At 41.0% G+C, this 57,671-nt stretch carries 55 protein-coding genes and 1 pseudogene (1 of these 56 running past the window's edge); 18 read left to right on the forward strand and 38 right to left on the reverse strand.

What is annotated here, in order from left to right:
* Positions 1 to 164, reverse strand: a pseudogene (locus FTU34_RS11885) (RNA-guided endonuclease TnpB family protein); the annotation flags it as partial.
* Between the two features lie 186 nt (positions 165 to 350).
* Between FTU34_RS11885 and yccS the strand changes: the two are divergent.
* The 3 genes from yccS to FTU34_RS11900 all read left to right on the forward strand — a co-directional run bounded on the left by yccS (position 351) and on the right by FTU34_RS11900 (position 3,528).
* On the forward strand, positions 351 to 2,501 hold the full coding sequence (gene yccS / locus FTU34_RS11890) for a YccS family putative transporter (RefSeq protein ID WP_373683889.1): 2,151 nt from the start codon (positions 351 to 353) through the stop codon (positions 2,499 to 2,501).
* An 18-nt stretch (positions 2,502 to 2,519) separates the two neighbouring features.
* The gene (locus tag FTU34_RS11895; protein WP_180003397.1) at positions 2,520 to 3,086 is read left to right on the forward strand and encodes a hypothetical protein; all 567 of its coding nucleotides are present in this window, start codon (positions 2,520 to 2,522) and stop codon (positions 3,084 to 3,086) included.
* 142 nt (positions 3,087 to 3,228) lie between these two features.
* Entirely contained in the window at positions 3,229 to 3,528 is a 300-nt protein-coding gene (locus FTU34_RS11900) for a DUF3817 domain-containing protein (RefSeq protein ID WP_078189335.1), read from the forward strand.
* Between the two features lie 79 nt (positions 3,529 to 3,607).
* Here FTU34_RS11900 and FTU34_RS11905 read toward each other — a convergent pair whose 3' ends face one another.
* From FTU34_RS11905 to FTU34_RS11920, 4 genes are all read right to left on the reverse strand, one after another.
* Positions 3,608 to 4,837 carry an MFS transporter gene (locus tag FTU34_RS11905; protein WP_180035807.1) on the reverse strand — a complete coding sequence of 410 codons (1,230 nt, stop codon included), beginning with the start codon at positions 4,835 to 4,837 and terminating at the stop codon, positions 3,608 to 3,610.
* A gap of 250 nt (positions 4,838 to 5,087) precedes the next feature.
* Positions 5,088 to 5,969 (reverse strand): pirin family protein, encoded by an 882-nt coding sequence (locus FTU34_RS11910; RefSeq protein ID WP_180035808.1) that lies wholly within the window; start codon positions 5,967 to 5,969, stop codon positions 5,088 to 5,090.
* Positions 5,970 to 6,313: 344 nt separating this feature from the next.
* Positions 6,314 to 6,685 carry a hypothetical protein gene (locus FTU34_RS11915; protein WP_078192499.1) on the reverse strand — a complete coding sequence of 124 codons (372 nt, stop codon included), beginning with the start codon at positions 6,683 to 6,685 and terminating at the stop codon, positions 6,314 to 6,316.
* Positions 6,686 to 6,876: 191 nt separating this feature from the next.
* Positions 6,877 to 8,286 (reverse strand): FAD-binding oxidoreductase, encoded by a 1,410-nt coding sequence (locus FTU34_RS11920; RefSeq protein ID WP_078189543.1) that lies wholly within the window; start codon positions 8,284 to 8,286, stop codon positions 6,877 to 6,879.
* Positions 8,287 to 8,659: 373 nt separating this feature from the next.
* On the opposite strand from FTU34_RS11920, the gene serA reads away from it, so the two are divergent.
* The 3 genes from serA to FTU34_RS11935 all read left to right on the forward strand — a co-directional run bounded on the left by serA (position 8,660) and on the right by FTU34_RS11935 (position 11,866).
* The gene (gene serA / locus FTU34_RS11925) at positions 8,660 to 9,892 is read left to right on the forward strand and encodes a phosphoglycerate dehydrogenase (RefSeq protein WP_078192852.1); all 1,233 of its coding nucleotides are present in this window, start codon (positions 8,660 to 8,662) and stop codon (positions 9,890 to 9,892) included.
* A gap of 117 nt (positions 9,893 to 10,009) precedes the next feature.
* Positions 10,010 to 10,879 (forward strand): EamA family transporter, encoded by an 870-nt coding sequence (locus FTU34_RS11930; RefSeq protein ID WP_180035806.1) that lies wholly within the window; start codon positions 10,010 to 10,012, stop codon positions 10,877 to 10,879.
* A 117-nt stretch (positions 10,880 to 10,996) separates the two neighbouring features.
* Entirely contained in the window at positions 10,997 to 11,866 is an 870-nt protein-coding gene (locus tag FTU34_RS11935) for a DMT family transporter (protein ID WP_180008737.1), read from the forward strand.
* Positions 11,867 to 12,009: 143 nt separating this feature from the next.
* On the opposite strand, the gene FTU34_RS11940 is transcribed toward FTU34_RS11935, so the two are convergent.
* The 3 genes from FTU34_RS11940 to truB all read right to left on the reverse strand — a co-directional run bounded on the left by FTU34_RS11940 (position 12,010) and on the right by truB (position 14,304).
* Positions 12,010 to 12,471 carry a hemerythrin domain-containing protein gene (locus FTU34_RS11940; protein WP_168378156.1) on the reverse strand — a complete coding sequence of 154 codons (462 nt, stop codon included), beginning with the start codon at positions 12,469 to 12,471 and terminating at the stop codon, positions 12,010 to 12,012.
* A 126-nt stretch (positions 12,472 to 12,597) separates the two neighbouring features.
* Positions 12,598 to 13,371 (reverse strand): TSUP family transporter, encoded by a 774-nt coding sequence (locus FTU34_RS11945; protein ID WP_168378157.1) that lies wholly within the window; start codon positions 13,369 to 13,371, stop codon positions 12,598 to 12,600.
* A gap of 24 nt (positions 13,372 to 13,395) precedes the next feature.
* Positions 13,396 to 14,304 (reverse strand): tRNA pseudouridine(55) synthase TruB, encoded by a 909-nt coding sequence (truB, locus tag FTU34_RS11950; protein ID WP_180035805.1) that lies wholly within the window; start codon positions 14,302 to 14,304, stop codon positions 13,396 to 13,398.
* A 153-nt stretch (positions 14,305 to 14,457) separates the two neighbouring features.
* Between truB and FTU34_RS11955 the strand changes: the two genes are divergently transcribed.
* The 5 genes from FTU34_RS11955 to FTU34_RS11975 all read left to right on the forward strand — a co-directional run bounded on the left by FTU34_RS11955 (position 14,458) and on the right by FTU34_RS11975 (position 20,194).
* On the forward strand, positions 14,458 to 15,486 hold the full coding sequence (locus FTU34_RS11955; RefSeq protein ID WP_180008731.1) for a lipase secretion chaperone: 1,029 nt from the start codon (positions 14,458 to 14,460) through the stop codon (positions 15,484 to 15,486).
* Between the two features lie 78 nt (positions 15,487 to 15,564).
* Positions 15,565 to 16,509 carry a triacylglycerol lipase gene (locus tag FTU34_RS11960; protein WP_257223594.1) on the forward strand — a complete coding sequence of 315 codons (945 nt, stop codon included), beginning with the start codon at positions 15,565 to 15,567 and terminating at the stop codon, positions 16,507 to 16,509.
* Positions 16,510 to 16,876: 367 nt separating this feature from the next.
* Positions 16,877 to 17,887, forward strand: a complete 1,011-nt coding sequence (locus FTU34_RS11965; RefSeq protein WP_180008727.1) for a triacylglycerol lipase — start codon at positions 16,877 to 16,879, stop codon at positions 17,885 to 17,887.
* Between the two features lie 202 nt (positions 17,888 to 18,089).
* A complete protein-coding gene (locus FTU34_RS11970) occupies positions 18,090 to 19,055 on the forward strand; it encodes a triacylglycerol lipase (RefSeq protein ID WP_180008725.1) in 966 nt (321 codons plus the stop codon).
* Between the two features lie 224 nt (positions 19,056 to 19,279).
* Positions 19,280 to 20,194, forward strand: a complete 915-nt coding sequence (locus tag FTU34_RS11975) for a triacylglycerol lipase (RefSeq protein ID WP_180004769.1) — start codon at positions 19,280 to 19,282, stop codon at positions 20,192 to 20,194.
* A 109-nt stretch (positions 20,195 to 20,303) separates the two neighbouring features.
* Here the strand turns inward: FTU34_RS11975 and rplS are convergent, their stop codons facing one another.
* The 12 genes from rplS to ispH all read right to left on the reverse strand — a co-directional run bounded on the left by rplS (position 20,304) and on the right by ispH (position 31,190).
* Positions 20,304 to 20,675, reverse strand: a complete 372-nt coding sequence (gene rplS, locus FTU34_RS11980; RefSeq protein ID WP_078189351.1) for a 50S ribosomal protein L19 — start codon at positions 20,673 to 20,675, stop codon at positions 20,304 to 20,306.
* A gap of 139 nt (positions 20,676 to 20,814) precedes the next feature.
* Positions 20,815 to 21,555: a tRNA (guanosine(37)-N1)-methyltransferase TrmD gene (gene trmD, locus FTU34_RS11985; RefSeq protein ID WP_180004770.1), complete on the reverse strand. Its 741-nt coding sequence runs from the start codon at positions 21,553 to 21,555 to the stop codon at positions 20,815 to 20,817.
* Positions 21,556 to 21,597: 42 nt separating this feature from the next.
* Positions 21,598 to 22,146, reverse strand: coding sequence for a ribosome maturation factor RimM (gene rimM / locus FTU34_RS11990; protein ID WP_180008723.1), 549 nt, complete (start codon positions 22,144 to 22,146; stop codon positions 21,598 to 21,600).
* Between the two features lie 28 nt (positions 22,147 to 22,174).
* The gene (gene rpsP / locus FTU34_RS11995) at positions 22,175 to 22,432 is read right to left on the reverse strand and encodes a 30S ribosomal protein S16 (protein WP_004718284.1); all 258 of its coding nucleotides are present in this window, start codon (positions 22,430 to 22,432) and stop codon (positions 22,175 to 22,177) included.
* A 145-nt stretch (positions 22,433 to 22,577) separates the two neighbouring features.
* Positions 22,578 to 23,036, reverse strand: a complete 459-nt coding sequence (locus FTU34_RS12000; protein WP_180008720.1) for a type IV pilin protein — start codon at positions 23,034 to 23,036, stop codon at positions 22,578 to 22,580.
* Positions 23,037 to 23,465, reverse strand: coding sequence for a type IV pilin protein (locus FTU34_RS12005; RefSeq protein WP_373686501.1), 429 nt, complete (start codon positions 23,463 to 23,465; stop codon positions 23,037 to 23,039). It lies immediately after the preceding gene.
* Between the two features lie 59 nt (positions 23,466 to 23,524).
* On the reverse strand, positions 23,525 to 26,911 hold the full coding sequence (locus FTU34_RS12010) for a pilus assembly protein PilY (RefSeq protein WP_180008717.1): 3,387 nt from the start codon (positions 26,909 to 26,911) through the stop codon (positions 23,525 to 23,527).
* A 533-nt stretch (positions 26,912 to 27,444) separates the two neighbouring features.
* Entirely contained in the window at positions 27,445 to 28,140 is a 696-nt protein-coding gene (locus FTU34_RS12015) for a pilus assembly protein PilX (RefSeq protein ID WP_257224676.1), read from the reverse strand.
* 26 nt (positions 28,141 to 28,166) lie between these two features.
* On the reverse strand, positions 28,167 to 29,069 hold the full coding sequence (locus FTU34_RS12020; protein ID WP_180008715.1) for a PilW family protein: 903 nt from the start codon (positions 29,067 to 29,069) through the stop codon (positions 28,167 to 28,169).
* Positions 29,069 to 29,620 (reverse strand): type IV pilus modification protein PilV, encoded by a 552-nt coding sequence (gene pilV / locus FTU34_RS12025; RefSeq protein WP_180008713.1) that lies wholly within the window; start codon positions 29,618 to 29,620, stop codon positions 29,069 to 29,071. Before pilV ends, FTU34_RS12020 begins: the two co-directional genes overlap by 1 nt.
* Positions 29,617 to 30,075: a GspH/FimT family pseudopilin gene (locus FTU34_RS12030; protein ID WP_180008710.1), complete on the reverse strand. Its 459-nt coding sequence runs from the start codon at positions 30,073 to 30,075 to the stop codon at positions 29,617 to 29,619. Before FTU34_RS12030 ends, pilV begins: the two co-directional genes overlap by 4 nt.
* 164 nt (positions 30,076 to 30,239) lie before the next feature.
* A complete protein-coding gene (ispH, locus tag FTU34_RS12035) occupies positions 30,240 to 31,190 on the reverse strand; it encodes a 4-hydroxy-3-methylbut-2-enyl diphosphate reductase (RefSeq protein ID WP_168378169.1) in 951 nt (316 codons plus the stop codon).
* A gap of 133 nt (positions 31,191 to 31,323) precedes the next feature.
* On the opposite strand from ispH, the gene gmk reads away from it, so the two are divergent.
* The 6 genes from gmk to bfr all read left to right on the forward strand — a co-directional run bounded on the left by gmk (position 31,324) and on the right by bfr (position 36,202).
* Positions 31,324 to 31,947, forward strand: coding sequence for a guanylate kinase (gmk, locus tag FTU34_RS12040; protein WP_078192517.1), 624 nt, complete (start codon positions 31,324 to 31,326; stop codon positions 31,945 to 31,947).
* A gap of 76 nt (positions 31,948 to 32,023) precedes the next feature.
* Positions 32,024 to 32,305, forward strand: a complete 282-nt coding sequence (gene rpoZ / locus FTU34_RS12045; protein ID WP_067762989.1) for a DNA-directed RNA polymerase subunit omega — start codon at positions 32,024 to 32,026, stop codon at positions 32,303 to 32,305.
* Between the two features lie 218 nt (positions 32,306 to 32,523).
* Positions 32,524 to 34,629 carry a bifunctional (p)ppGpp synthetase/guanosine-3',5'-bis(diphosphate) 3'-pyrophosphohydrolase gene (locus FTU34_RS12050; protein WP_180008708.1) on the forward strand — a complete coding sequence of 702 codons (2,106 nt, stop codon included), beginning with the start codon at positions 32,524 to 32,526 and terminating at the stop codon, positions 34,627 to 34,629.
* 54 nt (positions 34,630 to 34,683) lie between these two features.
* Positions 34,684 to 35,067 carry a RidA family protein gene (locus FTU34_RS12055; RefSeq protein ID WP_078189365.1) on the forward strand — a complete coding sequence of 128 codons (384 nt, stop codon included), beginning with the start codon at positions 34,684 to 34,686 and terminating at the stop codon, positions 35,065 to 35,067.
* Positions 35,068 to 35,285: 218 nt separating this feature from the next.
* A complete protein-coding gene (locus FTU34_RS12060) occupies positions 35,286 to 35,480 on the forward strand; it encodes a bacterioferritin-associated ferredoxin (RefSeq protein ID WP_078192519.1) in 195 nt (64 codons plus the stop codon).
* 257 nt (positions 35,481 to 35,737) lie between these two features.
* Positions 35,738 to 36,202 (forward strand): bacterioferritin, encoded by a 465-nt coding sequence (gene bfr / locus FTU34_RS12065; RefSeq protein WP_180008706.1) that lies wholly within the window; start codon positions 35,738 to 35,740, stop codon positions 36,200 to 36,202.
* A gap of 45 nt (positions 36,203 to 36,247) precedes the next feature.
* On the opposite strand, the gene tfpZ is transcribed toward bfr, so the two are convergent.
* From tfpZ to FTU34_RS12155, 18 genes are all read right to left on the reverse strand, one after another.
* On the reverse strand, positions 36,248 to 36,970 hold the full coding sequence (gene tfpZ / locus FTU34_RS12070) for a TfpX/TfpZ family type IV pilin accessory protein (RefSeq protein WP_180035803.1): 723 nt from the start codon (positions 36,968 to 36,970) through the stop codon (positions 36,248 to 36,250).
* A gap of 26 nt (positions 36,971 to 36,996) precedes the next feature.
* A complete protein-coding gene (locus FTU34_RS12075) occupies positions 36,997 to 37,389 on the reverse strand; it encodes a pilin (protein WP_218948500.1) in 393 nt (130 codons plus the stop codon).
* Between the two features lie 195 nt (positions 37,390 to 37,584).
* Positions 37,585 to 38,913 (reverse strand): sulfatase-like hydrolase/transferase, encoded by a 1,329-nt coding sequence (locus FTU34_RS12080; RefSeq protein ID WP_180008700.1) that lies wholly within the window; start codon positions 38,911 to 38,913, stop codon positions 37,585 to 37,587.
* 57 nt (positions 38,914 to 38,970) lie between these two features.
* The gene (locus tag FTU34_RS12085) at positions 38,971 to 39,525 is read right to left on the reverse strand and encodes a pilin (RefSeq protein ID WP_180008698.1); all 555 of its coding nucleotides are present in this window, start codon (positions 39,523 to 39,525) and stop codon (positions 38,971 to 38,973) included.
* Between the two features lie 206 nt (positions 39,526 to 39,731).
* Positions 39,732 to 40,292: a TPM domain-containing protein gene (locus tag FTU34_RS12090; RefSeq protein WP_180008696.1), complete on the reverse strand. Its 561-nt coding sequence runs from the start codon at positions 40,290 to 40,292 to the stop codon at positions 39,732 to 39,734.
* Entirely contained in the window at positions 40,286 to 41,353 is a 1,068-nt protein-coding gene (locus FTU34_RS12095) for a TPM domain-containing protein (protein WP_180008694.1), read from the reverse strand. Before FTU34_RS12095 ends, FTU34_RS12090 begins: the two co-directional genes overlap by 7 nt.
* 29 nt (positions 41,354 to 41,382) lie before the next feature.
* Positions 41,383 to 41,973 carry a LemA family protein gene (locus tag FTU34_RS12100; RefSeq protein WP_078189372.1) on the reverse strand — a complete coding sequence of 197 codons (591 nt, stop codon included), beginning with the start codon at positions 41,971 to 41,973 and terminating at the stop codon, positions 41,383 to 41,385.
* Between the two features lie 162 nt (positions 41,974 to 42,135).
* Positions 42,136 to 43,020, reverse strand: a complete 885-nt coding sequence (locus FTU34_RS12105) for a metal-dependent hydrolase (protein ID WP_180008692.1) — start codon at positions 43,018 to 43,020, stop codon at positions 42,136 to 42,138.
* Positions 43,021 to 43,260: 240 nt separating this feature from the next.
* The gene (locus FTU34_RS12110) at positions 43,261 to 44,682 is read right to left on the reverse strand and encodes an FAD-dependent oxidoreductase (RefSeq protein ID WP_078189374.1); all 1,422 of its coding nucleotides are present in this window, start codon (positions 44,680 to 44,682) and stop codon (positions 43,261 to 43,263) included.
* 69 nt (positions 44,683 to 44,751) lie between these two features.
* On the reverse strand, positions 44,752 to 49,227 hold the full coding sequence (gene gltB, locus FTU34_RS12115; RefSeq protein WP_180008745.1) for a glutamate synthase large subunit: 4,476 nt from the start codon (positions 49,225 to 49,227) through the stop codon (positions 44,752 to 44,754).
* Positions 49,228 to 49,673: 446 nt separating this feature from the next.
* Positions 49,674 to 50,513, reverse strand: a complete 840-nt coding sequence (locus tag FTU34_RS12120; RefSeq protein ID WP_180008690.1) for a hypothetical protein — start codon at positions 50,511 to 50,513, stop codon at positions 49,674 to 49,676.
* Between the two features lie 7 nt (positions 50,514 to 50,520).
* Complete coding sequence (gene aroB / locus FTU34_RS12125; protein WP_180008688.1) at positions 50,521 to 51,603, reverse strand: 3-dehydroquinate synthase; 1,083 nt, start codon at positions 51,601 to 51,603, stop codon at positions 50,521 to 50,523.
* Between the two features lie 14 nt (positions 51,604 to 51,617).
* Positions 51,618 to 52,163, reverse strand: a complete 546-nt coding sequence (gene aroK, locus FTU34_RS12130) for a shikimate kinase AroK (protein WP_078189378.1) — start codon at positions 52,161 to 52,163, stop codon at positions 51,618 to 51,620.
* A 36-nt stretch (positions 52,164 to 52,199) separates the two neighbouring features.
* Positions 52,200 to 54,302, reverse strand: coding sequence for a type IV pilus secretin PilQ (gene pilQ, locus FTU34_RS12135; RefSeq protein WP_180008686.1), 2,103 nt, complete (start codon positions 54,300 to 54,302; stop codon positions 52,200 to 52,202).
* A 16-nt stretch (positions 54,303 to 54,318) separates the two neighbouring features.
* Positions 54,319 to 54,846 (reverse strand): pilus assembly protein PilP, encoded by a 528-nt coding sequence (locus FTU34_RS12140; RefSeq protein ID WP_180008683.1) that lies wholly within the window; start codon positions 54,844 to 54,846, stop codon positions 54,319 to 54,321.
* Complete coding sequence (locus FTU34_RS12145) at positions 54,843 to 55,565, reverse strand: type 4a pilus biogenesis protein PilO (RefSeq protein WP_180035802.1); 723 nt, start codon at positions 55,563 to 55,565, stop codon at positions 54,843 to 54,845. The genes FTU34_RS12140 and FTU34_RS12145 overlap by 4 nt, the downstream gene beginning before the upstream one ends.
* On the reverse strand, positions 55,562 to 56,248 hold the full coding sequence (locus FTU34_RS12150) for a PilN domain-containing protein (RefSeq protein WP_078189382.1): 687 nt from the start codon (positions 56,246 to 56,248) through the stop codon (positions 55,562 to 55,564). The genes FTU34_RS12145 and FTU34_RS12150 overlap by 4 nt, the downstream gene beginning before the upstream one ends.
* The gene (locus FTU34_RS12155; RefSeq protein ID WP_078189383.1) at positions 56,248 to 57,306 is read right to left on the reverse strand and encodes a pilus assembly protein PilM; all 1,059 of its coding nucleotides are present in this window, start codon (positions 57,304 to 57,306) and stop codon (positions 56,248 to 56,250) included. Before FTU34_RS12155 ends, FTU34_RS12150 begins: the two co-directional genes overlap by 1 nt.
* A gap of 165 nt (positions 57,307 to 57,471) precedes the next feature.
* Here FTU34_RS12155 and ponA point away from each other — a divergent pair, with 165 nt between their 5' ends.
* Positions 57,472 to 57,671, forward strand: the beginning of a protein-coding gene (ponA, locus tag FTU34_RS12160; RefSeq protein WP_180008679.1) for a penicillin-binding protein PBP1a. 2,341 nt of this gene lie beyond the right edge of the window; 200 of the gene's 2,541 nt are visible here — the first part of the coding sequence; its start codon is at positions 57,472 to 57,474; its stop codon lies beyond the right edge, outside the window.

Consider the following 57,671-nt stretch of genomic DNA (forward strand, 5'->3'; position numbering starts at 1 on the left):
TTCGTATATTTGGCAATATCAAAAGCAGAGAGAAATTCACCTTTCCGCTTCAAATGCCTAAACCCTAAATCATTGACATAATTCCAGACGAAGTTCACTTCTGATGCTAGTTGGTCTAACACCTTGCAATGTTTGTCTTTTATACGTAATTTAAGGGTTTTCATGTACTTATATTAACAATCAAAACTCAAGGAAAATAGTCCTTAGTTAAATCAAACGACACTTCATGTCGTGTCGCTTATATCTCTGACCTGAAGGACAGAGTTTTACGCTCCATTTGATAAAAATTGACAGTTCACAGAAAAAAGCTCAGTCTAATTTACAAAATCATTCGAATACTTCATAACTCTGTGAACACGCGACTCTCTTGGTTTCAACAGTTTCAATCCAGTGCAATCATTATGTATTGCTTGCAAATTTGTATTGTTTTGAGTGGCACCACGCTCGGATTATATTTTCTCGGTTTTCATAGTTTTATTGTGCCCGTCACCTTAGGTGCGATTGCTACCGCGCTCACCGACTTTGATGACCGACTCAGCATCCGACTGCGTAATTTGCTCTATGTCTGCGTACTCTTCTTTAGTGTCAGTAGTATTTTAGATTTTCTCTATCCTTATAAGCTGCTGTTTATCTTGTATCTTTCACTGTCCAGTGCAGGATTTATTTTATTAGGAGCTTTGGGGCAACGCTATGCCACGATTTCTTTTGGCACGATTTTACTATCGATCTACACCATGTTCGGCTTGGGCGAATATGACATCTGGTATTTTCAACCCAGTTGCTTTGTTCTAGGGGCCTTATGGTATGGCTTCACCTCAATTCTTTTTTACCTGATTAAACCCACCCTACCCGTACAGGACAATCTCTCGCGTTGTTTTTTACAAATCGCCGAAGTACTGAATGCAAAAGCACGCTTATTTGACCCAGATAATGTCAACAATGTGGAACATTTACTGTATGAATTATCACTCAAAAACAGTGATGTCATCCCGAGTTTAAACACCACCAAAGCTTCTTTACTCACCCGTTTAAAAGCCTCAAGAGCCAATAAAAACACCATCTACTGGCTGAATTTATATTTCTTGGCACAAGATATTCACGAACAGGCCAATGCGAATTATTTACACTATGAACAAATTCATCAAAATTTTAGCCGTACCGATTTAATTTTCCGTTTTCAAAAAAATATTCGATTACAGGCGCAGGCTTGCCAACAGTTGGCCTACTGTATATTGCATCGGCAGCCCTATCAACCTGATCCCATTACTGCGCAAGCACTGGCACATTTGCATGCCTCTTTGCAGGAGTGGATGACCAACAATCCGCAAAATATAGAAGTAAAAAACCTACAGCTGATCTTGAGTAATTTGGACAGTGTACAAGAACGCTTTTCGCATGTTCAGGATTTAGATCATTCACAGCAACAGGCCTATCAGCAGCATATTGATAACCTCAATTTACTTGATGACGATATTCATGGGTGGCATGATTTATGGCTCAAACTGAAACAGCATTTGAGTCCCGAATCTGCCTTATTTCGCCATGCCGTTCGCATCGCTTTTGTCTTTGCGATGGGCTATGCCATTTCGCTATTGCCCTTTGCTAAAAATGGCTACTGGATATTATTGACCAGTTTATTTGTCTGTCAGATGCGTTATTTTGCGACCAAAAGTCGTTTAAAAATGCGGACATTGGGAACCATATTAGGGGTCTTACTTGGCATTCCTATTTTGTATTTTGTGCCGAGTGTCGAGGGTCAATTGCTACTGACGATTATTTTTGGCGTGTGCTTTTTCTATCTGAGTGCCAAAAAATATGCCATGGCGACCCTCATGGCAACCTTAATGGTCTTGCTGATTTTTAATTTGAAAGGCGCAGGTTATGCGGTCATTTTACCGCGTATCGTTGATACCCTACTCGGCTGTTTTATTGCATGGTTTGCGGTGAATGTGATCTGGCCAGATTGGGACTTTCGCAATATTTCCAAGACCATTCAAAAAAGCTCTGCTGCGACCCTGCATTATTTTGATGCCGTGGTTGAGCAATATCTCCATGGGAAAACCAATAGCATTGATTATCGGCGTGCCCGTCGTTCAGCCCATAATGCTCAAACTGAATTGTCGAGCATGATTTCAAGTTTAAGTACCGAGCCTGAACCCGACCAAATTTTGATTCAACATGCTTTTCGCTATTTGGTCTATAGCCATAGTCAGCTCAGTTATATTTCGGCACTGGGGAGCCACCGTGAACAAGTACAAGACCAACAAGTCCTTGAACTGCTGCAATGGTGTCAAAGCACCTTAGACGACGTCTTAATTCAGCAAAAACCGCTCAACCCTGAGAAAATTCAGCAAAAACTTTTCGAAATTCAAACACTCAGCACTGAAGAAATGCGGTCTAATCACCTACAACTGGTGCTCAAGCAGATCAGTTTATTATTAGAAACATTAGCCGAACTGATTCAGCTCAGAACACAGCTAATTCAGGCGGAAATTAAATAAAATCATTTGGGACTCTTGATGAAAATGCTTAGTTTCGGTCTTAAACGCCTCATATTAACCACGATTATGGCGACCTCATGTTTAGCTGCGTCTTCTGTTTTTGCAGCACCGACAGCACAAGATTTAAAGCGTATTCTGGAATGTCAGGCCGATTACGACACCTACCATGACACTTTACTCGACTATGAAAAGGTTCTAGGGCAATTGGGTTGGAAACGCCATGATGACCCACATCAACCGTTTATTTATATCTATAAAAATAAGCAGGCTGTAGAGTTTTTTGGCATGCCGACCCAAGAAATTGGCCTGTCTTCCAATGCAGTATTCGCAATCTATCGCCAAGCCGATGTGAAAAAACTTGCCCAAAAGTATGGCATTGAGCAGCATCCAATGTTTGCCAATATGCCGTTTTTCCGTGGTGAAAAAATCCTACGCACGGAAGCTGAAACGGATGATCTGCATGCCATCAATCACAAACTAAGCCTGTCTGAAATGACCGGAAAAAGCCCGATGATTTTACTCGGCTGTAACTATGAATTTGATCAGGGTTCAATTGAGGATGCCTTAGCGGATCTAGAAAATTAATCCGAGCAGATGACTCAGAATTAACTTTAAAAACATTTACTTAGATTCAATATGCGGATCAATTATTTCAACAGGAACGCTTCGTTCCTGCTGTGCTTTCAGGTACACTCAAGACTGAAATCACTTTGAATTTAGACTTCGCATGAATATCAAGACCTTACGCTTTGTAGGCCTACTCGAAGGCATCTCCTTTTTATTATTGTTGTTCATTGCTATGCCAATGAAGTACCTGATGGATAATCCAATATTGGTCAAATACGTCGGTATGGGACATGGCGTCTTGTTTATTGCCTTCTTGGTGGTGCTATTTGTGGTCTGTGAAAAGCAAAAATGGTCGCTTAGCGTATTTCTAATGGGCTTAATTGCATCGATTTTGCCTTTTGGCCCGTTCATTTTCGATCGCAAATTAAAAAATGCAGAACAACCTGCAACATCAAATTAAGACGGGATACAACAAATAAAAAAGCCCAATGTTGTTCTACACAGCATTGGGCTTTTTCTATAATGGCATGAACTCGAATTTAAAATTCACCCGACAATTGACGTTGTCGTATAATATCTCGCACCACCAAGCGTGGTAGGCTGAACCACAAGATAATGAGGGTAAAGCCTGCCAAACTATAGGCCCAAAGGCCAAAGTTTTCATATAGCACGCGCACGATTTCGATCACGGCAAAGAACGTCAGCATCATGATCACAGACACTGCCGCAGCCACTGTGCCCTTCGACATTTCAGACGACATTAAGGCAAAACGATAGAGCACAGAAAAGCTAATCCCTTCACCAAAACTGACCAAACTCATGCCGAGTATGAGAAATATCAGAAAATAACTTTCAGTCATCGTCCCAATCACCACAAGGCTCGTCCCGAGTAACATCAATGGTAGCCCGATCATCACAGACTGACCTAGAGGCAGTTTGTCGATGATTTTAATCAGGACAATATTACCAAGGATCAGCCCGCCTAAAACAGGAAACTGTGCCATGCCGTATTGCATACTACTCAGTCCTAGCTTCTCCACCAATATGACTGGAGATAGCGCAATCCACAGCATCAGTGGCATTGCCACCATCGGTAGGCCCAGTGTCAACGCCAAAAAGCGTTTGTTTTTTAACACCTGTTTAAAGTCATCAATGATATAGCCCACCGGTTGCTTGGGGATGCTGATGTGCTGAGCCGGCATCTTGGCCTTTAAACCAAACCAACTCAGAAAAGATAGAAATGCGATTCCTATAAAGCCCCAATGCCATGACACGTGATCAATCATAAAAGCACCGAGGACAGGGCCGATCAGTGGTGCCAGTAGTGAAATATTCGCCATGATCGCCATGACTTTGATGGCATCACGCTCTTCAAAAGTTTCCTGAACAGCAGCATAGCCCACGGCAGAAATGACCGACAAACCAAAACCTTGTAAAAAACGCAACGTTAAAAAGCTTTCGATATTATGCGTGAGCAATATCGCTAAACAGCATAAGCTAAAGAACGCTACACCACCCAATAGGACTTTTTTACGGCCTAATCGGTCTGACAATGGCCCTAATATTGCAGCGACACAAGCACCTCCCAATAAGTAAAATGACATCGACGAGGGTGCCCATGCACTACTCACGCCAAACTCTTGGGTAATCGCAAGCATGGCGGGTTGGACTAAGTCGTTTCCGATATAGACAGAAAATTCAAATAAAACCAGTGCCAAGGGAAACATTAAGGTGGCACGACTTAATTTTGTGGTTTGTACGTTTTGCATTGTTATCTACATATCAAATATGTGCTGTCGAGCTTGAAATGACAAATAGGGAGAGACACTTCAGCCCAATGACGAGCACTGTAATATTAATTTTAAAAATGAATTTGCGGCGTATCCGCCATATGTGCGTCGTATTCACAAGACGCTAGATAGAGATAAAATGAACTTCAACGAACCGATCTGTCGGTTTGAGTCCGACTATTTTAACAGTGTTTGCTGGCGTTGTATTGGTCTTTTTAAACTACCGCTTTTATGGTTTTTCATTGTCTGCTTTTTGGATAAAGCGACCTTGTTTTAGGTCTTCATAGGCTTGCATGACTTCTGCAAAATGATTCATCACAAAATAACCTCGCCCATAGATGGGTTCATTTAAAGGCTGCGCCGATAAATACAACATGTGGCTATCTTCAACTGCCGTCAATTCGACATTTTCACCTCGGCTTGACATGACTGCCATATGCTGTGCATTTAACTGTTCATCTGTTTCAGTAAATTTCAGCTTGCCCGAACGTAAATACACAAGCGTGGTATCCCCTTCCTGTGCAGGCAGGGTGATGCTTTGATTGGCTCTGACAAAGACATCAAATACTTGCATAGGTGTATGTGTCTCTGCAGGGCCGTGTGCTGTTAAATATTGCCCAGCAATCACCCTTACATAACCTGCATTATCTGCTAAATCCACTACAGGAATACTGGCTTTGGCTAAGCTCTGATAGCGTGCTGGATTCATTTTATCTTTAGCAGGTAAATTGACCCACAATTGCAATATTTCAAATGCTCCGCCCCGCTGTGCAAAGGCTTGGCTAAAAACTTCTTCGTGTTGTATGCCTGAAGCTGCAGTCATCCACTGTACATCGCCCTCACAAATGACTCCACCGCTGCCAGTCGTATCATGATGTTCAAGTTCACCTTTAAACACCAATGTGACGGTTTCAAACCCTCGATGTGGATGTTCCAGCACGCCTTTTTTCAGTTTGGTTGGTTGCAGTACTCCAGGCCCTAAATGGTCGAGCAATAAAAACGGCGAAACGGTATTACCCAATTCATAATGGGAAAAAACTGAAGTCACTGGAGCAAAGTCACCGACAGGTGTGCCTGAATCATTGACGTGAATAAAAGCGAGGGTTTTCATCATACAATTGAAATCTGATCATGATTTGAATTCGGTTCAATATTATTAAAAACTATACGAACTCACGAGAATATTTTTAGGATTGAATATTCTATGTTTAGGATGAAAATTAAGATACGCGGAAACTCATCCGCAACTGTCCGAGTCAGGACACATTCAATATGTAAAGTTTCTGCGACCTACACAATTGAAGATGGTATTTGACGAGTTTTGCGGATGAAAGATGGTTTTGCTACTTTTGCCGAAACAAAAGTAGATACGAGCTCCAATCATCGAATTTAAAATGAAAGGACCCCGTCATGCTGAATATTTAATAAGAAATTTAGACCTTAACTTTTTATAATTTAAGGACACTTCGCCGATTGGAAAGTCTTGGTATTTTTACCACGTTGGCACTGATATTCCTTTTGCGTATTTACACGCTGCCAGTCACCATCCACCAATCTAAAACTATAAATAGTACGAATTGATTTCACCGAATCATCCATCAAACCCGTTTCCGTCACTTTCACCTGCCCCGCATTTGGCGACTCAACACGGTTAAAATACTGACGAATTTCCACAGTCGACAGTTCTTTACGCAAATCAGGACGTTCTTTTAATACCTGATCGAGTGGCGTAGCAGAAGAACCGACTTTAGACACAATTTTCTGCGTTGTCGCACAACCCGCCAACATCCCCACACACAATGCAGACACAGCAATTAAACGATACATAGAACCAACTCAAATTTATTATTCAGACCTATCATGCCGAACATTTGTCCAAAACACTATTTAAGCAATGTAAAAGAAGTACCCCATTCCAAAAATCAATGTGTGGTCTCTCATCCATACGCGGCTAAAAAGTCGTGCTATAACCATAAAAAAACGCATCTGAAGATGCGTTCTAGTACGTCTTTAAAAAATTAAAGATCGAACAATTTACCTGGGTTCATAATCGCATTTGGATCGAATACTTTTTTCAATGCTTTCATATATTCGATTTCTTCTGCTGAACGTGTGTAATCGAGGTAAGGCTTTTTAGTCATACCCACGCCATGTTCTGCTGAAATTGAACCGTCATATTTTTTCACAGTTTCAAATACGTATTTGTTTACCACTTGGCATTTTGCAAAGAATTCATCTTTACTTAAATCCGCAGGTTTCAAAATATTTAAGTGCAAGTTACCGTCACCAATATGACCGAACCAGCAAATTTCAAAGTCTGGGTAATTCGCTTCCACAATTGCATCAATTTCTTTAATAAATGCAGGCACATGTGTAATCAGAACTGAGATGTCATTTTTGTATGGAGTGAACGGTGCGATTGACTCTGAAATGTCTTCACGTAAACGCCATAAGCTATGTACTTGGTCTAAGCTTTGGCTCATCACGCCATCCAGTACCCAGCCTTGTTCCATGCAATGTTCAAAGATTTCCATTGCCGCATCCATGATCGGTTCAAATGGTGCTTCAAACTCAAGTAAAACATAGAACGGACATGGTGTTTCAAATGGACGTTGTACATGACCATTGTCCAATACTTTTTGCATTGCAAGCTCACCAAAGAACTCAAATGCAGTCAGGTCGATTTTCTTTTGGAAGGCATGTAGAACAGGCATAATCGCATCAAAATCAGGCACACCGAGAACCAACACTTGTAAGTCATGGGGTTGACGTTCAAGTTTGATTTCAGCTTCAGTCACTAAACCTAGCGTACCTTCACCACCAATAAATAAGTGTTGAAGTGCATAACCAGTCGCATTTTTGATCATGCCTTTGTTCAAGCGCAGGATGTCACCTTTACCAGTAACCACAGTCATGCCCAACACCCAGTTACGAGTCATGCCGTATTTAATCACTTTAATACCACCCGCATTGGTACCAATGTTGCCGCCAATTTGAGATGAACCTGAAGATGCAAAATCAACTGGATAGTACATGCCTTGTTCTTCAGCATAGTTCTGAAGTTGTTCAGTCACTACACCTGCTTGTACGCGAACCATACGGTCAGCTGGAAAGAATTCCAAGATTTGGTTCATCTTGTCCATGCTTACCACGATTTCACCGTTAGCAGCCACAGCACCCGCAGACAAACCTGTACGACCGCCACTTGGTGTGATCGCTACATTAAATTGGTTCGCAAGTTTTACAATTTGTTGAACTTGTTCTGTGCTTGAAGGGAAAACGACGACCGACGGGTTTGGATCGAAGTGCTTAGTATGGTCACGACCCCAATTTTGGAGACTATCCGCATCGGTTTTAATACGGCTTTCGCCAACAATAGCGGTCAATTGGGTCAATAACTCTGGGGTTAAAGCGACTGGAGCATTCATCGTTTTCAGACCTTGCAAGAAGTAAACAAGTTTTTTTAAAGGTCCAGACTTCATTCAGTCAAAACTGCGGTAACGCATATTTCAAGGGAAAAAGCCTGAAACAGAGCGCATCAAAATGTCAGGGAATTGGTCATGATGATTTTGAGCGGCACCATTATAAGCTATAACTGGGCTTTTTTTGACAAAACCCAAAGAAAAACGTGATTTCAAAATGTCACGAGGAATATGACCAAGTTAATTAGACCAAATCTAAAAAATATTGACTCATCATTCGCCAAAATAGCCATGACGTCGGTCATAAAGGAAATGTATATCAGGCGACTTCCTATGCTATTATATGCGCACTAAATTTGGCCTTTGTAGCGGAGCCGTAATGAGCCAACATCTTTCTTTACCTAAAGATAAAATTCGTTTCTTGTTGTTAGAAGGCGTTCACCAAAACGCAATCGACACTCTAAATGCTGCTGGATACACCAACATTGACTACCGTAAAACTGCGCTTGAGGGTGAAGCGTTGAAAGAAGCGGTTAAAGATGCTCACTTCATTGGTATTCGTTCACGTACTCAATTAACTGAAGAAGTTTTTGAAGCGGCGAACAAACTGATTGCTGTGGGTTGTTTCTGTATCGGTACAAACCAAGTGAACTTAAATGCTGCAATGATTCGCGGTATTCCAGTATTTAACGCACCATACTCAAATACGCGTTCAGTTGCTGAACTAGTACTTGCTGAAGCGATTTTATTACTTCGTGGTGTTCCTGCAAAATCTGCTTCAACTCACCGTGGTGGTTGGAACAAGTCTGCAGTCGGTTCATTTGAAACTCGTGGTAAAACTTTAGGTATTGTTGGTTACGGTTCGATTGGCTCGCAACTTTCTGTACTTGCTGAAAGTTTAGGTATGCACGTAATTTATTACGATGCCGTGACTAAGCTTCCGATGGGTAATGCACGTCAAGTCGGTTCTATGGGTGAACTTCTTGCCAATGCAGACGTGGTTTCTTTACACGTTCCTGACGTTCCATCAACTCGCAACTTCTTCGGCAAAGACCAATTTGCTCAAATGAAAGAAGGCGCAATCTTCCTCAATGCTGCACGTGGTACATGTGTAATCATTGAAGATCTTGCTGATGCGATCAAATCTGGTCACATTGCAGGTGCTGCGGTTGACGTATTCCCGAAAGAACCTAAAGCAAACGGTGAAGAATTCGTTTCTCCACTTCGTGGCTTAGACAACGTGATTTTAACCCCTCACGTGGGTGGTTCTACGATGGAAGCGCAAGCGAACATCGGTCTTGAAGTTGCTGAAAAATTCGTTGCTTACTCTGATAAAGGTATGACTTTATCTGCAGTGAACTTCCCAGAAATCGCGTTACCGTTGACTGAAGGTAAACACCGTTTACTTCACATCCACAAAAACGTGCCAGGCGTTCTTTCAAAAATCAACAACTTGTTTGCTGAACACGGTATCAACATCTCTGGTCAGTCTTTAATGACTAAAGGTGATGTGGGTTATCTTGTGATGGACGTTGATGCAACTGCATCTAAAGAAGCTTTGGATACTCTTCACGAAGTTGAAGGTACCATCCGCGTTCGCGTATTGTTCTAATTTAATTAGACACTGAAGCCACAGCCTTCGGGCTGTGGTTTTTTTATTGTAGTAGACTTTTAAAATCTGGCTTTTGCCAATCTCCCGCTATTCGAGTCATCGAAACAAATTTAGTCTATGCCAAATTTTAAAGTTGCACCGGCTGTCCAAGCACCGCTGATCTTGCTTATTGCCATGATCAGCATGCAAAGCAGCGGTTCCTTTGCCAAATATCTTTTCAGTCAATTTCCCATACTGACCGTTTCGGCCATGCGATTAATGCTAGGCGCTTTGATTTTGGCGATTATTTTTAAAGTTTGGCAGATCAATTTTAAACAAGTGAAATGGTCGTCGATCCTCAGCTATGGCTGTGCCTTAGCAGGGATGAATGTATTATTTTACTTGTCGATTGATCGTCTCCCGCTTGGCATTGCCGTCTCTTTTGAATTTATTGGTCCGCTCAGTGTCGCACTATTTGCTGCACGCCGAAAATTTGATTTTATTTGGGTCGGACTGGCTATTTTAGGCCTTATCCTACTTTTTCCTTTTGACCAAGCTGCACAACGACTTGATCCCGTGGGCATTGCCCTCGCCCTTGGCGCAGGTGCCTGTTGGGCACTCTATATCGTGGCAGGTCAGAAACCCTCTGCCGTTTCAGGCAACCATACAGTTTGTTTAGGTATGTTTGTCGGCATGTGTATGCTTATGCCGATTGCATTATTTGTAGGGATTCCTGCGCATGCCTTTGAACCGATGAGTCTCCTCTATTTTCTTGCTTTAGCCACCTTGGCCAGTGCCATCCCCTTTAGCTTAGAAATGATTGCGCTCCGCAATTTAACGGCGCTCAGTTTTGGTACGCTCATGAGCCTAGAACCTGCAATTGCAGCACTCTCTGGTTTTGTTTTCTTAAATGAACAATTACTTTGGACCCAGTGGTTAGCCCTTGCTGTCATCATCTGTGCCTCGATTGGGTGTACCTATACCACACAAAAAGCCAAAGTCATTTAAATTCAAAATCCATCATGATTTGATCAAATGTTAAAATTCACTCAATTGTCAGCATTACCCGCTATACTGTACTGATTCAAAAATAGGGCTTAACACCGCCCAACAACTGTGTGCCACATGCCAAATTCACAACTTCTTGCTGTCGTTTTCATGGTGCTCTCCATGATCTCCTATCAGATCAGTGCTTCCTTTGCCAAACAACTGTTTTTGGTACTAGACCCACTGAGCGTGACCATTTTAAGGCTGTGTTTTGCCTCGATTATTATTTGTTTGATGTTTCGCTCTTGGCACATTTTAAAACGACTTTCATTTTTAAAATGGCGTGATTTACTCTGCTATAGCGCAGCCCTGTGCCTCATGAATGTCTTATTCTATATGTCACTGGGCAAACTCCCTCAAGGCATTGCCGTTGGACTGGAGTTTATTGGGCCGCTAGGTTTGGCGCTGCTGTCGATAAAAAATCGTAGCGACTATATCTGGGTATTTTTGGCGATCTTAGGGATTGCGTTGATGGTGCCTTGGGGACAGGCTCAAAGCGGCAATTTCTCACTGATTGGTGCAGCTTGTGCATTGGCTGCCGGACTCTGTTGGGCCTTTTATATTTATTTCGGGCAAAAAGTGGTACACCAAAATATTGGCATGCATGCACTGACCATTGCCATTAGTTTATCGGCATTGACCTTATTACCTATCGGCCTCTATAACAACGCAGCAGCTTTAATGGACACACAATATTGGCCTAAAGCACTGTTGATTGCCATTTTAGCCACAGCGATTCCCTATGCCCTAGACCTCAAAGCCTTAAAGATTCTAAGCAAGCTAAGCTATGGCACATTGTCGAGTATCTCACCTGCTTTGGCAGCTATTACGGGTATGGTTTTATTGGGAGAACGTATCGGCATGTGGCAATGGATCGCACTGCTGTGTATTATGCTCGCCTCAGTCGGGGTGACGATGCGTTCCTCTAAATCGGAAACAGCCAACTAAATTATTAAAGGCAAAATAGTTAAATAAAAATGGCGGGATTGCCGCCATTTTTCAACACCTTGTCTAAGAACTCCTACATCTAAGCTTTTAAATACAAGGCTTTTAAATACAAGGTTCGAAAAAGTCTAGCTTCTATAAAGGACTTAACCAGTCAGGCTGTCTTTATCTGCTTTTTTATATTTTTTATACTCGGCTAAGTATTGTTTAGCCAAAGCTTCTTTTTGCTTATCATCCAATATTTTACCGGCTTGTTGAAAGAAACCGTGTTCCTCTTCCTGTAAATGATGATGCACTGTTTCTGAAAGTTTTTTGGCAATGGCCAGCCAGCCCGGATTGCTAAATTCAGTCTCAGTCAACTGCTCTAATAATTCATCCATCTCATGATGTTCAGCCAAGGCATGACGGGTAATATTCAGCCCCGAATCGGTCATCATTAAAGGAATATAAAAATATCGGTCTTCTCCGACAGCATGCGCGAATAATTCATTTTTAAGTCGGTCAAACAGATCGCGACGTTCTGGACTATCACCAGAAGTTTGTACTAATTGTTCTGCAAGCGCTCTTTGTTGTTCATGACTTTGACGTAAAGCTTCAAAAATATTCATTCTGATGATGTCCTCTGATGCTTAGCGATAGCTGAGTATTTTTTTTAATTCAGCAAAATAAAGTGCTTCATTTTTATACTAAACATATCAGCATCAGAATACAGCGCAGCTCTGTTAAGTTTTGTTTTAAGCTTGTCCCGTAAAGGTTTGATACCCTAGCCGTACAATCAAAATACTCACCAAAATCAAAAATAGAATTCGAATAAATCCACTGCCGTATTTAATCGCTGCTCGTACACCAACGATCGAGCCTAATATATTCGCCACAGCCATCATTAAGCCTATAGCAAATAACACATGGCCTGTGGGCGCAAAAAAACTCAGTGCAGCTAAATTGGTGGTTAAGTTAGCCACTTTAGACAAAGCAGAGGCATGTAAAAAGTCTGCTTGTAGATAACGAATAAAAAAGAAGATAAAGAAACTGCCCGTGCCCGGCCCAAAAATGCCGTCATAAAAGCCAATCACTAAACTACCAAGAGCGGCAAGACCGAGAATTTTAGGGGTCAGTTCTTGGCGTACATGCACCTGACCAAATTGTTTTTTGGCAAAGGTATAAATTGCAATCACGATCAACATGACCAAAACGAAAGGACGTAAGACTTCTTTTGGAATCATTGATACACAGGCTGCTCCCACAAAGGAGGCAACAAATGCACAGCTTGCAATGACCGCAAGTAATTTCCAACGGAGTTTGACTTGGCGTAAAAAAGAATAGGAAGCTGACGCTGTACCAAAAATCGAAGACAACTTATTGGTGCCAAATACAGTCGCTGGAGATAAGTGCGGCATGGCATTCATAATGGCTGGAATTTGAATTAATCCTCCGCCCCCCACTGCTGCATCAATTGCACCGGCAAAAAATGCAAAAAATAAGAGGCTTAAAATAATTTCAAAGTCCATAAGAAGTCTTCAATGCTGTATCAGCTACTCTAGATTTAACACACGCTTAGGCACCAAACGTTTACGGTCTGTAATTTCAGCCAGCCCTAAACAACGCTCACCATCAAATACCAAAACCTGCGCTTCCGCAGCATGCTCAATATTACTTTCCATTCCACGACTAAAATATTCAGCTCGACCTTCCGGCGCTTGCACTTTGCAGAAATGATCGACAGGTGAATACACTGGCAGCAATAATGCTTCACGTTCCCCTTCGGTCAGACTCTCTAAATATTCAATAGTGTAAGTTGGATTGAGATCAAAATGCCCAGTTTGCGTACGGTGTAGATAGGTCAAATGTCCAAAAGTACCCAATGCTTTGGCAATATCTTCGCCTAAAACACGAATATACGTGCCTTTGGAACAGGTGATGTCGAGTGTAATACTATTCTCATTAAATGATAATAACTCGATGGCATAAATCGAAATTGGACGTGCTTCACGCTCAATTTCTATGCCTTTACGCGCCAACTCGTACAGCGGGCGACCTTCTTTTTTCAGCGCAGAATACATCGGTGGAATTTGTTGGATATCTCCCACGAACTGTGCCAGTACCTGCTGAATAGATGTCTCGGTCAAAACAGGTACAGCTTGTTCCATCAATACCTCACCTTCCACATCACCCGTCGTGGTGCTGTGTCCTAAAAAGACGGTGGTTTGATAACGCTTGGTCGAGTCGAGCAAGAAATGTGAAAACTTCGTCGCTTCACCCAAACAAATTGGCAATAAACCTGAAGCCAGTGGATCAAGCGCACCAGTATGCCCTGCTTTTTGTGCACGAAACAACCAACGCACCTTCTGTAAGGCTGCATTCGAGCTAATACCTAATGGCTTATTCAAAAGAAATACACCATGTACAGGACGACGTTGGATCTTAGGAGAGGCTTTTTTCATGTCAAAATTTGGCTAATACAGGAACAGCGCAATGGTAACAACCCACCTCTAACGTTTACAACTCTTCTATGTTTTTATCTGCATTTTATGTCATATTGAGTTCGCATTTAGAACTCTAGAACAATTAAAAACGGAATAAAGGTGCATTGGGATATGCAAAAAAATAAACTTTGGCTCATCATTGCCTTGGTCGTTATCGCTGTTGCTGCATTCATATATTGGCTTGCGCCAAAAGCATCACAAAATGATCCTTCAGATCAATCGATTCAACAACAAAATAGGCCTTTAGCTCAGGGCGAAACCGCTACGGCTCAAGCAACAAGCGGTTCTTCGCTGCTCAGTCCAAGTCAACAAGACACGGAAGTTAACTGTCAAATCAGTATGGATGGTTCAAACCGTTTGATCGTGAATGAACAAACACGGAATTGCTTTGAATATTTCATTACTCAGTATGGTGAAAAGTCGATAGATCAAATTAAAAAGGATTTTAAAGCCTACATTGCACAAGGTCATAAAGAACCTGCGCTGTCCCAAATTTATGATTTGTGGGATCGTTATATGAAATATCGTGAACAATTAGGTCATTTACAGCCACCAAGCGACGACAAAGAATCACCACAATATTATCGCTCGATCTACAACAGCACACAAAATTTAAGAAAACAGTTCTTTTCTGATTATGAAATTGAAGGTTTATTTGGCAAGGAAAATACCTATCACGAATACACCCTAAAACGTATGGAAGTGGTGAATGACAAAAAATTGTCTGAATCGGAAAAAGCCAAAAAACTAAAAGACCTGTTTGATGAACTCCCAGAAGATTGGAAAGAAAATCTGGAACAAATCAATAAACTTGAAGATTTACGCAAGCTCACAGCAGACATTAAAGCCCGTGGTGGTTCAAGCGAAGAAATCCATCAAATGCGGTTAAATTTAGTGGGTCCAGAAGCTACTCAGCGCCTTGAAAATCTAGACAGCCAGCGCAGCTCTTGGAAATCTAGCGTAAATCAATACCTCACAGAGCGTGACAGCATTGTGAAAAGCAATATGAGTGACAGTGCGAAACAACAAGCGGTACAGCAACTCCGTAATCAACATTTTAAATCGAAGGAAGATCAGCTCCGCGTCAGTACCTTTGAATCTGTGCATGATCAAGGTGGAAAATTACCTTTCGCAGAATAAGTACAAATAACAATTTAAAAACAACCTCAATTTCAGGATGAAATGATGAAAAAACCACAAGCTCTTTTATGCGCAATTATGGCTGCATCAGCAGCGATCGCCAGCACACAATCCCAAGCTGCGGCTGGACTCCAACATGTCACCGCCAATAGCTCGGCAAGCTATGCCAAGACCAAATATCCGATTGTATTTACTCATGGCATGTTCGGGTTTACTCGCATTGGTTTTGACAGCTTTGGCATGGATTATTTTTATCAAATTTTGCCGGATTTAGCCCGCAACGGGGCAAATACCTTTGCTGCCCAAGTTTCTCCGCTAGAGTCTACAGAAGTTCGTGGTGAACAGCTCCTGAGCCAAGTCGAAGAAGTCCTTGCCCTGACGGGTCAACCTAAAGTGAACCTCATTGGTCATTCACATGGTGGGCCAACAACGCGTTATATTGCAGCGATCAAACCTGAGTATGTAGCATCAGTGACTGGTGTTGCAGGAACATACCGAGGTTCTTTAGTCGCAGATAAAATCCAAGCAAATAAAACCATTAATTCAGTCTTTGGGGTACTCGGCGATCAACTCTTAGCACCGATTATTACTTGGGCTGAAGGCAACTCGAGTCTACCTAACAGTGTTGATGCATCACTTACCGCAATCAGTGAAAAAGGTTCGGCTGAATTTAATGCAAAATTTCCAACCGCAGCACTAGCGACGAACTGCAATCAGTCGGGTGCCAAAGTCGACAATGGTGTGTATTACTACTCATGGACAGGTACAGCACAAACCACGAATGTATTAGATGTATTAGATACAGTGATTAGTCAGCTTGCCCCTTTGGCCTATGGAAATCGTGACAATGACGGTTTGGTTGGACGCTGTAGCACCCACATCGGACAAGTGATCCGCGACGACTACAATCACAACCACTTAGATGAAGTGAATATGGTCTTTGGCCTACGCAGCCTATTTTCACCTGACCCAGTTGCGCTCTACCGCCAACATGCCAATCGTTTAAAATTACAGGGTCTGTAACCTCAAAAGTTGGTTCCCTTTCAGCACTGAAAAGGACGTCTTTGGACGTCCTTTTTTGTTTACAATGTTTTTATTTGTAAGTATTAAACAAGCTAATTCAATAAGTTATTAAATCATAACAACTAAAATAAATAGCAAAAATAAAAGACGAATGTATATAAATATACTTGTCACCTCAACGCCGCCCATGTCCTAAAATGACATGGAATTTCAAACCGAGCATGAAAAAATGACAAGGCATCTTTGTCTATTCAAACTCTCTAAAATCAAAGATATGGCCTAGCCAATCACAAAGATGTTGCTTAAAAACAGAGAGTATTTTCGTTATTAAAAAGTAATAAAAACAACATCAGATCAAGGAACATTTATGCGATCTTTAGTAAACACGGCCAAGATGGCCTCTGTAGCTGCAGTTGCAGGCTTAGCGATGAGTATATCGGCAAGCACTCAAGCTGCGCCTAGCGTCCTCCAGGTGAAGGAAACGGTAAAATCTGACTACGCAAAAACCAAATATCCAATTTTAATGGTGCATGGTTGGCTCGGTTGGTCACGTATCGGTACCGACACCATTGGACTGGATTATTGGTACCAAATCTTGCCCGATATGGCACGAAATGGCTCAACCGTATTCGCAGCGCAATTATCTCCTGCAAATACTACAGCACATCGTGGTGAGCAGTTAATTGCACAAGTTGAAGATGTTTTGGCTATTACAGGGAAACCAAAACTTAACTTAATTGGTCACTCTCATGGTGGTCCAACTGTATTGTATGTTGCTCAAACAAAACCACAGTACATTGCGTCTATTACAGGTGTTGCAGGTACCTATCACGGCTCTAAAGTAGCGGATGATATTCAAGGCAACTCACTTTCTCGCACTGCCTTCAATATTTTAGGTGATTATATTGTCGGCCCACTGATTGCTTTAGGTCAGGCAAAACCTGAGCTTGAAATTGATTTCGATGCTTCTATGAAATCATTATCACAAACAGGTTCTGCTGCATTTAACAGTACAGTTGCAAAATCTGCTATAGCTGACGGTGTTTTGGCATCTTCAGAAAATTGCAGTAAGAACTTGAAGCAAGTCGACAGCAAAGGCATCCAATACTATTCATGGACGGGTGTTGCGCAAACCACAAATCTACTTGATATCGATACGATCCTGATGCAACTCGGACCATTGTCTTACGGCAATAAAGACAATGACGGCATGGTTGCACGTTGTAGTGCTTATATCGGTAAAGTCATTAACGATAGCTACAAACTTAACCATACCGATTTAGCCAATATGATGTTTGGCTTAACAGGGCTATTTGCACAAGATCCTGTGGCGCTGTACCGTCAACATGCAAACCGTTTAAAACTGCAAGGACTTTAATTCTTATCGTTGAAATTTAAATGCAATAAGGGGGCTTCGGCCCTCTTATTTACTTTAATCGATCTGATAAATCATGCTCTTTTATTTTGTTACATTTAGCGTCACAGTTAATCTTTTTCAATTTGCAACAGGTGATCTTTATTGCTTTATTAGAAGTGACAATAAATATTGTCATAAAACAATAATACATTGAGGATCGCTCATGAAATACGGACCATTTTTAGCAGGTTTAATTGCAGCTACATGCATCGGTAATGTATCTGCATCGCAAGCAACCCAAGTCACCGCCAAAGCTAGTTCTAGCTATGCAAAGACCAAATATCCAATCGTATTTAACCATGGTATGGGTGGTTTCATTACCGTTGGTACGGACTCTTTTGGACTCGACTATTGGTATCAAATCCTGCCTGATCTTGCCCGCAATGGTGCAAATGTCTGGGCAACGCGCGTATCGCCGTTTAACTCCACCGAAGTACGTGGCGAACAACTTTTACAACAGGTCCTTGAAATCCGAGCACTCACCGGTGCAGATAAAGTGAATTTGATTGGACATAGTCATGGTGGACCAACAATTCGCTATGTTGCCGGTGTGCGCCCAGATGTCGTGGCTTCATTAACCAGTGTTGCAGGACCTCATCAAGGCTCCCCTGTTGCAGATTTAATTTTAAAAGCTGAAGGCACCGCTGTCGAAGCACCCTTGGTCGGAGCTGTGAATTTTGTCTCTAAAGCCATTGTTTGGGCGCAAGGTCTAGATCCAAAGACTTACCCTCATGATGCATTGGCAGGTGGTTCAAGTTTAACGCTAGCGGGTTCTGCAAAGTACAATACCGCATTCCCTCTGGGCTTGCCTAAATCCAATTGTGCTGATGGTAATAGCGTGGAAAAAGGCATTTATAACTATTCATTTACAGGTGTGGGCCAAATCACCAATATTTTAGATTTAGACTCAGCACTAAAAGTGACCGCATTACTGATCGATGGCGGAAAAGACAATGATGGCCTCGTATCACGCTGTAGTGCCAAGTTTGGTAAAACCATTCGTGATAACTACAACTGGAACCATTTAGATGAAGTCAACCAAGTGCTTGGTCTCAAAGCGTTGTTCGCACCAAATCCTGTCGATGTTTATCGTCAACATGCCAATCGTTTAAAACTTCAAGGTTTATAATTTAGTAAAGCTATACATTAAACCCTGTAAATTCAGGGTTTAATGATATTTTCATTAATCAATGTACAAAATATCTTTCATTCTGTCGATTAGTTCTCACATTTTACTTTCCTTTTTTTATAATCCTTAATGACAATAAAAATTGTCAGATAGGCAATTTTGTCTATTTGCAAACTGAACTGAATCAAAGTTTGAAAACCAAAACAAAAAGAAAGGAATGAAAAATGAAAGGAAAATTGCTCTGCGCCACGCTCCTTGCAAGTATGGCAGTGACCCAAACGCATGCTGCATTGGGTATACAACAAGCGACCACTAAAAAAGTCATCGACAATTATGCTGAAACCAAATACCCCCTAGTGTTTGTACACGGGATGTTTGGTTTTAATCGCTTAGGCGGTGCCGTTTTTGGTCTAGATTATTGGTATCAAGTTCTCCCCGATTTGGCAAGCCATAAGGCAACGGCCTTTGCTACTCAAATCTCCCCGTTGGAGTCCATTGAAGTTCGCGGTGAACAACTGTTAGACCAAGTTGAACAAGTTGTCGCGATTACAGGCAAACCCAAAGTGAATTTAATTGGTCATTCACATGGTGGTCCTACGGCTCGATATATTGCTGGCGTACGACCTGATTTGGTTGCCTCTGTCAGTACAGTTGCAGGAACCAATGACGGTTCACCTGTGGCGGATTTAGTACAGAGTGTGCCGATTTTAAATGGCGTATTAGCGACAGTTATGGATGCCTTAATGACCCCAGTGATTAACTTCGCCCAGCAGTCCAATCTGCCTTCAAATTTTAAAGCTTCGATCTACAGTATGTCTCAACCGGGTGTGAAAGCCTTTAATGCAAAATTTCCACTCGGTATGCCTGCAACCAAATGTGCTGATGGCCCAAGTGTAGCCAATGGCATTAGCTTCTATTCATGGACAGGTATTTCGAACACCACCAACTTACTTGATCCAGATACGATCTTTACCGCAATGGGGCCAATTGCATTTAGCGGACAACCGAACGACGGCTTAGTGAGCCAATGCAGCAGTAAATTAGGTAAAACCGTCCGTGATAATTACAAGTGGAACCATTTCGATGAAGTCAATCAAGTATTAGGCTTGAAAGGCTTATTTGCACCAGACCCTGTTTGAGTCTACCGTCAACATGCCAATCGCTTGAAACTTCAAGGTTTATAATTTTTCTTTCTTGCATAAAAAAATGCGCCTAAAGGCGCATTTTTTTACAGCGTTGTAAAACAAATTATTTTGCTTTACGAGCTGGTAATTTTTCACGAATACGTGCAGCTTTACCAGACAATTCACGTAGGTAGTAAAGTTTAGCACGACGAACGTCACCACGACGTTTCACTTCGATACCAGCAACGATTGGTGAGTGAGTTTGGAATACACGCTCAACACCGAAACCACTAGAAATTTTACGTACTGTGAACGCAGAGTTCAAACCACGGTTTTTCTTAGCAATTACAACACCTTCAAATGCCTGAAGACGTTCACGCTCACCTTCTTTTACTTTTACTTGAACAACTACTGTGTCACCAGGAGCAAAAGCAGGGATGTCTTGTTTCAACTGTGCATTTTCAACAGCTTGTACTAAAGGATGTTTACCGCTCATGGGGTATCTCCGATTATGCGAGTTAGAAGAGGTCTAATCATCGCTGGGGCTAGAGGCTAAAGCGCATAGACCCGATTGACTTTCCCTTTATGCTTGACCGCTTCAATGCACAAAGAGCCTAATATAAGATTTAAAAAATTTAAACCTTGGAATCTTTCAGCCATTTCTTTTGCTGCTTGGTCAATTCAACTTTTTCAACCAACTCAGGTCGGCGCTCTAAAGTGCGTTGATATCGCTGCAAAAACCGCCACTTCTCAATATTGGCATGATGTCCCGATTTTAATACTTCAGGAACATCTAAACCTTCAAAATGGTCTGGCTTGGTATATTGTGGGCAATCTAAAAGACCATCCACAAATGAGTCTTGCACATGTGATTGCTCATCAGACATTGCACCCGGAAGTCTCCGAATCACACTATCCAATAAAACCATCGCAGGGAGTTCACCACCAGATAAAACGTAATCGCCTATTGACCATTCCTGATCAACATATTGTTGGATCAAACGCTCATCAACTCCTTCATAACGACCACACAATACAATCAATCCATCATATTTGACGAAATCTTGTACCGCAGGTTCATTTAAGGTTTTTCCTTGCGGCGACATATACACCACAGGGACATGAACAGCACCCGCTTGCTTGGCAAGCTCTTTGGCACGATGAATTGCTTTCGCTAATGGCTCAGCCATCATCACCATACCTGGACCACCACCAAATGGACGTTCATCCACTCTTTTGTAGTTGCCCTCAGCAAATTCGCGTGGATTGATACAATGAACTTGCACAATGTCACGTTTTGCTGCGCGCCCGCTAATACCGTAGGCTGTAATCGCTTCAAACATTTCAGGAAAAAGCGTAATGACTGCAAAAAACATCGCAGACTCCTCTATTTTCCTGCTGCGTCAATCCTTAAAGGATTAATAATCTACGCCCCAATTTACGTAGATACGACCAGCTTCGAGATCAACACGCTGTACTACATCTTTATGCCATGGAATCATTCGCTCTTCGCTATCGACACTGTCAGCAGTAGCGCGAACTACCATCACGTCGTTAGCACCTGTTTCAAACAATTCGTGGATTTGACCGAGGTTGACTTCTTGTTCATCTTCTCCAAGACCTAACACTGTTAAGCCCTTCAAATCTGACCAGTAATACTCGTCCACGCCTGCTTGAGGCAGTTGCGATTTAGAAATCCAGATATTTGCGCCAACCAAGTTATCTGCCGCGGTACGATCACTCACACCTTTTAGCGAAACAACTAAGCCTTTGCCATGCGGTTTCCAACGTTTTACATCTATTGTTTGCCAACCTGCTTTGGTTTCAATGTACCAAGGCAGATAGTCAAAGATGTTGCTCATCGGTTCTGTATTGGAATAGATCCAGAGCCACCCATTTAATCCATATGCTGAACGTAACTGTCCAATCTGAATACGATCTTCGGGAACATTCTGTGTTGGTGTCATGGGCTACCTACTACTTAATTAGCAAAAATTATGCAGTAGCTGCAGCTTTCTTAGCTTGAGCAGCTAAAGAAGCAACACGTTCAGATGGTTGAGCACCTTGAGCAACCCAGTGTGCAAAACGGTCAGCATCTAAACGAAGTTTTTCTGCTTTACCTTGAGCTGTTGGGTTGAAGAAACCAATACGTTCGATGAAACGACCGTCACGTGCATTACGGCTATCAGTTACAATAACTTGATAGAACGGACGTTTTTTAGCACCACCGCGTGCAAGACGAATAACTACCATGATACAACCTTATAGTTTTTACGGATTATCCCTGCCCCGACCACCGGAACATTTCAAACCCCTTTCATAGAGGGCAATATTTTACGTTATCTTTGCTGCGAAAGAAAGATTAAAATTTGTTTATCCACAGTTTTGAATTTGGATTTTATCTGCCATCCCAGTTGGATGTGCCACTTAGGACACAAGTCGATGCGCCTTTAGTCCAGCATTTTTCCCCGCGGTGATTCAAAATACTAACCCCATCATTTTCCTGAATCGTTCCATCAATGGGGGTGACAGTTAATGTCCATGTATTTGCTGCAACATCTGTTAAAGATACCTCATACAATGGATCGTCACCTTGAGGAATCTCGAGATTGCCGTTTGCATTGAGTGTATAACCTAATGTTTCCAATGTAATCGGGTTGCCGTTTGCCAACAAGAATCTAAAATTTGAAACCTTATAACGCTGAATTTGGTTAGCTAAAGCAATCAGCTCAGCTTGAGCTTCCACACGTTTTGTTTTTCGCACATGCTCTTGATAAGATGGATAGGCGATAGCAGCCAATATACCAATAATTGCAACCACAATCATAAGTTCAATAAGCGTAAATCCTTTATTCATTTACCACTCCTCACTACCATTCGCGCTACTACCACAACTTTCAAAATCAACATTTGCAGTAGTTTTATTCTTACAACGCATCCCTGTACTCGTAAGTAGCATCGTATAATTTTTATCGTCCGAACTCACAGCTTGAATTGACCAATTGCGACCTGCAGCAGCAGCATCTGTTAACTCCAAATCTGGATCATTTCCATCTCTGATCGTCAATGTATATTTAATCGCAGAGCCGGTTGCCCCCACAGGTAATACTGCACTCGTCGTCGCAAACCCTCGATAGCTAAAATTTCGTGCTTTACGCCGATCTAACAAAGTAGCTAGTCGCTGTACCTCTTGCTGTGCCTGACTAGCTACGGCGCGTCGTGCATACTCTTGATAGGAAGGTATAGCGATTGCTGCGAAAATCGCAACAATTACTACAACAACCATTAGTTCTATCAATGTAAATCCAGAGGACTTTATTATTTTTTTCATAGTTCCTCCTTAAATTAACGTCGATCGTACCAACGCTGAGGAATCAGTTTATTCCCAGTATTGTAACGTTTATCTAAAATAGCATTGCCCGTAACCCCTGATGTATCTACGTTTGCAACAATAAGTCGTTGCATCCCACTACCATCACCTGCACCAACAGCACCACCGACGATACCTGCTCCCATACTTAGCCTATAAGAAGTAGATGTTCCACCATTACATTGCCCATACGGCATACAGAATAAAGTCATGAAGCTTTCACCCTTTACACCAGCTCCACAATCTCCAGACATTCCATTTCGACTTCCATCAAAAGTGGTTACAAACATGTCATTATTGATAACCAATGGTGTAGACATCACCTTCTCACTCTGTACTAAAGTGGACTTAAATAAGTAGTACCAACCCTGAGTTAAGTCATAAGGCGCTCTATAAGAGGTAATAGCAAATCTATTGGTATTATCAAGTGCAACGAGTTGATTAATAAGAGTGTTTCCAACATTACTACTCTCATTCAACAACGTTACACCTAATGTATTTAATTTATTAGGAGCTGTCCCTGTTGCTGTAACAACATATGCATTCGAACTCGTCAAATTAAATAAATCACTTCTGGCTACGTCTTTATCATATAAGTTAAAAACACCATCGTGTTTATAATTGGTACTTGTACTATATTCCGCGAGAGGTTGACTTCGGTTTCCACTACCAATTGATACAACCCCAAAAATTGTTCCACCTTCTGAATATGTGGAGAAACTAGGCATTTCGTAGAAACGTGGACTATATATGCCATTGTTTAAATTAAGAACTCTTGTAGGCTGTTTGGCAAATAATGCTGTGTTGGTACCAGCTTTATTATTTAAATCGATACGCCAAACTTGACCACCTAAGTCACCAAAGTATAAGTGATCAGTTAATCCATCAGAGTCTCGATCTACAGCTTTAATCTGACTCACCACACTATATTTCATGTCCACATCATAAGAACTGGCTGTACCAGTCGTTGGAGCATAAGTCGGGCCAGGGTTTGCTGTTGTTGGTGATGTATGCACTGTTGCATTCGCACTCGCCCACCACAATAAACTACCATCAAGCGCATCAAACATATACACACCAGAACCAATCTTATTGGTTTGAGCATAGTCATTATATTCATAACCACGGTAATATTTGATTTTTGCTTGTTTCGCTGCACGCTCTGCCGCTGTCGTCTCTGGCATACTAGTAATGGATGTTGGTAACCCTTCAGCATCATAACCTCCACCTACTAGCATGACGAGTTTTTTGGTTCCTTTCCAATTAATCCAAGTCAATGTAGGCTTAGACCAACTTTGCCCCATACACGCAAGTGGATTCGCACTCGAACACTGACTTAATGCAGGCGGGGTTATAGTAAATTTAAGTGTTGGATTATTGATATCAGCTAAGTCCAACGCATAATAATTACGTCCTCCCATACGTAAACCACCATAAACAATCTGTTTACCTGATCGACTATTTAAACCCGCCCCAACAGTTAACATATCATCTGCCGCATTGACATATTCAGTATAAGAGGTCCAAGGACCATCAACCCCATAATACAACTTATCCATTCCACCAATCGTGGTATCAAAGTTTAACAATGCATCCTTTTGGTTTTCCACCATACTATTCGGTAAAAATGCGAATTTTTCTTCTCCAGTATCTGCATCAACTATATGCAAAACACCTTGCGTGGTTCCAAATAAAATATAGTCATCTCGCTCTTCAGAACCTATGACACCATTTTCATATGTCACTTTCCCTTGATTTGTAAGAAGCAATGGTGAAGAATGCATTACAGCACCTACCTGACGCAACTCCTCCGCTTGAGCAATCGACGTATTTGTAATGGTTTCAGGTTGTTTGGCATTTACACGATAACCAAGCAATGACAATAGATATCCTCTAGCTGGATCAGTACTATTGACCAAAGTTAAATCCAACGCTCTTAATGTAGTTGCGTCCAAATATTCATTATTTGTTGCTGTTGCAGGTCTATCGGTTAATATTTTGCGCTGTATTGCACCATTCGTATTTGAACGTAGTTTTAACCGTGATTTGACACCACCAACCAATCTATTTTTATTGCTACCAAGAATGGATTCATCATCCTGATTTACACCCGTAACTGCATCGGCAGACCATAAATCGTAGTTATCACCAATTTTACCTTGGCTATTAACAAAAATATCATCGTTTTTATCGACCAACGTACCTGTACTAGTAACTTTATACTTTTTCAGGTTACCCGCCCATAATTGATAGCTCTTATCAGGGGTTGGTTGGAACTGCGGATAATATGCATAATTTTGCAATGCAGCAGGATTTAATTGATCATTTGGGATCGTTGATGTTCCGGTTGTTACAGCTGGAATTTCTGTTGACAAGTTATTAATAAAGTCGTTTACGCTATCAATAACGTCTTGAGAACTTGTACCCGCATACCAACCACCTTGACCCCGAATACCCCAACGTGCTGCACGTTTTTCGTCATTATCATCATTCACCGTGCCTAGTAATGCGATATTTTCTTCTTCAGATAAATTTTTATTATAAGATGGGATGGAGTTATAAGCTGAACCGAACCCGACAACAGCTGTTTTGAGTTTTAAATCACGTGGGCTAGCATTGGTTGTTTGATTCAAGATACGCGTACTAAATTTTTCTACACAATCCCACCCACCACTTGAATCAGAACAGGTAAAAGCACTACTGCCAGCTAACGCAGTTTGCATTAAACTCTGTGCCGAATTATTCCCATTTGGAACACCATCGGTTAGTACATAAATACCTTGACCACTACACTGTTTGGTATCTGCATCTGGCTCTAACTGTGCAGACAAGGAGGTTGGCATTTTATATTTTGAACGATCGCTGAGCAAAACACCACTGCCTGCTGCATATTGTCCAGACGCACTGTTATATGCCCCATAATAACATGTAGCACTATAATTACTATTACCAGACCGATATGTACAACTATGACCGCCAAAAGCTCCAACTGGAGTATTATAATAGTAGCCATCACTTTGGCAGTTGTTCGTTGTACTTGAAGCTAAACAACCATACCAAGTATTATTAATCTTAGCAAACTTATAACTCCCTCCAGCAGTCGAAGTTCCTAACATATAAGCAACCGCTTCTGCATAGGCATTCGCTGTTGGTGTACCACCATCTGCCTCAAGGTTTGCTACTTCTGTCATTAGGCTTTTACGATGCGTTTCAGAAGCTAAGGTTGTTTCAGTATCTAAACCTAACCTTTGAACAGGAATACGAACTTGTCCACGAGTACCATCGCCATTAATTGAATAAGTGGTTAAGCCAAAAAACTTGTCTTTTCCAATCGCATTCGGACCATATAACAATTGATACATGGCATCCTTGACCAGCGTCAAACGATTCCAAAAAATAGCATTACCTGAATTAGAATAATAATAACGGTTTCCCGATATATCTTGGGGACTATATCCCGATGGCTCAGATGTTCTTATAGTCTCAGCAGTACAATCTGAAATATTAACAGAACCTTGAGTTCCACAAGATAAATAACGCCAATTACCTGAGATATTCACTCGCTTAAAAAAGTACGTTCTACTCTGCCTCTCACACCCCCATCGCGTATATGAGATTCCATTTTGATTGAAGTTTTCCGACCTCCAGTTAGAACAACTAGTATATTGAATATTATTTGCATCGTAATAATCCATACTCCCCGATATATCAAGTACAAACATCAAAGAGATATTTCCTGAGCGTGCTTCTTGATAAATCTCAATATCACTCGCATATGAAGCAGTTGCACTAAACACAAATCCTGTCATAAGAGCTGATAAGCTCATAGCCAATGCTTTCTTTAAAGGATGAGCTATAAGTTGTTCTATATTTCTAATTTTCATTTCATTCACCCTTAAAGAAATGCCTGACCTAACGTATATTCAGTGACATGTGTTGTAAAAGGCACATTTAAATCCGATAGACAATTTGCTACACCATTCGTCGAACTATTACTAATATGACTATCTAAACAGTCATCAATATCATCAGTATCTACTGAAGTAAGTGCAGGCATCAGTGAGGTCGTATTTACGACTACTCTTTCTGTTTTTTCGATTTTCGATAGCTCTTCATCTGTACCACGGATTGAATCTTGGAATGGCATAGATGATGTCGAATTTGTAAAGCTCACTGATACTTGGGTTATAACAGCTCTGCGCTCACTGGTAAAAAAGTTTGCTGTATTCGCCCCTGTTCGACAAAAACCATTTACTCCAAGGTCACTATTAACAATAGTGTCACTATTGTTCAGATAAATCATACTAGCTTGCGATAGTGTAAAAAATTGAGCTCGAGAACCCCTAAAACAAAAAACTAACTCTTTACCTTTGTTCTCTGCACCCTTAATAAAACCAAACATGCCATCACGTGCTAAACTCCGCACTAGGTTATTTGTGTCTTCGATATTGAATGTGGCCGCATCCGAATTTTGCATCATCAGTTGCTGAGCTTGGCTATTCGTTGCAATATTCAATGAGACCATACTTTGACGAATTGCCAGAGTTCCTATAATAGTTATCGCCAATAAGATAAATAAAACAACGATCAAGGTTGAACCCTTTTGGTGATGTCTTATCATTCTCTTTCCCCCAATGCATTGCGAAGAGCAACTTCTTGAGTAACCACCTGACGAATAAATCCATTCGGGTTACCATTCTCTCCAATTTCAACATTTTGATCTAAAACTGTAAAAGCATTGTTTTGCTGAGTTGCAGCTTCTTGACCAGTTGATTGAGATGAGCGAGCCAATACACCCAATACAACACCGAGAATACGAGGCTTTTCACCAGCTGATTCCATATACTCATGAATACTGATATAACGGTGCGCACCGCTTGAATTACTGACATTTAGCAACACTCTAAAATAGTCAACTCGCTTCATGATAATTTCCCCAGCATCGCCATAATCAGCCAAGTTAGTATCACTATAGCTTCCAGCATCACATGCTAATGACAAAGGATTACCTTCCCCTGAACCAGCATTAGCATCTTCTCGCAAAAAATAGCGCTGAATAATCATACGATCCAATGTATTAATTCTTCGCCCTTCGCAATCAAAACTGCCCGTTTGAACAGGCTTATACTGTATAACCAACTGATCACTGTTTTGTTCAACATTCGATGCTCCAGTCCATTGGTTATTATTACCAACATCATCACCATTGCTACGACTTATTAACGCTTCACTTATATCTGAATGTGCAAGAGGTAAATTGGAAGGACTAACAACTACACCACCACCAAGCAATGCATCATTTAAACTCGCCTGAGCCGTATTCAAATTTGCCAACCGGACATCCTGTGTTATGTAATTCAAGCCAAAATTGGCATTATCTTGCAAATCAGCCATACCCTGCTGAACTTGATTACTTTTTAAGCCAGTTAAAAAAAGCATCGTTGCTGATGCAATTACAATGAGGCCAAGCACCAATGCAACCATTAGTTCAATAAGCGTAAATCCTTGCTCAGTTCTCATCAGTACGCCTCCATAACCACACAAGTTGACTCATCTCTATAAGCACCGTTTGTTGTACAGTTATTTACGCCATCCGCATTAGTAGCACTGGTATCACCCCAGGCAACATAAATACAGGTTCTTCCATTTGATACGCCAGGGCAAACCATCATATTAATAGTCATACCGACTCGCCTAGCCGCCAATACAGATATAGCTGAATCAAATTCCGCTTTTTTTTGAGATGTACAATAATTTTTAAAGCAATCGTTTATTATTGCCTCTTTAGCTGGGCTTGTTGGAGTCTCTTCCACAGCTGGCACATCGTCAATTTCGTCATACCCAGCGCTAAGACTCGTTTGGTAAACCGTAATGTTCTCTCGATTAACACGAATTTTTTCAGCTAAATCTCGTGCCAGATTAATTGCTTGCACACGGTTAGCGCCCTCACTCGATGCCTCAATTGCTCGATATTGCAAAGCTACAAAACCAAGCACACCAACTGCAAGAATCAGCAAAGCAACCAAAACTTCAACTAACCCAACACCTGCTTGCTTTTTTATAGTTTTCATGAACAATCCCCTTCAACGATCTGCTGGATCGCCCCCATTTTAGATATTGTGACCATTCTGGAATATTTAGGATCAGAAGATGTGTCACAAATTTCAAAACTCGTATTTGTGGCAATGATTTGATTTGCTGCTGGATCTTTCACTAAGCCTGTCGGCATAAAAACAATTTCCGTCGCTTGACCACTTTTTAGAGTAGACTTACCCACTGGCATCCAATTTAATGTATCGTCAGTATTTTCATCCGCAGATAACAATTCAACTGTAATTTCTCTTCGCTCTAAAGCAGCTTTTGCCCTTGCCTGATTTAAAGTAGCAACCAATTCTTTTGTACTTTTATTTAAATTTTGACGCTGTAACATATCTCCAAACGAAGGCGCAGCCAGCATGGCAATAATCGCCATCACAGCAATCGTCACCATCAACTCAATTAACGTAAATCCTTTATTTTTCTGCATACTCCCCCCAAGGCGCGCCAAACTTTACCCTATTAAAAATAATATCTAATTAAATTACAAAACAAACACAAATCAGGATAAAAGGCATAAAAAAACAGATAATTGCCAAAAAGCAATTATCTGTCAATTCTTAAAAAAATTCAGAATGTTAAGTCATTAACACTTTATGCTTGAGTTACAGGAATACGTAACTCTTTTGGCAAACTAAATGTAATATTTTCTTCGCGGCCATCAAGCTCTTGCGGTGCTTTTGCTCCCCAATCTTGTAGGCGCTGAATTACTTGTTTAATTAATATTTCAGGTGCAGATGCCCCTGCAGTTACACCAATTTTAGTGTGTTCATCAAACCACTCTTGTTGCAACTGATCTGCATTGTCTACCAAATACGCATGCTTACCCATCCGTTCAGCCAATTCACGTAATCGGTTCGAGTTCGAAGAGTTCGGTGAACCCACAACCAGTACAACATCACATTGCTCAGCCAGATCACGTACGGCATCTTGGCGGTTTTGAGTAGCATAACAAATATCATCTTTACGCGGCCCCTGAATTTCAGGAAACTTCTGACGTAAGGCATCAATGACTTTTGCTGTGTCATCTATAGAAAGCGTTGTCTGAGTTACAAACGCTACTTTTTCAGGATGCACCACTTTTAGATCAGCAACATCTTGTTCATCTTCAACCAAATAAATCGAACCACCATTTTTGGTGTCATATTGGCCCATTGTCCCTTCAACCTCAGGGTGACCTTCATGACCAATCAAAATGGCTTCCACACCTTCACGTGCGTACTTGGTCACTTCTATATGCACCTTGGTCACCAAAGGGCAGGTCGCATCAAAAACTTTTAGCCCACGGCGTTCAGCTTCTTGTTGTACCGCTTTAGATACACCATGCGCACTGAAGATCACAATATTGTCATCAGGTACTTCATCCAGTTCATCCACAAATATCGCACCGCGTTGACGCAAGTCGTCCACCACAAATTTATTATGTACTACCTCATGACGCACATATATTGGGGGGTTAAAGCATTCCAGTGCACGGTTCACAATCGCGATGGCGCGATCAACACCTGCACAGAAACCGCGTGGATTAGCTAAAACAATTTCCATAGAATCCTCAATGCCCACTCAATTTTACGGGTATCACTTGAAATAAATGTAAACAATAGACGTCTGACTATTTTGTTTGGCGCGCGTCTACTCTAAAATAGAGAAGATATTTTATCATATCAGGAAAAATATCATGTCGGGTCTCTTGTTTGTCGTTTCTGCTGCTTCGGGAACGGGCAAAACATCCCTCGTTAAAGCCCTGCTTGAACGTGTAAACAATTTACATGTCTCTGTTTCTCATACCACTCGTGGTCAGCGTCCTGGCGAATTAGACGGCGTACATTACCATTTTGCAAAAAAAGAAGATTTTCTATCTTTAGTAAATGAAGGTGGCTTCATTGAATATGCAGAAGTTTTTGGTAATTATTACGGTACTGCACAGCGCACAGTAAAAGAACAATTGGCCAAAGGTCATGACGTTTTACTTGAAATTGACTGGCAAGGTGCTGAACAGGTTCGTAAACTTTTTCCTGAATCTAGACAAATTTTTATTCTCCCTCCGAGTCAGTTCGATTTACGTCAACGTTTATCCAATCGTGGTACAGACTCTGTTGAAGTCATTGAACATCGTCTTAGCTGTGCCGTAGAAGATATGCAGCAATACGTTAATTTTGACTATATCATTATTAATGATGACTTTAATAAAGCACTGCATGACTTAGAGTCCGTGATTATTGCCAATCGTCTTGTTTTAAAACAACAAGCTATGCGCCATGAAAAACTGATTGAGAAATTAATCACCCCTACGGAACAGTGATTAAAACTTGAGTCTATAGACAAAGCACCTTATACTGCACAGTCTGTTAAAATTTTATATTCAAACGAGAATTCTTATGGCACGCGTAACCGTTGAAGATTGTTTAGACCATGTAGACAACCGCTTTGAGCTTGTACTAGTGGCAAGCAAACGCGCGCGTCAATTGGCACGTCAAGGTATCGAACCTACTGTTGAGTGGGACAATGACAAACCAACCGTTGTTGCTCTTCGTGAAATCGCAGCGGGTCACGTTTCTAAAGACATTTTGAAACAACGTGAACAAGACTACCAAACTTCAAGTTTAGACCTTGCACTTTCTGCAAATAACCTAAACTTAGACGGTTTTTCTTTCCAATAAGATAAACCTGACCTTAAAAGCCTAGTTTTTAACTAGGCTTTTTTTATGGATTCTCTTTAATATTTTACTCAGAACAGTTATAACATAAGCTTAAGAAGTGCAAAGCAAGCGAAAAAGATTTTCATTTTTTTAAACTAAAAAATTGACAAGTCATGCAATATGCATTTCATTAAAGTATTAACCGTTTCATTTGTAAATCAGTAGTAAAAGGGTGTTCTATGCCAGGCCCAATGGTCAGCCAAGCCAAGCAACAGTTAAATGTGATAATCGACGCTTACCTTTCAGTAAGTGATGTCGAACGCGTGCTTGAAGCTTGCGACTATGCGGATATTGCCCATGATGGCATTACACGTAAAAGTGGCGAACCCTACATCCTTCACCCAATTGCGGTGAGCTGTATTTTGGCGCATATGCGTCTTGATGCGGAAACTTTAATGGCCGCTTTACTACATGATGTCATCGAAGATACTGAATTTACCAAACAAGATATTACTGAAAAATTTGGCCTGACCGTTGCTGAACTCGTCGACGGCGTCACAAAACTCAGCCACTCTAGTGATAAAGAATATAATAAGGCAGCATCTTTCCGTAAAATTCTGCAAGCCACACTACAAGACCCACGTGTCATTATTATTAAACTAGCAGATCGCTATCATAATATGACCACACTAGGTGCTTTACGCCCTGACAAACGTGCTCGTATTGCCCAAGAAACCTTTGAAATTTTTGTACCTATGGCACGTCTTGTCGGTATGAATGAAATGGCCGACAACCTTGAACATTTGTGTTATCAAAATTTAGATTTAGATATGTATAACAATGTTCAAGAAGCTTTATTACAAACCAAACCGAAACGCTGCGAATACCAAACCAAGTGGGAAAACAACCTCACTACCCTACTTGAACAGCACCATATTTCAGGTCGAATTAAAAAGAAAAATAATAATATTGAATTACTTCGTCACTTTGTAAAAAACGATATCGATCTGCAAGAGCTCACCCATAGTCATGCCTTTGAAATTATTTTACAAAGTATCGCAGACTGTGACCGACTTGCAGACATCCTCAAAGAAAGCTTTAAAGTTTTAAATTACGCCGATCATATCCGTCGCCCACTCCCTGGTGGAAACCAGTCACTGATGATGCGCTTAAAAGGTGAAAAAACTATTTTGTCTCTGACCATCCAAACAGAGCTGATGCGTAAAGCAGCGCGCTTTGGTGTGGTCCTCGGTGAAAATGCACCGCAAGCTTGTCGTTCAGCGATCCAAGCCTCCATGCAAAATTTAAACGTGTTAGTCGATGGCGCATGTGCAAAGACCACATTTAGTGAATTACTGGATTATCTACATCAAGAAAAAATTTGGGTTTATACCCCACACGGTCATTTGCATGAACTCCCTCAGGGTGCAACAGCTGTTGATTTTGCTTATTCAGCAAGCTTATTTTTGGGCAACCATGCTGTTGGTGCGAAAATTAATGGGGAAACCAAGCCCCTTTCAACACCATTACTAAGTGGTCAAGTGGTTGAAATTATCACCGATGTTCTTGCAACACCGAATCCTGACTGGCTCAGCTTTATTAATACCCAAAAAGCCCGTCGTGCATTACAAAATATCCTTCGTGACCAAGACCAAGACGAACAACGTTTAGTTGGTCAGCAAGCTTTAAATCGCGCATTAAAACTCTTTAACCGTTCTGTGAGTGATTTGACATTAGCCGATTGGGAAAATGTACTGAATTGGCGTCATTTAAATGATAAAGAACAATTATTTGAACAGATTGCCGTGGGTGACTTACTACCTCAATTGGTTGCCAATCATTTATATGCTCAAGACACCATTCAGACTTCAAACTCTGCACGCTTGATCTTGGGCACTGACGGTGTCGATGTTAAATATGCGCACTGCTGCAACCCAGTTTTAGGCGATCCAATTCAAGGTCATTTATCACGTCGTGGTTTAATTGTGCACCGTTCACGTTGTCATAATTTATTACATGAACAGCATTTACATCCTGAAAATATCATGCCTTTACACTGGACCACAGAAGACAGTGAAGACATTAGTTTTACAGCCTATTTATGCCTAAACATGCTGTTAAATGATGAGCAAATTTCAGAACTGATCTATCTATGCCGTAAAGAAAAAGTCGGTGTAGAGACTGTCCGCTCACATGAAGAAAAAACCTATGTGAATATTGTTGTACATAACCGTAAACAAATTGCCGAAATTATCCGTAATTTAAGAATGCATTTTGGCTTCCCACGCATCAGTCGTTTGGCACAACCTGTTGCCATTGCTGAGCCTGCGAAAGTTGCCAGCTAACCTGACACCGCTTATTTATATATGTTGTGTCTGTGATGATAATAGGAGAAATAGATGTCCCGCCAGGTAATCCATACTGAAAATGCACCCGCTGCAATTGGTACTTACTCACAAGCCATTTTAGTGGGCGACACTTTGTATTTATCAGGTCAAATTGGCTTAGATCCATATAGCATGGAGCTGGTAGAAGGCATTGAAGCTCAAATTCGCCGTGTATTCGACAACTTAAAAGCGGTATGTGAAGCTGCAGGTGGTACGCTAGCAGATATCGCTAAGCTGAATATTTTCCTCACTGACCTTTCTAACTTCCAATTGGTCAACCAAATTATGGGCGAATACTTTGCTCAACCCTACCCTGCACGCGCAGCACTCGGTGTTGCTAGCCTTCCAAAAGGTGCACTAGTTGAAATGGATGGCGTGGTGATTATTAATCAATAATTTAGTAAACTCTGATTAAGCCTTTCGCGAAATATCTCATACTAAAAGATCAAAAGCCTTTCATGGAAATCTGAGCATTACTCAGATTTCCGCTTAAATGACATTTTTTTATTCAAAAACTCAATCAGCATTATAGTATTTTTAAATGATTTTTATTGACAAACGATAATAGTTATCAATAATATTACTTATCCCATTTATTCACTTGGTTTTATTTCATGTACGTTTGTTTGTGCCGTGGTATTACTGATCAAGACATTAAAGATGCAATTGCCAATGGTGCAGAAAGCTATCGTGAAGTTCGCGATATGCTCGATTTAGGCACCTGTTGTGGTCGCTGTGCTCCTGAAGCACGCATGATCATCAGTGATGAAGTTGCACAAATTGCAGCCCGTATCGCAATTGCTGCTTAAACCAAGTTTTTAAGTTTCATCAACAATCATAATTATAAAACCAATGGTTTTAGACCATTCCTCCTCCCCCGCTTCTGACTCTAAGCGGGTTTTTATTTATTAAAGTCCTGAGAATTAGCGCCTTGTTTTGATTGTGATTTTCATTTGCTGTTCTATAAAATACTCGCTAAATTGCACTTTGTTGTTTAAGATATTTCTATTCTAATATCGAATTTATATTGCTTAATTCGAGCTTTATTGCAGTTAAGGAGTCAGACATGAAAGGCAATCGTGATGTAATTAATCAGTTAAATCAGGTGCTTTATCATCATTTAACTGCAATTAACCAATATTTTCTTCATTCACGTATGTTTAACGATTGGGGCATTGAGCAACTCGGTTCTGCAGAGTATAAAGAATCAATTCGTCAAATGAAGCATGCTGATAAAATAATTGAACGTATTTTATTTTTAGAAGGTTTACCCAATTTACAACACCTAGGTAAACTCTATATTGGACAACATACCGTTGAAGTCTTAAATTGTGATGTACGTAAAGTCAAAGAGAACATCGAAGCTATTCAAGCCGCGGTTAAGCTAGCAGAGGAACAGTTAGATTATGTCACTCGAGATTTGGTTCAAGAAGTTTTAGAAAAAGAAGAAGAATGGTTGGATTGGGCCACTACTCAGTTAGATTTGATTGAAACTGTGAGTATTGAGAATTATATTCAGAGTCAGATTTAAGATTAATTGATTAATATAAAAAACCTGCTTAAGCAGGTTTTTTTATTAAGCTAATTTCCAAGGTCTTAAGTCTACCACTTTAACCACAGCACCATTTTCATCGATTAATACAACCATATCTAGACCACTCATCACACGAAGCGGCAACCAGCCTACAGCAGTAGGATAATCTTTAAGTACAGAATCTATTTCAATTTGAATATTATATTTTACAAGTTCGCCCAGAGAACGTTTTTCATTTAGCAGCTGCATTTCAACTGTATCGATCGCTATATAGCGTTCTGGTCGATATGCCGCCATAACCCCTGTTCGCATCTCTTCAGAGAAATAATGATTTTTTTGCTCCGCAGTTTTCCCCATTTCTACTGCCACAACATTAGGATTAAACCAAGATATTTCCGGCGTTTTATCACCAGCTACAATATCATTGTAACGCACCAATTCAAATTGATTATTTTGAAATGCTAATGCTACAGGCCGTCCTTGATAAATATAAAAAAGGCCGTAGATCAACGCTGCCAACTGCAAAACAATAATCACTGTTAAATCTATTTTTAGTGATTTTTTGCCTTCTTTGTATACGAAAAAACCTAATATTGGTCCTATAATCATATCTATGAGCAGTAATATCAACAAGATATGATAAACACCTAATGCCTCTGCCAGCGGTGCTGGATACCAGCCTAAAAGCACCAAACTCAAAATCAGCAAACCAATCGCAACTGAAATCACCAAATGAGTTAAAAAAAATTTATTCCGTTTCGACATTTTCTCATCAACAATTGTGTATTCTTTTAAATACAATCTCTAGGTTTAAATTTGTCAGAAATACCTGATGATGTACTGCAACTCCATACACCATCAGCACTTCTGTTTAGAAATACTGATTGACCTAGTAAAGAAGTAGGCCCCTTTTTAAGCTGACACTCCAAAGCAGGCACAGCGTTTAATTGCACAGGTGAATATACCTGATATGTGCAATATTCAGAAGTTGCCGAAAAAAACATATTGCTAACACTATAAACAGCACTTCCAGAAGATGAAGCTGCATTTACAATAAGTTCATATTGGGGCCTTGCCCCATTCAGTTCTGCCACAGCTGAAACAATTTGAGAACGAATAACATGCGTTTGATACTGCATTACAGCAATTGCAGCCAACACCCCAATAATTGCTACAGTTATCATCAGCTCTATCAATGTAAAACCTTTTCTATATTTCACATTTACTCTCCTTTAGCACAACTCAGTCAATCAAAAACCATGCCAAAGAATTAAATTGTTGAATTATAATAATAAAATTCGTCAACTATACACATTTATTGTCAGTTTATTAGCATTACTAACTGCAGATTACTTAATAGCTTTAAAATAATTACACGATTATTTGACATTAAATTTCAGCATTAACACCTTATTTCCATCAAATACGTTTGCTTTTTCGGTCTGATCAAAAATAATGGGACTATGATCGCCGACTATGATTACTTGTGTATTTGAAAACTGTGGTTGCTGAATCATTTTAGATAAAACATAAAAAAATTGCGCTTGCAGCTTGAGATTCCTGCAAGACATCGAGTTTGCATCAATATCATATTCTTCACACTTCAATAAATCATATTGAATATCTCTAAGATCATATGGTGCATGGCTATTTAACGTTAACCAATAGACAAATTGCTTATCATTTGATTTAAATTGCTCTGCTATAGCATCTGAAATTTCAGTATCACAAATTCCAGGAAAAGAATAGCAACGGCTTTTCCAAGGTTTAGATTCATAAAAAAATGTTTTTTCAAAACCCGCTCTTGGATACCAGTCTTTACGGTCATACATAATACTAAGCGCACCATGATATGCACTTGTTTTAAAATTTAATTTTTTCAATTTATTAGGTAAACAATTTTCAAAACCTTTGTCTAAATCTCGTAAATTAAAATTTTGAGGAACTGCACTACATAACTCTCTCAGCTCGCCATGCACAGTCGCCATCATATATTGCGGAGATTGTATGACTAGAGGAGAAATCTTATCGTTTTGTAAAAACCTCAACGGCTGTAGAATTTTATAAGTAATCGCATCTTGTTTAGGCAGCCCTAATGATTCAACAACAACAAATAATATCTTATTTGAAATAATTTCTTTGCGATTAATTTGATTATTTAATTCCTTGGTAGCCTGAGATATAGCTTCATTTTTCAAATTTTCTGATTTTTCATATAGACTTTGGTTAAAACCAACAAATTGCTTTTCCACAAAACTGGACAACAAACTATTGATCAATCTATTAGTCATATTTAAAGACTGAGAATATAAAGTTTCACCAACAAAAATTATCGCTATAAAGAAAACTATATATAATGTTTTTTCTTTATTCCAATTAATAGAATAGTATCGCCATAGAATGCCTATATATATGACACTTAGCAGTATCAATAAAAACTGATAATATATTGATGAAATAAAAATAAACTTAATGATATAAATAATCTCATCAAGTCTAAAAAATGGAAAAACCTGCCCTAACAACAATAAAACATCTGCAAATATAGAAAAAGCCAAGCATGCTATGCCTATACGTTTAAAACCATATGCCAATACCAAACAACAGATCACGTAATCTATATTGAACCATATCCTATTTAAGCCCAAACCCCATGCAATGCAAAAAAGCAGCACATTTAACGAAATTAAGGCAATTATGGTTTTCATAGATTTTTCATCCCAATAAAAAAACCCTCCTAAGAGGGTTTTTATTCTTAAACTAAATTAAGAAGAAGCAGTACAGCCATTTGGGCGGAATTTAGAATCTACAGTTGTAAAGCAACGCCAAGTGCCTTGATTATCACGTTCCCAAACCAAAGTATTTGCAGCAGTGCCTGTACCCACTACAGAAGCGGCAGCAGAACTACCAAAAGTTGAAGTAATAGTTACAACCTGATCAGCACCTGTACCAGTTCTAGCTACTTGTGGATAACCATTTGTTCCAGCTGTTACAGCAGCACCATCACCTTGCGCTGCACCAGCAGTAGCATCGAGAAGTGTTGAAGCCGTTGCACCTAAATCACATTCATCTGCTGGTAAGCTAGTTACTGTTGTTAGATTAGAATGCCATGGTGCTGTAGCTGCTGCTAAACCACGACCTTCATTTAAACAGCTTTCCACTACTGTTTTTAAACCACCAGTTTCAGACATCACACGGCTAACTTGAGATTTAGCAATATAGTTTTGGTATTGCGGAATCGCAATCGCAGCAAGAATACCGATAATTGCAACAACGATCATTAATTCGATAAGGGTGAAACCCTTTTGAACTGATTTCATAACATTCTCCACAAATGTTTTTTAATTTAATTATTTAATAAAGCTATGTAGCTTGTTTTATAAATAGCACAGAGCGTGCCAAGATTTATTATAGTGAAAACGACAGAAAAAACAGCACTTTAAAAAAATATTTTTATTTTTTTGTAATTGTTACGTCTCTTTTTGTGTTTAAAAGTGACGATTTGTGTCACTTTTAAACCTGCTTATTAACGTAGTACGATTGGTGCATTGGATAATTCGTTGGCACGGTCTTGTGTTTTATCAACATAAAACGTGTTCAGTACCATTCCTATTTCAGTTACGCCATTCGTCAGCGCATTGCGATAGTCTTTGTCTTGCATTTTAGCAATGATATTTTGGCAAATGTCTTGCCAAATTTTGTCATTGGTTGCTTGACGCAGCCCACGGTCAAAAACAATTTCTACATGACGTTCGCAGATATTCAAATACAGCAATATGCCGCTATTAAACTCGGTATCCCACACACCGAGTTCAGCAAACAGCTGTTCAGCACGTGCGCGAGTGTTTTGATAATAGGCTTGGTTTGACGGAATATGTCCCTCAATCACCACCTGTATTTCGCCCACATGGCCATGCTCAGCTTCTGTCACCGCTTGGGCAATGGCCTGCTGATCTTGCTTATTAAAAAACCGGTTTGCTGCGGGCATATAAAAGAAGTGCTTCAACCAGCGTTTAAAACTTGGTTGCTGTATTTCCTGTGTTTTAGGACAGGTGACAATTTCTGTTGTTTCTGTTTTCGTTACCATGAACCTGATGCTCCTCCACCGCCAAAGCCACCACCACCCCCGCTATAGCCTCCGCCACCAAAGCCCCCCCCTCCGCTACGGCCTCCACCACCCCCACCACCGGCAAGGAACATTTGAAAAAGAGTTTGAGCAATAGCAGTGATGAGTAGAAAGAAAATTGCTCCACCCATCAACAGACTGGTGAGTAGACCTGCACCGTTGACCAAACCCGCAACGGTACCAGCAACAGCAGCAGTTGACGCACTTAAACGCTTACCCACAATAAAGGACGCAAAAATACCAATCACCAAAATAATGAGAACCGTTGTAAACGTTTTCTCTTTGGCTTGCTGCTCATGTAAGGCTTGTTCCTGACGTTCTTTCAGCTCTTGGGCTGCTTGAGCAGCAACTTCAGGGTCTTGATTTAAAATACGTGTTATTTCCGTTAAGCCAGCATCAATGCCTTGAGCATACTGAGCTTGCTTAAAATACGGTGTGATTTGATTTCGAATAATGCGACTAACGATGATATCGGGCATGATTCCTTCCAGCCCATAACCCGTCAGGATTTGAATTCTGCGATCATTCACTGCAATCGCCATCAATATCCCATTGTCACGTTTTGCTGAACCGAGTTGCCATTTTTCTGCAACACGCATGGCGTAATCAAAAATATCTTCTTGACCCGTGGTTGGCACAATCACGACACCAATTTGTGCCTTACCTTGTTCGTGCAACTGTAGAATTTTCTGACTAATGGCTTGCTTTTCAGCAGCCGAAAGTAAGTTTGCCTGATCAACTACCGGTTCATTTAGCGTCGGCAAGCCACGAATCGACTCGCCATCTGCCATATCATTGGCAATACTCGGCTGCTGAATTTTGATTTCAGGCTCTGCTGTTGTTTCTTTTTGCGTAGCTGATTGTTGATCTTTTAATATTTTACCGACAACAACTGTTTCAGCATCTACATCTGTAGCGGTGGCAGTTTCTGCATGTGTGAAACCCACCACACACAATAAGCATGCTAAAACCATGCGCTGCAACCACAACAAACCTGTATGTTTTAGCTCAAAATCCACCATCAGCCCACCTCACAATGCAGTGATGCCAATTAATTAAAATCAACTTTCGGTGCAGTTTGTGCACTTTGCTCTGCGCTAAAGTTAGGCTTGGTATCCATACCGATGACTTTAGCTGTCATCACTTGCGGGAACTGGCGTGCATAGCCATTAAAGTCTTGTACCGTAGTAATGTAGCGATTACGTGCGACAGCGATCCTGTTTTCAGTGCCTTCAAGCTGCACCTGTAAATCACGGAATTGCTCATTGGCTTTTAAGTCTGGATAATTTTCCGAGACTGCAATTAAACGAGAAAGTGCGCTAGTCATTTGTGCCTGTGCTTCTTGGTATTTTTGGAACAGTGCTGGATCTTCCAAAACTTCCTTATCCACTTTTAAGCCCGCAACATTGGCACGTGCTTGAGTCACTTCGGTCAGTACTTGTTCCTCATGTTTCGCGTAACCTTTAACCACATTGACAAGGTTAGGTACCAAATCTGCACGGCGTTGATATTGGTTTTGCACCTCAGACCATGCTGCTGTAACGGCCTCGTCTTTGACTTGTAATGTGTTATAGCCACAACCACTGAGGGTCAATGTACTGACTAATGCGATTGCGAGCATGCTTTTTTTCATTGAATTCATAACCCTTAACCTCAAGTATTTATTTGTAATTGTTTAAATAAATTCATTCTAACCTTATTTTTCCAATGAATTATGTATTTTCTTTGTGATTAAATTCATCTACTCCTAAAATATTCAGCATTAAAAAAAGCCCATTATTCGGGCTTTTTTTATCATGTTGAATTAACTATACAATTGCGGTGTTGTTTCAGTCTGAAAACTTTCCATTTGATATTCATCAGCAAGGCGTTCTTTCCAATAGTTCACGATCTGACTGTAATCAATTTCGCTCGGATGGAATTCTGCTTTGTAATATGACAAATATTCAGGCGCCAGTTGAATAAACATTTTTGCCAATAAATACGCCCCGAAAATATTTCCGCCCAGCTTTGGTAAACTTTTTTTCTTATCCTGCATAAATAGCTTCGTTGCAGAATAAAACGTAAGACTTGCAAAACCCGTGGTCACACTGCGCATAATCATGCGACGTATTTTGTCATCTCCATAGACATGCTGATATACATCGAATGCTACCGCACGATGCTCAATCTCTTCAATCGCATGCCACACCCAAAGTTTCACTGCATCATCATCTAAAGTACTGAGCACTTCTGGATGTCTTAAAATATAGCCACCAAGTAAAGCGGTAAAATGTTCAAAAGCACAGGTGATTGCAAGTTGAATCTTTGGATGTAAGTTTTTTACATAGCTATCTTTACGTGCCAGCCATGCTTGGAAACGATCTAAATTATAGGTTTCACTGCGCCAAGCATCATTAAATTCAGCATGGGCTTTGGAATGCATCGCTTCTTGCCCAATGAATGCTGCGATCTCAGCTTGCAATTTTTCATCACTGACTTTATCGCGTACATTGCGCACGCTATGCACAAAGAATTGCTCACCAATGGGAAAGGTCGATGACAATGCCGTCAACAAATGCGACATCACCGGTGAATTGGCAAAATAATGCCGGCGAATCGCTTTAGGATTGAACTGTGCTCGACGTACCGTAATGCCAATGGCTTTAGGACGATTTAGATATGTTTTTTGTGTCGTCACTTGCGTCATGGTCGCTTCCTAAGATTTAGATCATGATCGCAGTATGTAATTCCTAAGCTCTTTCACACATGGCAAAATGTGCTAGCACACTTGCATAATTCACCATTCTAAAGCGCTGTCTGACAACTTTTCAGCGTATTTATCTGCAAAATCCATTTACGTGTCATTTGAGGTAAATTCCAAAAAATAAAAAACCCGCCGAAGCGGGTTTTTTGAATGAATCCAGTGCAATCACTGGCATGTCATGACTTAAACATCTAAGTAGTCAAGAATACCTTCTGCAGCTTGGCGACCTTCCCAGATTGCGGTTACCACAAGGTCCGATCCACGTACCATATCACCGCCGGCAAAAATTTTCGGATTCGATGTTTGGAACTTAAATTCTTGCTGTTCAGCAGCAATGACGCGGCCTGAACCATCCATACTGATGTTTGATGTAGTAAACCAATCTGCGGGGCTGGTACGGAAACCAAAGGCTAGCAATACTGCATCTGCTGGTAAAATTTCTTCTGAACCCGGAACTGGTTCAGGGCTACGACGACCGCGACTATCAGGTGCGCCAAGCTGTGTAGTCACAACTTTAACACCCGTCACTTTGCCATTTTCACCCACAATTTCAATCGGCTGACGATTAAATTGGAAATCCACACCTTCTTCACGTGCATTTTTCACTTCACGACGTGAACCCGGCATGTTTTCTTCGTCACGACGGTAGGCACAAACAACGGATTCGGCACCTTGACGGATCGAGGTACGGTTACAGTCCATCGCAGTATCACCACCACCCAGAACAATCACTTTTTTGCCTTCCATGCTGATGTATTCAGATGGATCTTTTTCCCAACCTTGCGTCCGGTTGACATTGGCAATCAAGAAATCTAGTGCATCATGAACACCAACAAGGTCTTCACCCGCGAAACCGCCCTTCATGTAGGTATAGGTTCCCATACCCATGAATACAGCGTCATAATCAGCCAATAGCTGATCTATCGTCACATCTGTACCAATTTCGGTATTTAGACGGAATTCAACACCCATGCCCGAGAAAATCTCACGGCGACGTTTCATTACGTCTTTTTCCATTTTGAATTCTGGAATACCAAATGTCAGCAAACCACCAATTTCAGGACGCTTGTCAAATACGACTGGCTTCACACCATTACGTACAAGAATATCGGCACAGCCAAGGCCGGCAGGACCTGCACCAATAATTGCAACTTTTTTGTCTGTCCACTTAACGTGTGACATATCTGGACGCCAGCCCAATGCAAAGGCTGTATCGTTAATGTATTTTTCAGCATTACCAATGGTAACTGCACCAAAGCCGTCATTTAGCGTACACGCGCCTTCACATAAACGGTCTTGTGGGCACACACGACCACAAACTTCAGGCAATGTGTTGGTTTGATGACACAGTTCTGCCGCTTGGAAAATGCGACCTTCTGCAATCAGTTTTAACCAGTTTGGAATGTAGTTATGTACTGGACATTTCCATTCACAATACGGGTTACCGCAACCTAAGCAGCGGTGTGTTTGGTTTTTTGCAACTTCAGCTGTAAACGGTTTATAGATTTCCACAAATTCTGCTTTGCGGACAACTAGATCTTTTTTCTCTGGATCTTGGCGTGCTACATCCAGGAACTGAAAGTCATTATTTAGGCGCTCTGCCATGTCTCTCTCCGTGGGTAGGTGTAAGCATGTTTGGACTTACACCTGCCTATCAAATCTGCAGTAGTGGAATTATTGTGGATCAGCTTGAGTTGTTTTCAACAAAGTCTGCAAATTAGCAGCTTTTGGTTTCACAAGCCAGAATTTGCGGCTATAGAAGTCAAACTCGTTGCGGATCTTATACGCCCAAGCACTACCTGTTTCTTTAATATGTTCATCTAAGATACGGCACAAGAACTCTTTATGTTCTTCCATCGACTCTGTAGAGATACGGTTCAATTCAATCAGTTCGTGGTTGTAATGGTCAACAAAGTCATTGTCGAGATCGAGCACATAAGCGAAACCGCCTGTCATACCCGCACCAAAGTTATGACCCACTTTACCCAATACAGTCACGATACCACCCGTCATGTATTCACAGCAGTGGTCGCCTGCACCTTCAATCACAGCAAACGCACCTGAGTTACGTACTGCAAAACGTTCGCCTGCTGTACCTGCAGCAAACAATTTACCGCCGGTTGCACCATATAAACAGGTGTTACCAATGATCGCAGTATTTTGCGTTTGGAACGGTGAACCTTTTGGTGGGAAGATCGACACACGACCACCCGCCATACCTTTACCCACGTAGTCATTCGCATCACCTTCTAGGCTAATGTGTAAACCACCTGCGTTCCAAACACCCAAAGACTGACCAGCAGTACCTGTTAATTTCACTTTAACAGGATGCGCTTCCATGCTGAGGTTGCCATAACGTTTTGCAATTTCACCCGAAATACGTGCACCAATTGAGCGGTCACAGTTACCAATGGTAAAACCGTATTCACCGCCTGTACCTGCCTCAATCGCTGGAAGCATTTCAGCTACCATTTTCTCAGCCAATAAGCCTTTATCGAATGGTGCATTACCTTGTACTTCACAGTACTGTGCTTTGCCTTCAGCCGCAGGATGCGATTGGAGCAATGCGCTCAAATCAAGGTGTGCATGTTTTTCAGTTTCACCCGGAAGCATTTCCAGTAAATCTGTACGGCCAATCAAATCTTTCAAGCTTGCTACACCAAGCGCTGCCAGCCATTCACGTGTTTCTTCCGCAATAAAGTGGAAGAAGTTGATCAGCATTTCAGGCTCACCGATATAGTGTTCCTGACGTAAATGATCTTGTTGTGTTGCAACACCGGTCGCACAGTTGTTTAAGTGGCAAATACGTAGGTATTTACAACCCAATGCGATCATCGGTGTAGAACCGAAACCGAAACTTTCTGCCCCAAGAATCGCTGCTTTCACAACGTCTAGACCCGTTTTCAAGCCGCCATCAGTTTGTACACGGACCTTGCCACGCAGGTCATTCACACGAAGCGCCTGATGCGCCTCAGATAGACCAAGTTCCCATGGTGAACCTGCATGGTGAATTGAAGAAAGTGGAGAAGCCGCTGTACCACCGTCATAACCAGAAATGGTAATGAAGTCTGCGTATGCTTTTGCTACACCTGCCGCAATCGTACCGACACCCGGCTCAGAAACCAGCTTAACGGACACCATCGCCTGTGGGTTAACCTGTTTTAAATCGAAAATTAACTGTGATAAATCTTCGATTGAGTAGATGTCGTGATGCGGCGGCGGAGAAATTAATGTCACACCCGGTACTGAGTAACGTAAACGTGCAATTAAGCCATTCACTTTACCGCCCGGCAACTGACCACCTTCACCTGGTTTTGCACCTTGAGCCACTTTAATTTGAAGGACTTCTGCAGATGTAAGATATGCAGGGGTCACACCAAAACGGCCAGATGCAATTTGTTTGATTTTCGAGTTACGGATAGTGCCGTAACGCGCTGGGTCTTCACCGCCCTCACCTGAGTTCGAGCGACCACCAATGGTATTCATAGCGATTGCAATAGCTTCGTGCGCTTCAGGCGATAATGCGCCTAAAGACATCCCAGCCGAGTCAAAACGTGGCAGAATTTCTTCCACGGATTCAACTAGATCGAGTGCAATCGATTGATCTGTTTTGAGCTTGAATAAGTCACGAATCGTCGCGATTGGACGGTTATTCACTAGCTCTGCGTATTCTTTAAAGTCCGCATAATTACCAGAACGTACAGATTTATGCAGCGCATTGATCACGTCTGGGTTAAATGCGTGATATTCCTTACCGAATACAAACTTCAGCATACCGCCTTGATCGATTGGCTTACGTGATTTCCACGCCAAATCTGCCAATTTTTTCAAGTCATTTTCTAGGTCAGAGAATGTTGCGCCTTTAATACGGCTCGGTACGCCAGTGAAGCATTTTGCAACCACTTCATCAGAGAGGCCGACCGCTTCAAACAGCTGACCGCCACGGTAAGAGGCAACAGTAGAAATACCCATCTTAGAAAGGACTTTCAATAAGCCTTTCTCAATACCTTTACGAAAGTTAGCTTGCGCATGAATTGGATCACCCAATAACTCGCCTTTCGCGATCAAGTCATTGATCACGTCATAAGCTAGGTACGGATAGATCGCAGTCGCACCGAAACCAAGAATCACCGCAAACTGATGCGCATCACGCGCCAAACCTGTTTCGACAATGATGTTGGCATCTGTACGTAGACCCACATTGATTAAATAGTGGTGAACCGCGCCTGTTGCCATTAATGCATTTGCAGGTAAGAAGCCTTGACGGATTTTCTTATCAGACAATACAAGTAAAGTTTTTCCGTCTCGAATCGCTTGTGCAGATTCTTCACAAATACGCGCGATGGCAGCTTCTAAGCCTTCATCTTCTGCATAGTTCAGGTCAATGTCTGCAATCTCGTAACCTTTACGACCAAGGGTACGGATTTGATGCATTTTCGAATTTGACAGTACTGGGCTTGAAATGATCAGACGATCTGCATGCTCTGGACCTTGTTCAAATACATTTTGTTCACGGCCGAGACATGTCTCTAACGACATTACGATCGATTCACGTAATGGATCGATTGGCGGATTCGTAACCTGAGCGAACTGCTGACGGAAGTAGTCAGACACATGGCGCACTTGACGAGACAATACTGCCATTGGCGTATCGTCACCCATTGAGCCCACGGCTTCCTGACCACTTTCAGCGATTGGACGAAGCAATTGGTCACGCTCTTCAAAGGTAACCATGAACATTTTTTGTGAAGCTTTCAGGTCATCGCCTTTTAAGCCTTGATCACATAAATATTCTTCCAGCTCTGGACTGCCTTGTACACGTACTGAGTTTTCACGTAACCACTGACGGTACGGACGCATACGTTTGAGGTGATTACTCACATCTTGAGTATCGAGCATTTTGCCAGTAAAGGTATCGATCACCAAAATTTGACCTGGACCGACACGACCTTTAGACACAACGTCTTCAGGTTCATAACCCCAAACACCAATTTCTGACGCCAAGGTGATGTAACCATTTTTGGTAATCACCCAACGTGCTGGACGTAAACCATTACGGTCAAGCATACAAATTGCATGACGACCATCTTGAATTACCAGACCTGCTGGACCATCCCAAGCTTCCATATGTTTCGAGTTGAATTCATAGAATGCACGTAAATCCGCATCTAAAGTTTCAACATTTTGCCAAGCTGGCGGAACCAACATGCGCAGCGCACGGAACAAGTCCATACCGCCGCCGACAAGGATTTCCAGCATATTGTCTAAGCTTGAAGAATCTGAACCTGTACGGTTTACAATTGGGTTCAGGTCAGTTAAACCTGGCAATAATGGGTTTTCAAATTTTGGTGTACGCGCCATCGCCCAGTTACGGTTTGCGGTAATGGTATTAATTTCACCATTGTGCGCCAAGTAACGGAACGGCTGTGCCAAAGGCCAACGCGGTAATGTATTGGTTGAGAAGCGCTGATGGAATACCACGATGTGTGACTTTAAACGCTCATCAGCAAGATCGGTATAGAAGTCAGCAATCGCTGCTGGCATCATCAAACCTTTATAGCTGATCACAGTTGAGCATAAAGTAGTTACATAGAAGTATGGGTCAGCAGTCAGCTGTTGTTCTGCACGACGACGTGCCATCACCAACTTACGGTTGAATTCAACCTCTGAAACACCCATTGGGCAATTCACGATAATTTGTTCAAAGGCTGGCAATGATTGCATCGCGATTGAACCCAACGCATCGTTATTGGTTGGCACAACACGCCAAGCGATGACTTTACAGCCTTCGTCTTCGATTTCTTTGGTTAAAATTTGTTTTGCATGTGCGGCTAATGCAGGGTCTAGATTTAGAAATACCGTACCCACAGCAAAGATTTCACTCAATGTAATGTCACTGAGTTTTTTCGCTTCTTCACGGAAAAATTCTTTTGGCATAGCAAGGAGTAGACCGCAGCCGTCACCGGTTTTGCCATCTGCGGCAATACCACCACGGTGGGTCATACAACTTAAACTATGCATTGCGGTTTTGACGAGATCATGGCTTGCATCACCCTGCATATGGGCGATTAAACCGAAACCACAGTTATCTTTAAACTCATCCGGTTGGTATAAACCTTGAGCGGGAGCTACAGTATTAGGCGATGGCATGTGCATAGCGTACCCTTCTTTTCTTTACAGCTCTTTCGAGCACTTAACAAACTAATTTCTTGTTGCGATTCGTCTTAACTTACTCACATGAATTGTTCTGTCGAGCAAAATTATTTCTTATTCACACCCTTAAGATAAACCGAATTCACCTTTGATGCATGAATAAAAAGTCAAATTTTCTGCTTTTGCAGTTCAGATCAGGGATAACGACTGGATTAATGACTTCGCACTTTTATCGAATCATTTTCGCGCCAAAACAGGGAGAAAAGTTCAATTTACGCACCAATTAAGCAATTTATATGCCAACTTGATGCATTTTCTCCTAAGATGGCTGATTACAAGCATTTTTTAGTTATAACAAATAATTCAAATTGTTCTTTTTTAATTTTATGCACTTTTTCTGTGCAGTTTAGACTTTTCCTAAGAGGTCTTGCGCTATTTTAGAACTAATTAAATGGATCGGTTACTTCTTGTTCTACCGGTGCAGGTTTTGGACGTGGTGCATCTACACTACTTTGTGATTTTTGCACATCAATCACATTCCCTTCAGCATCACGACGAGTCACCGTAGTACTTGTCGTTGCATTAGTGGGTGTTGTTACCGTCGCTGCAGCCGCCGCTTTTCGTGCGGCGATTTGAGCTTCATCAATTTTCGGTAAAGGCACAGATTTTAATTTAACAGCATATAACTTTTGACTCGACGACATTTCTTCCGTGCCCAAGTCATTCACATATGCTTGATATTGTTTAAATTCCACCACTTCAGGTTTAATTGAAGCAGGCAAAGCAATGTTGAGGCTCGACATTGCAGCTTTGGCATCATTTTGCGACGAATATGGTCCAGTTAAAATGACGTATTGCTCAGGATGGTCTTCACCTGAAAGACGAAGATAAATAAATTTGTGACGCTCAGGCTGCTTGCGTAAGAAGCTTTTTAAAATATCTTCTTCAGAAACCCGAAATAATTCAACACCATAAAGCTTGGCAGAGTCATTAATAAATTTAGTGCCGCGAAATTCTGGCTCATGTTGAGCTGTAGCAACCACACGGGTCGTCATATCAAGTGGACGTACTTCTTCATTTAATGCACCAAGATGGGACATTGCTGCCACTTTCTCTGGCTGAATTTGCAAATCCACTTCGGTTTCAGCTTGCTTTTCAACTTCAACCAATTCTTTGGTATCTGTAATCGCCCAGAAAACCAATGCAGCGAACAGACACACAGCTCCACCCACCAACCATGTGTAGTGATGAACTTTTTGCCATTGAGACTGCCGCGCTGCCATGATGTACCTACTCTGCCTGATTTGCCAAAATTGCCTGTTTCATTAATTCGACATCAAACTCTTTGGTGATGATGGCCTGACCTAATGATTTCAGTAAAATAAGTCGTAATTGCCCATTCAATACTTTTTTATCATGGGACATATACGCCAAAAATTCCTCTAGCGGAATTTTAGGGCAAACTATCGGTAATTGTGCACGTAAAATGATTTTTTTTGTACGCTCTAAATCTTTAACTGTGATCCAGCCCATACGATGGGACAAATCTGCAGCCATCACCATCCCTGTTGCAACGGCTTCGCCATGTAACCATTCACCATACCCCAAGTACGATTCAATCGCATGGCCAAAGGTATGACCCAAGTTTAATAACGCACGCTCACCTTGTTCTTTTTCATCATTGGCCACAATACGCGCTTTATGGGCACATGAACGATAAACCGCTTCAGCCAACAAAGTTGCATCACCTGCAACTAAAGCATCCATATGCTGTTCAAGCCAAGTTAAGAATTCAACATCACCCAACAACGCATATTTGATCACTTCAGCCAAACCTGCAGAAAGTTCACGCGCTGGCAAAGTTTTTAATTGCGCCATATCCGCAAGGACCACTTGGGGTTGCTGAAAGGCACCAATCATGTTTTTACCTAGTGGATGGTTAATCCCTGTTTTGCCACCAACACTTGAATCCACTTGAGAAAGTAAAGTCGTCGGCACTTGAATAAAATATACACCACGTTGATAGCATGCAGAGGCAAAACCGGTCATATCTCCAATAACACCACCACCTAATGCCAAAACCGTACAATCGCGGTTAAAGCCTGCTTCAAGCAAGGCATCAAAAATTAAATTCAAATGGTCTAAATTTTTATACTTTTCACCATCAGGCAAAATACATGTCGCAACAGTTTTCCCTAATGCCTCAATTGCTTCTACATAATGTTTTAAATAGAGCGGTGCAACTGTGGTATTAGAGACAATCATCACTTGTTTACCCTGAATATAAGGCTCAAGTAAAGTTTGTGGATCGAGGTCACTCCCAATAAAAATAGGGTAGCGACGATCACCGAGTTCAACATGTAAGGTTTGCATGAATTTAACCTTTTCTAACGAGATATATTTTGTGAAACAATTAAATTAAAAATTTTTTGCGCAAGATCTCTCGCAGCACCTTGATTGGTTTCAATAATATAGTGCGCGACTTCACGATAAAGCGGATCACGGGCAGCCAATAAATCTCGTAGCTTTTGCTCTGGATTTTCCACTTGAAGAAGTGGGCGATTTTTGTCGCGGTAAGTTCGTTGTAACTGAATTTCCACCGGAGTATATAGATAAACAACAATACCACGTTGTTTTAAAAATTCACGATTTGGGGGCTGAGTCACAGCACCACCGCCAGTCGCCAAGACCAGTTGTTTTTTTGCAGTTAACTCATCAATGACATTCGTTTCACGACTTCTAAAGCCTTTTTCCCCTTCTTTTTCAAAAATCCAAGGAATGGTCGCACCTGTTTTACGTTCAATTTCATGATCACTGTCTAGAAATTCACGTCCTAACAATTCTGCTAAATGTCGCCCTACGGTTGTTTTTCCTGCCCCCATTGGCCCTACCAAATAGATATTTGGTAGGGTTTCAAACTCTTTGCTTGGCAAGGAGTCACCTATTTCTTTTGTTAAATTGAAAATATATTAATGATTTCTGGTAACACTGTCATTAACAATTCGCGGAGTAACAAAAATCAGGAGCTCTGTCTGTGCGCTAGTTTTCACATTATTTTTAAATAAGTTTCCGAAAACCGGCAAATCCCCCAAAAAAGGTACTTTGGTATATTGATTTTGTTGAATGTCATCAAAAATACCACCTAGGACCACTGTTTCACCATCACCGACTAAAACATTAGTCTCAAGTTTATTGGTATTAATTAAATAACCAGCCGCGGTTAATCGACCAACAGTATCCTTGTTAACTTTTAAATCCATCTGTACCCTCCCATCTGGCGTAATACTTGGGGTCACTTCCAGTTTCAAGTTTGCATCAACAAAACTAGTTGTCGTACCACCTTCAGCACTCCAACTTTGATACGGAATTTGATCGCCTCTTAAGATTGTTGCTTTTTGCTTATCACCCGTTAAAACTTTTGGTGCTGCTAAAACTTCACCGTGACCATCCGATTGTAAAGCTGTAAGTTGTAGATCAAGCATAAAGTCTGAAATTTTAAGCAACCCAAAACTAAAATTTCCTGCTGATGCCGTCCCTAAATCTACCGCTAAATCTAACTTTGGAGAATAATCTCCACCCCAAACATTTGATCCATTAGCACCACCACTTAAACTCGGATTATTACGCTGTATACCCCAGTTAACACCGAGTTCTCTCGAAAATTCTGTTTGAGCGGTCACAATTCTTGTTTCAACCATGACTTGTTTGACAGCAACATCTAATAGATCAATCATCTTACGAACTTTATCAATATTCTCAGATGTATCATTAACAATAAGTGTATTGGTCCGGTTATCAGAAACTACACTACCTCTTGGGCTCAGCATACTTTCTAATGCAAGTGATGTACCTCCTGCTGTGCCATTCGACTCGGCTCCTTTTCCATCTCGGGAATCTTCTAATAATTTTAAAATATCTGAAGATTTCGCATAGCTCAGCTGAATATATTCAGTTTGAATCGGCGCTAATTTTATTCGCTGTGCAAGTGCTTTTGCTTCATCATCTTCCGCTTTAATCAACTCAGATACAGGCGCAATCCAAATCACATTACCATTACGACGTTTATCCAAATTCTTGGTTTTCAAAACAATGTCTAGCGCTTGATCCCAAGGAACATCTTTTAAACGAAGTGTAATATTTCCTTGAACCGTATCAGCAGCAACCATATTGATTTCAGTGAAATCAGCTAAAAGTTGTAGCACACGACGTACTTCAATATCTTGGAAGTCTAATGAAATTTTCTTACCGGTATAATGATTTACGGCTTTAGGACGTAATGGATTCTTATCTTCCGGACGTTTCAAACTTACCGTTAATTTATTATCAGTTTGGTACGCCATATATTCATAGCTGCCCGTCGACTGAATGGTAATCACACCATTACCGCCATCATTATGTGCGTCCACCGTTGCAACAGGTGTTGCAAAATCATTGACATTTAAACGGCGAGTCAAATGTGCAGGTACTTTATTACCTAAAGTACGAATCACCACTTTACTGCCTTGTTGCTGAACATCAACAGGGGTATTTCCACCCAGTAAATCAACAACAACTTGACCTTCACCATTAGAACCACGGTGGAAACCAATATTTGAGATGCCCTGTTGCTGACGTTGTGCTACAGGCTGTACATAACTAGTAGCTTGTGCAGAATTAATTTTTAAAATAAAGGTATTACCTTCAACACGCGTGGTAAAAGCACCCGCATTGGCCAAATTCACAGTTAAGCGCGCACGTTGTGCATCCGAACTCACATCCACAGTGCTCGCTTCAGCCGTTGCCACAGGAATTGAACTTTGTTTTAAATTTTGCTGTGCTTTATCAAAGTCTAAAACCAGTCGTGATGGTTGATCGAGTTGATAAGCTTGTGGTTGCGGCGGCAAGCCATTAAACATCACGCGAATTTCAGTCCCTTGATCTGGAATTTGCATTGGTACCACATTGGTTACACTCACCTGAGCATTGGCAACTTGCATCATCGCCATTGCAACAGCCCCCATCGAAAACTGACGAAACACATGATTCATTGTATTGCCATCCCCAAAAATAAAATCTTGTACACTATTCTTCATTTTTATTCCTTTAAGCTTAAGGTGCTAGTCCAATTAATATGAGACTTCTAGGACGCTCTACATATCCTTCTCGCCCATCCGGAATAATCTCAATCAAATCAATTTGAGTCGGGGTAATATTTACCACTCGACCATGATTGAGCCCCATATAACTTCCACGTTGAATACGTTCAACTTCACCATCAGGCGTCTGAATCAAGGCTAAAATTTGCCCAGATTGGTTACGCATACTACCCTTCATATTCAGGGTTTCGAGTGCATAACTTTCCAAAGGTTGAGGCTGACGACTCAAGTTTGGATAAACACGCTTACCCGCCATGATTTTAAGTTCTGCTGCCAATGAACTTGGCAAGAACGGACTTTTTAATGAATGCGCTGCATAATTAAAAGTCTCGACAGGCACAAAATCTGGCGCAGGCTCAATCGCTAGTGGCGCTTGATTGCGTATATTTGCCATCTCTTGATTGACCACATCAATACGTGATTCACAACCTGCTAATACAAATCCAACCATCACAGAAAGTGCCAATTTATTCATTTTCATTTTGGAGCCTCCTGTGTACTTGCTGAATCTGCAGCTTTCACAGCAGTTTCAGTATTTCCTTCGTAACGATATGTTTTCGCAGAAATTACATAATCAATTTTTGGAATATCTGAGTTCTTTTCTTTATTTTCAGTTGCTGTAATCGTTAAATTATGCAAAGTCACAATCCGTGAAAGCCCGGCAATGCCACTAACAAATGAACCAAAGGCATGGTAATCACCCGTTGCTTCAATACGAATTGGCTGTTCCGTAAAGAACTCTTGCTTCACTTCAGGTTCAAGACGAATAATTTTAAATTTCAGTCCAGAATTCACGCCTGTTAAGTTGATATCTTCAACCAAACCTGGAATTTCAGTTTCTTTCGGCAATTGTTCTAATTGTTGATTAAAACGTGCTTCCATATCCTGCAACTGCAATTGATATTGTTGCAAATTACGTAGTTTTGAATCTTTTTCACGAAATTCATTCAACAAATTTTGTTCTTGTGCATTGGCACTTGAAATAGCTTCAATCTTGCCTTTAATCGCCAAGAAATAGCCCAAAATTGCCACAAGGATAATGATAAAAATCCAGCAGGTAATTTTGACTGAAATTGGCCAACTACCATAGTTATTCGGATCTAAGGTATTGAACTGCTGTACAAACTTATCAAAAGTCATTTTCTTTTTCGGAATGACAACAGCATCTTGATTCAATTGTTCAAATTCATCACGACTCATTTTGCAGCCTCCGGAGTTGGTGTTGCTGCAGTTTGTGCGTCAGATGTTTGCGCCGATGAAGCTGACTGTCCTGCATTTGCTGCTGGATCATTAATGGTCGGCTGCGCAATTTGCTCCAAATCAGCAGTCACAGTAAATGCACCATAAGATTCTTCTACGCGAGGAACCACTGACGTCGGCGCTTTGTCTTTTTTCTCTTCAGCCACAAGGAATGAGCTCATGAAGGCATTACGATACCAAGGTGATGCTTCCAAATTACGCAGTAAATCGGCAACAGTATTTGGACTTTCCGCACGCCCTTCGATCATAAATTTGTCGCCATTACGCTCAAATTTTGTGATGTACATATTGGCAGGTGTCACACGAACCAATTCATCTACAAGATGTACTGCGATTGGACGTTGACCTTGTAAGCCTTGAATCAACTTCATGCGTTCAATAATGGCATTACGCTGTTCTTGCAAACCGTCCAAAGACTTTAATTGAACATCTAAATTTTGGTTATGACTGATAATCAATTGGTTCGCTTGTTCTTGATCTTTTAATTTGTGATCAAAGTACAACCATGTTAAACCAACCCCAATTACCCCAATTAAGAAAGCCCCAATACAAAGTGCAATAAATTCTTTTTTTCGTTTCTCTCTTAGCTCATCACGCCAAGGGAGCAAGTTAATTTTTGCCATTAATCAAAACTCCTCAATGCTAGACCGCATGCCACCATGAGTGATGAGGCATCATTTTCAATTTTTTTAATATCAATTTGAGGTGAAAAACCCATTTGTAAGAATGGATTGGCAATCGTGACGCGGTAACCCAATTTTTGTTGAAGTAGTTTTGCAAGCCCCGGAATATTGGCATTCCCCCCTGCCAATAAAATATGGTCAATTTCGTTGAACTGTGAAGATGAGAAGAAGAACTGTAAAGAACGCGCTGCTTGTTGAACGACAGCTTCTAAGAAAGGTTCTAAGACTTCAACATCATAGTCATCTGGCAAGGCACGTGTTTTTTTCGCACGACCCGCTTCTTCGAAAGACAATGCATAGCGATTTTGAATTTCCTGTGTCAATTGTTTGCCACCAAACACTTGCTCACGGGTATAAATCACTTTGTTATTCTGCATAACAGATAAGGTCGTCATACTATGACCAATATCTAAAATACCCACGGTATTTACACCCATTGGCAAAGTATCTGAGAAAACTTTAAATGCATTTTCAATTGCAAAGCTTTCTACATCGCCAATTTTTGGTGTCAGACCCGCAAGCTGAATAACTTCCGCACGCGCTTCGACATTTTCAATACGTGTAGCGACAAGTAAAACATTGACACGATTTGGATTGGATAGACGATCCGGCAAGACCTCAAAATCAAGGCTTGCTTCATCCAATGGGAACGGAATATATTGCTCAGCATCATCACGAATCTGAATTTCACGTTCATCATCATTCATATCTGCATCCATTTCGATGATTTTTGTAATCACCATCGACGTTGGAACCGCCAAAGCTGCATTGGTCGTCTGTGTATTGGCCAAATTAATTGCGCGCTCTAAACAGTCACCGACAGCTTCCGGATTCAATATGTTCTTTTCAACAACACTTCCTTCTGGTAATGGGACCAAAGCATAGCTTTCTACCCAATACCGCCCACTCTTTACAGAAAGTTCCAAAACCTTAACAGAAGTCGAACTAATATCTACTCCTATTAACCCCTTATTTGGCTTACGATATAACCTGAGCACAATATAATTCCTATTATTTTTTTATCCCCAAAAAAATTAACCCACTAATTAGCATTGGTCTATAATTTTATACAGATACAATAACTCATCTAACAATCCGTATATCGAAAGGATATACTGACCACCAATTAGTTTGCCATTAGCTCTTATTAAAACTTACTTGTTATGAAAAAGCTATCTTGTTCAGGCCTTGTTCATCCATTTTTTTTGGCCATTATTATTATTTTGGTCGCAATTCCAATGGGTTTCTATGGCATGTATCTCTATATTGCCCCGTCTTTGCCTGAAATGTCCATCTTAAAAAAGGCTCCATTATTAAAACCATTGCAGGTTTATAGTGCTGATAATGAGCTGATTGCAGAATA

The sequence above is a fragment of the Acinetobacter sp. YH12094 genome (assembly GCF_013419295.1).
Taxonomy (GTDB): Bacteria; Pseudomonadota; Gammaproteobacteria; order Pseudomonadales; family Moraxellaceae; genus Acinetobacter; species Acinetobacter amyesii.

Excerpts from the sequence above, each read along its gene's own strand:
- serA (WP_078192852.1), top strand. The coding sequence starts at position 8,660 with ATGAGCCAACATCTTTCTTTACCTAAAGATAAAATTCGTTTCTTGTTG.
- FTU34_RS12110 (WP_078189374.1), bottom strand. The coding sequence starts at position 44,682 with ATGGCAGAGCGCCTAAATAATGACTTTCAGTTCCTGGATGTAGCACGC.
- FTU34_RS12075 (WP_218948500.1), bottom strand. The coding sequence starts at position 37,389 with ATGATAACTGTAGCAATTATTGGGGTGTTGGCTGCAATTGCTGTAATG.
- truB (WP_180035805.1), bottom strand. The coding sequence starts at position 14,304 with ATGAAAAAAGCCTCTCCTAAGATCCAACGTCGTCCTGTACATGGTGTA.
- rplS (WP_078189351.1), bottom strand. The coding sequence starts at position 20,675 with ATGAGCGGTAAACATCCTTTAGTACAAGCTGTTGAAAATGCACAGTTG.
- FTU34_RS12090 (WP_180008696.1), bottom strand. The coding sequence starts at position 40,292 with ATGGTAACGAAAACAGAAACAACAGAAATTGTCACCTGTCCTAAAACA.
- tfpZ (WP_180035803.1), bottom strand. The coding sequence starts at position 36,970 with ATGTCGAAACGGAATAAATTTTTTTTAACTCATTTGGTGATTTCAGTT.
- FTU34_RS11940 (WP_168378156.1), bottom strand. The coding sequence starts at position 12,471 with ATGAATATTTTTGAAGCTTTACGTCAAAGTCATGAACAACAAAGAGCG.
- FTU34_RS11975 (WP_180004769.1), top strand. The coding sequence starts at position 19,280 with ATGAAAGGAAAATTGCTCTGCGCCACGCTCCTTGCAAGTATGGCAGTG.
- gmk (WP_078192517.1), top strand. The coding sequence starts at position 31,324 with ATGTCGGGTCTCTTGTTTGTCGTTTCTGCTGCTTCGGGAACGGGCAAA.
- FTU34_RS12100 (WP_078189372.1), bottom strand. The coding sequence starts at position 41,973 with ATGAATTCAATGAAAAAAAGCATGCTCGCAATCGCATTAGTCAGTACA.
- FTU34_RS11945 (WP_168378157.1), bottom strand. The coding sequence starts at position 13,371 with ATGGACTTTGAAATTATTTTAAGCCTCTTATTTTTTGCATTTTTTGCC.
- FTU34_RS12050 (WP_180008708.1), top strand. The coding sequence starts at position 32,524 with ATGCCAGGCCCAATGGTCAGCCAAGCCAAGCAACAGTTAAATGTGATA.
- FTU34_RS12000 (WP_180008720.1), bottom strand. The coding sequence starts at position 23,036 with ATGAATAAAGGATTTACGCTTATTGAACTTATGATTGTGGTTGCAATT.
- rpsP (WP_004718284.1), bottom strand. The coding sequence starts at position 22,432 with ATGGTAGTTATTCGTCTTGCACGCGGTGGTGCTAAAAAACGTCCGTTC.
- trmD (WP_180004770.1), bottom strand. The coding sequence starts at position 21,555 with ATGTTTTTTGCAGTCATTACGCTTTTTCCTGAAATGTTTGAAGCGATT.
- FTU34_RS11965 (WP_180008727.1), top strand. The coding sequence starts at position 16,877 with ATGCGATCTTTAGTAAACACGGCCAAGATGGCCTCTGTAGCTGCAGTT.
- FTU34_RS11955 (WP_180008731.1), top strand. The coding sequence starts at position 14,458 with ATGCAAAAAAATAAACTTTGGCTCATCATTGCCTTGGTCGTTATCGCT.
- FTU34_RS12105 (WP_180008692.1), bottom strand. The coding sequence starts at position 43,020 with ATGACGCAAGTGACGACACAAAAAACATATCTAAATCGTCCTAAAGCC.
- FTU34_RS12055 (WP_078189365.1), top strand. The coding sequence starts at position 34,684 with ATGTCCCGCCAGGTAATCCATACTGAAAATGCACCCGCTGCAATTGGT.
- FTU34_RS11935 (WP_180008737.1), top strand. The coding sequence starts at position 10,997 with ATGCCAAATTCACAACTTCTTGCTGTCGTTTTCATGGTGCTCTCCATG.
- FTU34_RS11900 (WP_078189335.1), top strand. The coding sequence starts at position 3,229 with ATGAATATCAAGACCTTACGCTTTGTAGGCCTACTCGAAGGCATCTCC.
- FTU34_RS12060 (WP_078192519.1), top strand. The coding sequence starts at position 35,286 with ATGTACGTTTGTTTGTGCCGTGGTATTACTGATCAAGACATTAAAGAT.
- FTU34_RS11920 (WP_078189543.1), bottom strand. The coding sequence starts at position 8,286 with ATGAATGCTCCAGTCGCTTTAACCCCAGAGTTATTGACCCAATTGACC.
- rimM (WP_180008723.1), bottom strand. The coding sequence starts at position 22,146 with ATGACACCAACACAGAATGTTCCCGAAGATCGTATTCAGATTGGACAG.
- FTU34_RS12150 (WP_078189382.1), bottom strand. The coding sequence starts at position 56,248 with ATGGCAAAAATTAACTTGCTCCCTTGGCGTGATGAGCTAAGAGAGAAA.
- FTU34_RS11915 (WP_078192499.1), bottom strand. The coding sequence starts at position 6,685 with ATGTATCGTTTAATTGCTGTGTCTGCATTGTGTGTGGGGATGTTGGCG.
- FTU34_RS12095 (WP_180008694.1), bottom strand. The coding sequence starts at position 41,353 with ATGGTGGATTTTGAGCTAAAACATACAGGTTTGTTGTGGTTGCAGCGC.
- gltB (WP_180008745.1), bottom strand. The coding sequence starts at position 49,227 with ATGCCATCGCCTAATACTGTAGCTCCCGCTCAAGGTTTATACCAACCG.
- FTU34_RS11970 (WP_180008725.1), top strand. The coding sequence starts at position 18,090 with ATGAAATACGGACCATTTTTAGCAGGTTTAATTGCAGCTACATGCATC.
- FTU34_RS12030 (WP_180008710.1), bottom strand. The coding sequence starts at position 30,075 with ATGCAGAAAAATAAAGGATTTACGTTAATTGAGTTGATGGTGACGATT.
- FTU34_RS11905 (WP_180035807.1), bottom strand. The coding sequence starts at position 4,837 with ATGCAAAACGTACAAACCACAAAATTAAGTCGTGCCACCTTAATGTTT.
- FTU34_RS12005 (WP_373686501.1), bottom strand. The coding sequence starts at position 23,465 with ATGGTTGTTGTAGTAATTGTTGCGATTTTCGCAGCAATCGCTATACCT.
- FTU34_RS12010 (WP_180008717.1), bottom strand. The coding sequence starts at position 26,911 with ATGTATCAATTGTTATATGGTCCGAATGCGATTGGAAAAGACAAGTTT.
- FTU34_RS11895 (WP_180003397.1), top strand. The coding sequence starts at position 2,520 with ATGAAAATGCTTAGTTTCGGTCTTAAACGCCTCATATTAACCACGATT.
- pilQ (WP_180008686.1), bottom strand. The coding sequence starts at position 54,302 with ATGAAGAATAGTGTACAAGATTTTATTTTTGGGGATGGCAATACAATG.
- FTU34_RS12020 (WP_180008715.1), bottom strand. The coding sequence starts at position 29,069 with ATGAGAACTGAGCAAGGATTTACGCTTATTGAACTAATGGTTGCATTG.
- bfr (WP_180008706.1), top strand. The coding sequence starts at position 35,738 with ATGAAAGGCAATCGTGATGTAATTAATCAGTTAAATCAGGTGCTTTAT.
- aroB (WP_180008688.1), bottom strand. The coding sequence starts at position 51,603 with ATGCAAACCTTACATGTTGAACTCGGTGATCGTCGCTACCCTATTTTT.
- FTU34_RS12140 (WP_180008683.1), bottom strand. The coding sequence starts at position 54,846 with ATGAAAATGAATAAATTGGCACTTTCTGTGATGGTTGGATTTGTATTA.
- FTU34_RS11910 (WP_180035808.1), bottom strand. The coding sequence starts at position 5,969 with ATGAAAACCCTCGCTTTTATTCACGTCAATGATTCAGGCACACCTGTC.
- FTU34_RS11960 (WP_257223594.1), top strand. The coding sequence starts at position 15,565 with ATGGCTGCATCAGCAGCGATCGCCAGCACACAATCCCAAGCTGCGGCT.
- FTU34_RS12145 (WP_180035802.1), bottom strand. The coding sequence starts at position 55,565 with ATGAGTCGTGATGAATTTGAACAATTGAATCAAGATGCTGTTGTCATT.
- FTU34_RS12085 (WP_180008698.1), bottom strand. The coding sequence starts at position 39,525 with ATGAAATCAGTTCAAAAGGGTTTCACCCTTATCGAATTAATGATCGTT.
- FTU34_RS12120 (WP_180008690.1), bottom strand. The coding sequence starts at position 50,513 with ATGGCAGCGCGGCAGTCTCAATGGCAAAAAGTTCATCACTACACATGG.
- pilV (WP_180008713.1), bottom strand. The coding sequence starts at position 29,620 with ATGAAAACTATAAAAAAGCAAGCAGGTGTTGGGTTAGTTGAAGTTTTG.
- FTU34_RS11930 (WP_180035806.1), top strand. The coding sequence starts at position 10,010 with ATGCCAAATTTTAAAGTTGCACCGGCTGTCCAAGCACCGCTGATCTTG.
- FTU34_RS12080 (WP_180008700.1), bottom strand. The coding sequence starts at position 38,913 with ATGAAAACCATAATTGCCTTAATTTCGTTAAATGTGCTGCTTTTTTGC.
- ispH (WP_168378169.1), bottom strand. The coding sequence starts at position 31,190 with ATGGAAATTGTTTTAGCTAATCCACGCGGTTTCTGTGCAGGTGTTGAT.
- rpoZ (WP_067762989.1), top strand. The coding sequence starts at position 32,024 with ATGGCACGCGTAACCGTTGAAGATTGTTTAGACCATGTAGACAACCGC.